This is a genomic window from Micromonospora sp. NPDC049257 (genome assembly GCF_040678915.1).
Classification (GTDB): Bacteria; Actinomycetota; Actinomycetes; order Mycobacteriales; family Micromonosporaceae; genus Micromonospora; species Micromonospora antibiotica.
The window spans coordinates 1-57,671 of the sequence record NZ_JBFAQU010000018.1; the positions used below are offsets into that span (position 1 = coordinate 1).

Consider the following 57,671-nt stretch of genomic DNA (forward strand, 5'->3'; position numbering starts at 1 on the left):
GTGGGCGGGGGCGTGGTGGGCGGTGCGGTGGTGGGCGGGGGCGTGGTGGGCGGTGCGGTGGTGGGCGGGGGCGTGGTGGGCGGTGCGGTGGTGGGCGGGGGCGTGGTGGGCGGTGCGGTGGTGGGGGTCGGCGTCGGGGTGGTGGTCAGCTTCGCCGCGACGATCGGGGCGAGCCGGGCCGTGATCGCCCGGTGCCCGGCGTCGTTGGGGTGCACCGAGTCGCTCAGCCCGTCGGCCGGCAGCCAGCCGGTGGTGTCCACGTAGAACACGTTGCGGTCGCCGCCCCCGGTGACCGTGTTGACGGCGGCGGCGGTCTCCGCGGCGTACCGGCCGCTGAAGGTGCGCAGCGCGAAGATCGCCGCGCGCGGGTACTTCCCCCGCACGGTACGGATGAACGTGGCGTACTGGTTCTGGAAGTCCGCGCCGCTCACCCCGTGGCTGCGGTCGTTGGTGCCCAGGTTGATCACCACGGCGTCCGCCCGGTAGCGGCTGAAGTCCCAGGCGGGGCTGGTGGCCGAGTATCCGGTGCGGAGGAACTGGCTGGCGACGCTGACGCAGCCGTCGGCGGTGGCGACCAGGCAGCCTCCGCCGTAGCCGAGTTGGGTGTGCTCGGTGCCGAGCTGCTCCCCGGTCAGCCACCCGTACGCGGTCAGCGCCGTGCGCGACGAGGTGGTGCCGAGGGTGATGGAGTCGCCGACGAACTCGATCAGCTGGGGCCGCACCGCCGCCGGCAGGGTCCGCGCCCCCGAGTCGAGGGTCAACCCCTGGAACACCGCGTCCCCGGTGTACGAGCCGGCGACCACCCGGTACGACACCACCAGCGTGTGGTTGCCGGCGCGCAGCGGGGTCGGGGTGAGGTTGACCGTGCCGCTGACGTTGGTCAGGTAGCGGAAGTCGGCCCCGTCGATGCTGTAGTAGAGGTCGATGGTGCGGCGCTGCCGCAGCTTGACCGTGGTGCCGGTGAACCCGGTCCTGAGGTAGGCGCCCGCCCAGTTCGGCACGTACGCGCTGCTGTTGCTGCGGTCCCAGCGGCCGACGAAGGCGATGTTCGCGTCGGTGGGGGAGCCGTCACCGGTGGCGGCGCTGGCCGGGGGCAGGCCGATGAGTGTGGCGGCCAGCACCGCCACCACCCCGGCGGCTCCCGCCGCGAGGATCGACCGACTGCGGGACACGGGCATGGGGGACGCTCCCTCTCCGGGCCGTCCGTGCCGACGCACGACGACGGCTTGCAGACTTAAGACATTCACCATCATCTAAGCCTGCGGGCCGGGGGGACACAACAGGTGACGGTGCCTAGCGACCGCCGCGCAGGCCGAGTCGGCGCAGCTCCAGGGCGGCGAGCGCGTCGACGGTGGCGTCGTCGCCCCGCCGCCACGCCTGCGCCACGTCCGGGTCGATCCGGGTCAGCCGGCGCAGCGGCTGACTGGTCAGCGCGCGCAGGGCCAGCAGGTCCCGGCCGGCCGGCCCGGCGGCGAGGGCCTTCGCCGACGCGGCCCGACGCATCCAGCGCAGCCGCAGCGGCAGCCAGCCGAACAGCACCAGCCCGAGCGGGAAGACCAGCACCGCGATGCTCAACGCCCACGCCAGCTGACCGACCAGGTCCTGCTGGTCGCGGCCGGCCTCGGCCACCGCCCGGGCGGCGTCGGCGGCCTTGGTGAACGGGCCGGTCAGCTCGTCGCCGACCAGCGGCACCCGGCCCACCTTGCCGCCGGCCTCGGCCAGGTTGTCGGCGAGGCCGCCGCCGGCCCCCTCCAGCTTCCGTCCCGGTACGGCGAGCTTCTCCACCAGGTCGTACAGCCACATCGCGAAGCGGATCGCCGCGTAGACCCAGACGACGACGAGGAGATCGGTGAGGAACTGGCGGAGGGCGACCGGAAAACGGTCAGCGTAGATCTTCACGGCCGACAGCGTGCCACGACGCGGGCCGCCCGGCACCCCCCGCGCGCCCGGTCGCCGGCTCACCGGGGGACGACGGCCCCTCCCCGGCATGGCTGACCGCGTCGGCCACGATGTGCGCGACGTGCTCGTCGACCAAGGCGTACGCGATCTCCCGGCCGCGCCGGGAACCCCGCACCACCCCCGCGCCGCGGAGCACCCGCAGGTGCTGGGAGACCAGCGGCTGCGGGGCGCCGAGCTGCTCGACCAGCTCGTGCACACACCGCTCACCCTGGGCCAGCTCGCTGACGATGGCCAGCCGGATCGGGGCGGACAGCGCCCGCAGCAGCTCGCCCGCGCCCTCGAACGCGTCGTAGCCCTGGGTGCCGGTCACCCCGTAACGGTAACCAATACCAGTGACGGTTCGTCGGTCGGCGTCACCGCAGCACCACCTCGTGCGGTTCCGGGGCGGTGACGGCGGCCGGGGTGGCCCGGCGGCGCAGCACCCGCCAGCCGGCGGCGGCCAACGCCACCACCAGGAACGACGCGATCGCCAGCAGCACCACCGACGCGCCGGGGGCGGTGTCGGCGGTGGCCGCCACCCAGATCCCCGCCCCGGCGGCGAACAGGCCGAGCGCCATGGCCGCCGTCATGGTGCTGCGGAAGCCCCGGGTGACCTGCTGCGCGGTGGCCACCGGCACCACCATCAGCGCGCTGATCAGCAACACCCCGACGGCCCGCATGGCGATGGTGACGGTGACCGCGGTGGCGACCGCCAGCAGCAGGTTCAGTGCCCGCACGGGCAGCCCGGCCACCCGGGCGTACTCCTCGTCGTGGCAGACCGCGAACAGCGCCGGGCGCAGCGCCAGCATGAGCACCGCGATGCTCGCGCCGAGCACCGCGATGGTGGTCAGGTCGGCGGGGGAGGTGGTGGTGAGCGAGCCGAACAGGTAGGCGTTGAGGTTGGCGCTGCTGGCGTCGGAGAGGCCGACCAGCATCACGCCACCGGCGATGCCGCCGTAGAACAGCAGCGCCAGCGCCAGGTCACCGGAGGTACGGCCCCGGGCCCGGACCAGCTCGATGGTGACCGCGCCGAGGATCGCCGCGACCACCGCCACCAGCACCGGCGACCGGTTGAGCAGCAGGCCCGCCCCGACGCCGGTGAGCGCGACGTGGCCGATGCCGTCACCGATCAGGGCCAGCCGCCGCTGCACCAGGTAGATCCCGAGGGCCGGGGCGGTCAGCCCGATCACCAGGGCGCCGACCAGCGCCCGCTGCATGAAGTCGTACTGGAAGAGGTCCATCGTTCAGCTGCTCCACAGCCCGGCGGGCTCCTCGGGACCGTGCGGGTGCACGTGGTCGTGGTCGGGCTCGGCGTGGTGCCCGGCCGGTTCCGGCACCGCGCCGTCATGGCAGACGCCGCCCTGGTGCACCACCACGGCCCGGCTGATCAGCGGACGCAGCGGCCCCAGCTCGTGGGCGACCAGCAGCACGGTGCCGCCGGTGCCGACGAAGTCGTGCAACGCCCCGGCGAACGCCTCCTGGCTGGCCGCGTCGACCCCGGCGGTCGGCTCGTCGAGCACCAGCAGCTCCGGCTCACCGGCCAGGGCGCGGGCGATCAGGGTGCGCTGCTGCTGGCCGCCGGAGAGGGTGGCCACCGGGTCCCGGGCCCGGTCGGCGAGCCCCACCGCGCGCAGCGCCGCGTCCACCGCGGCCCGGTCGGCCCGGCCCGGTGGGCGCAGCACACCCCGGCGGGCCAGCCGCCCGGAGGCCACCACCTCACGGACGGTGGCCGGCACACCGCTGCCGGCCCCGAGCCGCTGCGGGACGTAGCCGATCCGGTGCCACTGCCGGAACCGGCGCTGCGGTACGCCGAACAGCTCGACCGAGCCGGTGCCGAGTGGGACCAGCCCGAGCACGGCCCGGATCAGGGTGGACTTGCCGGAGCCGTTGGCGCCGAGCACCGCCACCACCTCGCCGGCGGTGACGGTCAACGAGACGTCCCGCAGCACCGGGCGGCCGTCGTAGCCGACCGAGGCGTGCCCGACCTGGATCACGGGTGTGGTCACGAGCACCCCAGGGCGGTACGGAGCGTGGTCAGGTTGGTGCGCATCACCGAAAGGTAGTCCCCACCCCCGTCGACGGAGAGCCCTTCGATCGGGTCGAGCACCGCGGTCTTCGCGCCGACCTCGGCGGCGATGGTCTCGGCGACCTTCGGGCTGACCAGCGTCTCGAAGAAGATCGTGGTGGCGCGGTGCTCGCGGGCCTCGCGGGCGACCTCGGCCAGCCGCTGCGGGGCGGGCTCGGTGTCGGGGGTGAGCCCGGTGAGGCCGATCTGCTCCAGCTGGTAGCGCTCGGCGAGGTAGCCGAAGGCGGCGTGGCTGACCACGATCTCCCGGCGTTGGCAGGTCTTCAGGCCGGCGGCGTACTCGGTGTCGAGCTTCTCCAGCTCGCCGCGCAGCGTCCGGGCCCTGGTCGTGTAGTCGGCTGCCCGGTCCGGGTCGACGGCGCCGAGCCGCTCGGCCAGCTGGTCGGCGACGGTGGCCAGCCGGGTCGGGTCCAGCCAGAGGTGCGGGTCCTTGCCGCCGCTCTCCTCGGCGTGACCGTCCTCACCCTCGTGGTCGTGCCCGTCGGCTGTCGCGTCCCGCAGCGGTACGACGGTTGTCACGTCGAAGGCCCGGTCGGCGGCGTTCTGCGCGACGGCCTCGTCCACCGCCGGCTGGAAACCCTTGAGATAGAAGACCAGTTCGGCCTGGCTGACCTGGCCGACCTGCCGGGGGTTGAGTTCCAGGTCGTGCGGCTCCGCACCCGGCTTGGCGAGGTTGGTGACGGTGACCGCGTCCCCGCCGACCCGCTCGGCGACGAACTGGAGGGGATAGAAGGCGGCGACCACGTCCACCCGGTCCGGGTCGGCCCCGGCCCCGTCGGTCGAGCAGGCGGTGCCACCGGTCAGGACGAGCAGGGCGGTGGCGACGGCGGTCAGGGCGCGGGGCAGGGTGCGGGCGGTCATGTCGGCAACTGTCCGTGAAAACGAGAATGATTGTCAAAAACGCATGAGTGCATGTCAGAAGAGCTTGACCAGGGCCACCGTGGCCAGCAGCGTCAACATCACCAACCGCAACAGCCGGGTCTGTGGCGCCTGCACCGGCCAGGTGGTGGCCAGCAGATAGGCCAGCCCGGCGGCCAGCGCCAACAGCAGCAGCCCACCGACCGGGCCGGGCGCGAAGAGCGCCACCAGCACCAGCGCCAGGGTGGCGAGGAACACCGACGTCGGGTTCGCCCGGGCCAACCGGGCCAGCAGAGGGCGCTGCGTAGGCTGCATCCCACAGACTCTACGAGGAGGAACCCGGTGCTGGTCACCAACCGGTTCGTGGTCGCCGTCGAGGCGTCGGACGACTTCACCGCCCGGGCGCACGCCGCGCTGGCCGCGCTCGCCGCCCGCCCCGGCTACCTGCGCGGTGAACTCCTGCGCGCCCTCGACGACCCCCGGCACTGGTGCCTGCTCACCGAGTGGGAGTCGGTCGGGACGTACCGGCGGGCGCTGGGCGGGTTCGACGTCAAGATCACCGCCGTGCCGTTGCTCGCCGAGTCGGTCGACGAACCCTCGGCGTACGAGACGCTGGCCGGCGCCGCCCCCGACGGCGAGGTGGTGGTGGTCGACAGCGACCGGGCCGCGAGTCCGCACCGCTGAGCCCGGTCGGGCCGCGTGCCGCAGCGTCGAGCCTGATCGGGCCGCGCGTCCGCAGCGTTGAGCCCGGGGGCACTACCCTGCTCCTATGACCGCTCCCGGCCCGGCAGCCCCACCGCCGTACCCCGCGACACCCGGCCCGGACGGCACCCCGCCGTCGGCCGCCCCGGGTGACCCGGGCGTGCCCGCCCCGCCGGGTGCCCCGGGGGTGCCCACCGCCCCGGGTGACCCGGGGGTGCCCGCCCCACCCCAGGGTCCCGGGGTGGCCCCGCCGTTCGCCGCCCCACCCACCGAGGGCAGCCGCAAGCGGCTCTGGCTGGGCCTCGGCGTCGGGGCGCTCGCCCTGTTGATCTGCTGCGGAGGCGGCGGCGCGGCAGCCGTCGGGCTGGTGGTCAGCAACGTGCAGGCCATCGAGGAGCAGGGTCAGGCGGTCACCGACGACTACTACCGCGCCCTGGTCGACAAGCAGTACGGCAAGGCGTACGAGAAGCTCTGCGACGACGCGCGTCGGCGGGAGTCCCGGGGCGAGTTCACCCGCCGGATCGCCGAGGAGCCGGCCGTGGCCAGTTACCGGGTCGGTGACGTCGACCCGCAGACCCTGACCGTGCCGGTCGACGTCACCTTCAACGGTGGTGGGCGGGGCACCCAGCAGGTCACCCTCGCCGCCGACCAGCAGACCGGCGGCATGGAGGTGTGCGGGGTCAGCTGAGCCGGCACCGGTATTCTGCTGGGCCCGGGGCGCTGCTGGTCGTACCGTTGTCCCGGACCGTCCGGTCCCACCCACCTCATGGCCACGCCGACCGCCAGCCGGCGTAGGAGGAAACATGCCAGCCGACCGTATCGACGCCGTCGTCAGCCTCGCCAAGCGCCGAGGCTTCGTCTTCCCCTCCAGTGAGATCTACGGAGGCACCCGCTCGGCGTGGGACTACGGTCCGCTCGGTGTGGAGCTGAAGGAGAACGTCCGCCGGCAGTGGTGGAAGGCGATGGTCCAGCAGCGCGACGACGTCGTCGGCCTCGACTCGGCGGTCATCCTCGCCCGCAAGGTCTGGGAGGCCAGCGGCCACCTCGCCGAGTTCGTCGACCCGCTCACCGAGTGCCAGTCGTGCCACAAGCGGTTCCGCGCCGACCACCTGGAGGAGGCGTACGCCGAGAAGCACGGCAAGCCGCTGACCTCGTTGCAGGAGCTGAACTGCCCCAACTGCGGCAACAAGGGCACCTTCACCGAGCCCAAGATGTTCAACGGCCTGATGAAGACCTACCTCGGGCCGGTGGAGAGCGAGGAGGGCCTGCACTACCTGCGCCCGGAGACCGCCCAGGGCATCTTCGTCAACTACAACAACGTGGCGACCGCCGCCCGCAAGAAGCCGCCGTTCGGCATCGCGCAGACAGGCAAGTCGTTCCGCAACGAGATCACCCCGGGCAACTTCATCTTTCGGACCCGGGAGTTCGAGCAGATGGAGATGGAGTTCTTCGTCGAGCCCGGCTCCGACGAGCAGTGGCACGAGTACTGGCTTCAGGAGCGCTGGAACTGGTACCTCGACCTGGGCCTGTCCGAGGAGAACCTGCGCTTCTACGAGCACCCCAAGGAGAAGCTCTCGCACTACTCGAAGCGCACCGTCGACATCGAGTACCGGTTCCGCTTCGGCGGCACGGAGTTCGCCGAGCTGGAGGGTGTGGCCAACCGCACCGACTTCGACCTGTCCACGCACAGCAAGCACTCCGGCGTGGACCTATCGTACTTCGACCAGACCCGCAACGAGCGCTGGGTGCCGTACGTCATCGAGCCGGCCGCCGGCCTCACCCGCGCGGTGCTGGCGTTCCTGCTGGAGGCGTACGACGAGGACGAGGCCCCGAACACCAAGGGCGGCGTCGACAAGCGCACCGTGATGCGCTTCGACCCCCGGCTGGCCCCGGTCAAGGTGGCGGTGCTGCCGCTGTCGCGCAACGAGGCGCTCTCGCCCAAGGCCAAGGGGCTCGCCGCCCAGCTCCGCAAGCGCTGGGTGGTCGAGTTCGACGACTCGCAGGCGATCGGCCGCCGCTACCGCCGGCAGGACGAGATCGGCACCCCGTTCTGCGTCACCGTCGACTTCGACACCCTCGATGACGAAGCGGTGACCGTGCGGAACCGGGACACCATGGCCCAGGAGCGGGTCGCCCTGGACCAGGTCGAGCGCTACCTGATCGAGCGGCTGCCCGGCTGCTGACCCCGACCGCCGTCGTGCCGGCCCCGCCCCGCTGTCCGGGGCGGGGCCGGCACGTTGCCGGGCCGAGGCCGGGTGGGTCGCGTTGCCGGGCGGGGCCGGGTCCCGGGCCGGGCATCGGTCGGTAGCTGTGTCCGTTCAGTCCTTGAATGGGTCGGTGGGCCGTGTCAGCATCAGCGGTGCTGAATCTCTACACGGGGGTGTGAAATGACGCGTGCGTCGCAGCCTGACCACGACCACGACCCGGATCGTCGTCGTCTGCTGCGCCGGGCCGCCACGGTCGTCGCCGGCACGGCCGGCGCGGGTGTCGCCGCCACGGTCGGCCTGCCCGGCACCGCGCAGGCCGCCCCGGGCGGCAACCTCACCATGGGTACGACCAACGACGCCGGCCCGGCCACCACCACGGTGAACGCCACCAGCGGCTACGGCACGCTGCTACTGAGGAACACCGGGGGTGCGCCGCTGCGGCTGGTGCCCGGCGAGAGCATCTATCCGCAGGTGCTGGACGCCGCGCTCGGCACGCTGGCCGTCGACGACCAGGGCGACCTGTTCGTCAAGGCCGGGGGGGACGACGCCGACCAGGCAACCGCCGGCTGGGCCTGGACCTCGGAGTGGGCGACCACCTCGGTGGCGGTCGCGCCGACCCGGGTGCTCGACACCCGGGATCCGAACCTGCGCCGGGCCATCGTCTCCGGCGCGGGCGACCTGGACGCCACCGGCCGGCTGGTCCCCGGCAAGCCGGTCGTGCTCAGTCTGGACGGCTACGTCCGGGACGGTTATGCCCTCAAGGGCAACGTGACCGTGACCGGGATGACAGGTGGCGGCGTGCTGACCGTGTGGGGCAGCGGCCCCAGGCCGGTCACGTCCACGGTGAACTGGTGGACCAGCGGCCAGGTCCTGTCGAACTTCCTCTTCACCGAGCTCGGTGCCGTTGGGGCGTACCGCAGCGTGTTGACGCTCCAGGCCACCAGTTCGCCGACCCACGTGATCCTCGACCTGACCAGCCTGCTGGTCGGTCACCCGAGCCAGGTGCTCGTCAACCGTGCCTCGGCGGCCGCAGGCGCGCACCGCGCCCCGAACGCCGCCATCCGACCAGCCGACGGGGGAACGAAGAATGACGTCGTCCGAACCTGACCCGGCCGCCTCCCGGCGGGCCCTGCTGCGGCGGGCCGCCGTCACCGGCGGCGCGGCGGTCGCCGCCACCACAGCCAACGCCGCGCCCGCCGCCGCCACCACAGCCAACGCCGCGCCCGCCGCCGCGCCCGCCGCTGCGCCCGCCGCCGCTGCGACCGGAGACCCGGTCGTCCTCGGCGGGACCACCACCGGCGGCCTGCACACCGTCGTGACCAGCGCCGCCGACGGCGGGGCCGCAACGCTCGCCCTGGAGAACAGCACCGGTGCGACCCTCCGGCTGACCCGCCGGCCGTCCAGCTTCGGGTGGGGCGGCGGGCTGGTCTCCACCGCCGACGGCCTGGGCGTGCAGCGGGTGGTCGACAGCGCGGTGGTGCAGCACGAGACGCTGACCACGGCGAACGCCACCATGCTGGTGCCGATCCCGCCGACCCGGGTGCTCGACAGCCGCAGCGCGACCGGTCGCGCCCGGCTCCTGGAGGGGGCCGGCCGGGTCGATCCGCAGGGCCGGGTACTTGCCGACACCCTGCTGGTCGTGCACCTGCGCGACATCGTCGACTACGGCGACGGCCTGATGGGCAACGTCACCGTGGCCAACACCGCGCGGGGCGGGTTCGCCACCGTGTGGGGTCGGGGTGAACTGCCCACCGCCTCCACGATCAACTGGTGGGACGCCGGCCAGCTGCTCTCCAACGGCGTCATCTCCCAGCTCGGCGGCTACGAGACCGCCGGTGGGGACTACTACCCCGACGTGGTGGCCGTCTGGGTGGCCGCTGGCGCGGCGGCGGTGATCCTCGACGTCACCGGCCTGCTGGTGTTCCACCCGGAGTCGGCGGTGATCAACGCGAAGGCCGCCCAGGGCGGTCGCGTCGGTGCCGGCGGAGTCCGGGCCCGGGTGATCAGGGAAGCCGCCGAGCGCGGTGACCGCGAGGTGCGGACCGGTGCGTGACCACGAGGAGGACAGCAGCATGACCAGCGACCAGAGCTCCTCGACCACCCGTCGGCGGCTGGTGAAGGGCGGCCTCGCCGTCGGTGCGGGTGTCCCGGTCGCGGCCGTCGTCGCCACGCCGGCCGAGGCGGCTGCCGGCGACCCGGTCCGCGCCGGGTTGACCAACGACGCCGGTACGACCGGGACGCTGCTGACCGGGGGCTCGTCGGCCGCCCCGACGCTGACCCTCACCCACGCCGACGGGCGTCCGCCACTGATCCTCGCGCCCACTGCGGACGCGGCGATCCCGGCGGAGCTGCCTACCGGTTCGCTGGCGATCAACGAGTCGGGTGACCTGGTCATCGGGGGCAGGGACGCGACGAAGCGGTACGTCAACACCTCCCGCTGGGCGAACCGGACGCTGGCGGTCGCGCCGACGCGCATCCTGGACACCCGTGCGATGGGCACCTACGGCGGCAACGTGGTGGCCGGCGCGGGGAACGTGCTCGCCGGCAAGCTCGGCGCCGGCAAGATCATCCACGTGACGGTGAAGAACGTGCCGCCGGCGCTGGCCGGCAAGGCCACCGCCGCGTATGTCAACGTCACCGTGGCCGGGACCGTCTCCGGCGGCTTCCTCACCGCGTACAGCTCGTCGACGGCCCGGCCGGGCACGTCCTCGTTGAACTGGTGGGGGCCCAACCAGGTGCTGTCGAACCTGGTGGAGGTGCAGTTGGGCAGCCACGACGGCACCCCGCTGTCGTTCGGCGTCTACGTCAACGCGGCCACCTCGGTCATCGTGGACGTCTGCGGGTTGATCCTCGCCGAACCCGGCACGTACTGAAGCCGTACACCGGTCGCCGTCGTGGTGCGGGTTTGCCCACTGCCGTGGCGGCGGCCGGGGACCGGCGGTGGGCGGGCCGCCGACGGCATGGGATTCTGGGGTACGTGACCAGTCCCGCTGCGGTCCTGCGCCCGCTCACCATCGGCCCCCACCGGGTGTGGCCGCCGGTGGTGCTCGCGCCGATGGCCGGCATCACCAACGTCGGTTTCCGGCAGCTCTGCCGGGAGCAGGGCGGTGGCATCTACGTCTGCGAGATGATCACCACGATCGCGCTGGTGCAGCGGAACCCGAAGACCCTGCGCATGATCGCCTTCGGTGCCGAGGAGCAGCCGCGTAGCCTCCAGCTCTACGGCACCGACCCGGAGGTGACCGCGGCTGCGGTGCGGATCGTGGTGGAGCGTGACCTCGCCGACCACATCGACCTGAACTTCGGCTGCCCGGTGCCCAAGGTGACCCGCCGGGGCGGTGGCTCGGCTCTGCCCTGGCGGCGGCGGCTCTTCGCCCGGCTGGTCAGGGCGGCGGTGGACGCCGCGTCACCCGCCGGGGTGCCGGTCACCGTCAAGATGCGCAAGGGCATCGACGACGATCACCTGACGTACGTCGAGGCGGGGCTGGCCGCCCAGGACGCCGGGGTGGCGGCGGTCGCCCTGCACGGGCGTACGGCCGCGCAGCGGTATTCCGGCACCGCCGACTGGGACGCCATCGCCACCCTCAAGCAGGCGCTCGACGTGCCGGTGCTCGGCAACGGTGACATCTGGGAGGCCGACGACGCGTTGCGGATGGTGGCCCACACCGGGGTGGACGGGGTGGTGGTCGGCCGGGGTTGCCTGGGGCGGCCGTGGCTCTTCGCCGACCTGGAGGCCGCATTCGAGGACCGACCGGAGCGTCGGCTGCCGACCCTCGGCGAGGTGGCGGTGACCATGCGGCGGCACGCCGAACTGCTGGTGGAACAGTTCACCGCCGGCTCGCGTACCCCGGCGCGGGGCGAGCGGGACGGCTGCACCGACTTCCGCAAGCACGTCGCCTGGTACCTGAAGGGTTTCCCGGTGGGCAGCGAGCTGCGCCGGGAACTCGCCATGATCGAGAGCCTGGCCCAGCTGGACGACCTGCTCGGCAAGCTGGACGCGGCCGAACCGTTCCCGGTGGCCGCCCTCGGTCAGCCGCGCGGCCGGACGAACTCTCCCGGCAAGGTCTTCCTGCCCGAGGGCTGGCTGGCTAGCCGGGACGACGACACCGTCCCCGAGGGCGCCGAGTTGGACGACTCGGGCGGCTGAGACCGACCGACCCGGTCGCCGTCCGCCGCCCGTCGTCGACGGGGCGTCCGCCGCCCGGGGTCGTCCGCCGCCTGGGGGTGTCCGGGGTGTTCCGCCGGCCGGGGTGGTGTGCTGTTCGGGTTGTCCGGGGTGGTCCGCCGGTCGGCGGTGCCGACGGTGAAGGACCGACCCCCGAGGGGGCCGGCCCTTCGTATGACCGGTGTGGGGCGGGTCAGGAGGCGTAGCCGCGGCTGGCGATCCAGTGGGCCAGCTCGTCGACGTCGATCCGGTAGGAGGCGGTGTCCGGGTTGGCGGAGTCGGCGATCGTCACGACCCGCCCACCGTCGCGGTAGCCGACGACGCTGATGTAGTGCCCACCCTCGAAGGCGTGGGTGTTGCCGTCGGTGTCGGTGGCGGTGCCGGCGATGTTGGCGACCACGGCCCGGCCGTCGTCCACCGCCCGGACGATGTCGGCCCGCAGCTGCGCGATGCGCTTGCCGTCGACCTTGTCGACCGGGATCTCGGTGCTGCGGTACGCGTTGCGGCCGATCTCCTTGTTCAGCACCGGGGTGATGTCGTTGATGCTGTCGGTGCCGTCCTCGGTGGTGCCCATCTCCTTGGCCATGGCGTCGACGTCGATGTTCTTGCCCTGGACACTCAGGGCGTTCCGGGTGGCGGCGGGGCCGCAGTAGTAGAAGTTGGGCTGCGCGGCGTAGTCGACCTTCAACTCGCGCTCGCCGGCCGGCTTGCGGTCGGTCTGCACGACGGCGGCGGGTCGGGTCGTCTCGGCGGCCTGGGCGGCCAGCGCGGGGCCGGCGATACCACCGGCGGTGACGGTCAGGCCGGCAGCGGTCAGCACGGTCTTACGCAGGATGTCGGTACGCATGATGTCGTGCTCCTCTGCATCTCGGGGGTCCACGCCCGCGTACGTCCGCAGGGGGTGCGGGATGGGCGCGGTCGCGCCGTGGGGCAGGTGAAGAGGGGTGGCTCGCGTTCCGGGGCGGCGTGCTCCGGGGGCGTCCGTTCCGCGGCGCTCCCGTGCCTCCGGCCGAGCGGGGCCGGCCGGGGGGTGCGATCGCGGATGCCAGTTGTAACGACCCCGGCCGGCCCACGATTCCGACCTACGGGTGGCCTCCGTCACCGGGCCGGTGGGCTGGTCCGCCAGCGGTGCCCCGAATCCGACGACCCCGTCGCCGACCTCTCAATTCGGTCACTCAGCGTCATGTTTCGCACCCCCCACCCCAGACCCGCCCGCATCCTTTGCTCTGCTGCCCTCGGCGCGACGGTCACGCTTTGTGTCTGGTGCGTATGTGGCGGCAGAGCAAAGGATGCGGATGGGGGTTGGTGGGGGTCGCCGGGAGTTGGGGAGAATGGGCAGCTCAGGCAGGTTCTGGGGATGATGGGACCGGCTGGACCCGGAATGGGACCGAAAAATCGGTTACTCTAAGTGATTTTGGTCTGCCCGTGGCCGGATGTGACGGAAAGTGGTCGAGGCTGGCGGGCTGGTGGTGGGTCTGCCGGCGATTCGGACGTTGTCGGAGGGGTGGGGCCAGGGGATCTCCGGGGACGGGTGGAACGTGATGCCGGCGGCCTGCCAGCGCGGGCCGTGGCCGGCCAGCCGCTCCCGGAAGCCCGCCCAGCTCCGGGTCGACGGCGCGGACCAGGCCACCTCGGCGAGGGCGGGCAGCCGGGGGAGGAGCAGGAACTCGATCTCGGCCAACGACGTCACCGACTCGGTCCAGAGCGGGGCCTCCACGCCGAGCACCGCCTCCGCCGGGACGCCGGTCAGGTGGGTCGCCGGGTCCCAGTGGTACGCCCGGTGCACGTCGATCAGGCCCGCCCAGTCGTGGCCGAGCGGTGTGTCCGGGGCGTACTTCATGTCCAGGTAGGCGTGGTTGCCGGGGGAGAGGATCAGCCGGGCGCCCCGGCGTACCGCCTCGGCGACGGTCGGGTCGTCGCCGTCGGTGCCCCACCACTGCAGGACCCGGCCGTCGACGTGGTCGGCGGGGGCGATCTGGTGCCAGCCGACCACGGTCCGGCCGAGCCCGGCGACGATCTGCTGCACCCGCTCCACGAAACCGGTGTACGCCGCCCCCTTCACCTTGTACGCCTCGTCACCGCCGATGTGCAGCCACGGCCCGGGGGTCAGCGCGGCCACCTCGCCGAGCACGTCGGCGACGAAGTCGTACGTCCGCTCGTCGGTGGGGTCGACGTAGCTGAAGCCGACCTCGGTGCCGGTGTACGGCGGTGGCGCGACCTTGTCCGGCGCCAGCTCCGGGTAGGCGACCAGCGCCGCGTTGGTGTGGCCGGGCAGGTCCACCTCGGGGACGACGGTGACGTGCCGCCGGGCGGCGTACCCGACGATGCGTCGGTAGTCGGCGGCGGTGTACCAGCCACCGGGGCCGCCGCCCACCTCGGTGCGCCCGCCGACGGTGGTCAGCCGGGGCCAGGAGTCGACGGCGATCCGCCAGCCCTGGTCGTCGGTGAGGTGCAGGTGCAGGTGGTTGAGCTTGTACCGGGCCAGGTGGTCGATCACCCGACACACGTCGTCGACGGTGAAGAAGTGCCGCGCCACGTCGAGCATCGCGCCCCGGTAGGGGAAGTGGGGGCGGTCGACGATCGTGCCGCCGGGCACCACCCACCGCTCGGCCACCGTGGTCCGGCTCTCGACGGCCGCCGGCAGCAGTTGCCGCAGCGTCTGCACACCGTGGAAGAGGCCGGTCGCGGTGCCGGCGGTGATGCGTACCCCGTCGACGTCGACGTCGACGCGGTACTCCTCCGCTGCCCACTCCCGCGCCGCCGGCGCCGACGGGCGCGGCGCGGTGGCGGACAGGGTGAGCATCAGCGTGCCCGGGATCGTGGGCAGGTCGGTGACCGGCAGCGGCAGGCCGGTGGCGGGACGCAGCAACTCCGCGAGACGTTCGGCGACGTCCCGGGCGGCCGGGTCGGCGCTCACCCGTACCGCCGCATCGGCCGGGAGGACGAAGTTCGCGGCCGGCTGCGGCCTCACCGACGCGGGCGCCGGCACCACGTCGCCCAACCCGACCGACGGCCGGGTGAGCAGCCGTTCGGCGGCTCCGGCGGCGCTGCCCGCCAGCTCGGCCGCCGCCGGCTCGACCCCGGTGACCACGAAGCCCGTCGTGGGCCCGTCCGTCGTGGGCCCGTCCGTTGTCGGCGCGGCCGGCATGGTGGGGGCCTGGTCGGGCGGGGACGGGAGGTCGGCGGGGGCTGGCTGCTCGGGGGCTGGGGCGGGGACGAGGCCGGGCGGCGGGGTGGGCGACACGGGGCAGCTCCGGGGTGTATTCGCGAGGGATATGGCAAAGGTCAGGTTTGCGGAACCGGTGACGTCAAGAGTACGAGGAGGAAGCGGAATTGCGTGATCGTGCGCATGGAAGCGTTCCCAGAAACCGGCGCGAACGCGGATAGTCGTGATGGCTGTGCCTATTGTCACCGAACGGTCCCAGGCTGCCCGATGTTCGCTTAACCTTCGCCCACCGATCGCTGACCAGGCCGGATTGCCGGAGGTCGGCCCCGGGGTAGGTCAGAACTGAACCTTCGTTAAGTGTCAATTCCGGCGCGCGTGGGAGGCTTCTGGTGACAGCGCACGAGACGGACAAGTACGTCTACGACTTCGCCGAGGGCAACAAGGATCTCAAGGACCTGCTCGGTGGAAAGGGCGCCAATCTCGCCGAGATGACCAATCTCGGCCTGCCGGTGCCGCCCGGTTTCACCATCACCACCGGGGCGTGCCAGGCGTACCTGGCGACCGGGCGGGAGCCGGACGGGCTGGCCGGCCAGATCGAGGCCCACCTGCAAGCCCTGGAACGGGAGATGGGGCGTCGTCTCGGTGACCCGGACGACCCACTGCTGGTCTCGGTACGCTCCGGTGCCCGGTTCTCGATGCCCGGCATGATGGAGACCGTCCTCAACGTCGGCCTCAACGACCGCAGCGTCGTAGGACTCGCCCGCCAGGCCGGCGGCAGCGCGGACCCGACCGCCTCCGGCGGCAACGACCGGTTCGCCTGGGACTCCTACCGCCGGCTGATCCAGATGTTCGGCAAGACCGTCTGCGAGGTACCGGGCGAGGAGTTCGAACACGCCCTCGACGAGGCCAAGCGGGCCAAGGGCACCCACGACGACCTCGACCTGGACGCCGACGACCTGCGCGGGCTGGTCGAGACGTACAAGAAGATCTTTGCCGAGCACACCGGGCGGGAGTTCCCGCAGGAGCCGCGCGAGCAGCTCGACCTGGCCATCCGGGCGGTCTTCGAGTCGTGGAACGCCGAGCGGGCGATCCTCTACCGCCGCCAGGAACGCATCCCGGCCGACCTCGGCACCGCCGTCAACGTGGTGGCCATGGTCTTCGGCAACCTCGGCCCCGACTCCGGCACCGGTGTCGCCTTCACCCGCGACCCGGGCAGCGGCGCGCAGGGCATCTACGGCGACTACCTGGCCAACGCCCAGGGTGAGGACGTCGTCGCGGGCATCCGCAACACCGTGCCGTTGCAGGAACTGGAACGGCTCGACAAGACCTCCTACGACCAGCTGCTCGACATCATGGCCCGGCTGGAAGGGCACTACCAGGATCTCTGCGACATCGAGTTCACCATCGAGCGGGGCAAGCTCTGGATGCTCCAGACCCGGGTGGGCAAGCGCACCGCCGCCGCCGCGTTCGTCATCGCCGGGCAACTCGTCGACGAGGGCCTGATCGACCTCGACGAGGCGCTGCACCGGGTCAACGGCGCGCAGCTCGCCCAGCTGATGTTCCCCCGCTTCCAGCTCGACCACGACGTCCCGCCGGTCGCCCGGGGCATCGGGGCCTCCCCGGGTGCCGCGTCCGGCGCGGTGGTCTTCACCTCCGCCCGCGCCGTCGAGCTGGCCGCCGAGGGCAAGGCGGTGATCCTGGTCCGCCGGGAGACCAACCCCGACGACCTCAACGGCATGATCGCCGCCCAGGGCATCCTCACCTCGCGCGGCGGCAAGACCAGCCACGCCGCCGTGGTGGCCCGGGGGATGGGCAAGACCTGCGTCTCCGGGGCCGACGAGATCGAGGTCAACGTGCCGGCGAAGCGGTTCACCGTCGGCGGGCGCACCGTCTCCGAGGGTGACGTCGTCTCCATCGACGGCACCACCGGCAAGGTCTACCTGGGCGAGGTGCCGGTCGTGCCGTCCGAGGTGGTCCAGTACTTCGAGGGCAGCCTCGACCCGGCGCACGTCGACAACGCGCTGGTCCGGGCCGTACACCGGATCATGACGCACGCCGACGCACGGCGGCGGCTGGCGGTGCGGACGAACGCCGACACCGGGGCGGACGCGGCCCGCGCCCGGCGGTTCGGTGCCGAGGGCATCGGCCTGTGCCGCACCGAGCACATGTTCCTCGGCGACCGGCGGGAACTGGTCGAACGCCTGATCCTCGCCGCCACCGACACCGACCGCACCGACGCCCTCGCCGCTCTGCTGCCCCTGCAGCGCCAGGACTTCGTGGAGATCTTCCGCGAGATGGCCGGGCTCCCCGTCACCGTCCGGCTGATCGACCCGCCGCTGCACGAGTTCCTGCCCCCGCTGGAACAGCTCGCGGTCAACGTCGCCGTCGCCCAGGAACGCGGCGAGGACGTCGCCAAGGAGGAGGCGCTGCTCGCCGCCGTCCGGCGGATGCACGAGGAGAACCCGATGCTCGGCCTGCGCGGCGTGCGCCTCGGCCTGGTCATCCCCGGCCTGTTCGCGATGCAGGTCCGCGCGATCGCCGAGGCGGCCGTCGCGGTCACCCGCGACGGCGGCGCGGCCTGCCCGGAGATCATGGTCCCGCTGGTCGGCGCCGTCCAGGAGCTCGAGACGGTACGCGCCGAAGCCGAGAAGATCATCGCCGAGGTGGTCGGGGACAGCGGGGTCGAGGTGCTGATCGGCACCATGATCGAGGTACCCCGGGCGGCGTTGACCGCCGGCCAGATCGCCGAGGCGGCCCAGTTCTTCTCCTTCGGCACCAACGACCTCACCCAGATGGGCTGGGGCTTCTCCCGCGACGACGTCGAAGGCGCATTCTTCTGGCGCTACCTGGAACTGGGCATCTTCGGCATCTCCCCGTTCGAGTCGATCGACCGCGACGGGGTCGGCCGGCTCATCCGGATCGCCGCCGAGGAGGGCCGGGCCGCCCGCCCCGGGCTGAAGCTCGGCGTCTGCGGCGAACACGGCGGCGACCCCGACTCGGTGCACTTCTTCCACGAGGTGGGGCTGGACTACGTCTCCTGCTCGCCGTTCCGGGTGCCGGTCGCCCGGCTGGAGGCCGGCCGGGCCGCCATCGAGACGACCGGCTCCGACAGCCGCTGACCGCCCGCGACGCCCACCGGCCCGCCGCCGGTGGGCGTCGCGCGGCGTCGGTGCCCGGCCGGGTCGCGGGGTTCCCGGTGCGCGCGCCCCCGGCGCGGTGCGGCGTAACCTGGGCTCCCGCGACCATGGGGTACGACCGTGAAGGGGTGACCGGATGAGCAGCGGCTGGGTGAGCGCCACCGTCGATGCCGGCCGACCCGGGACCTGCGTGTTCGGGCCGGTCGCGTCCGGCGCGTTCGGGCCGGTTGCGTTCGGGCCGGCCCTGTCCGGCGTGTCCGGGCCGGCCCTGTCCGGCGACGACGAGCCCCGGCGGGGCTGAGATGCCCACAGTCGACGGGCACCCGGCCGACGCGCAACGGTGGGTCGAGGAGACGCCCAAGGACACCGGCCACGGCCGGTCCCCGTACGAGCGGGACCGGGCCCGGGTGCTGCACTCGGCGGCGTTCCGTCGGCTCGCCGCGAAGACCCAGGTGCACGTCGCCGGGACCGACGACTTCCTGCGTACCCGGCTGACCCATTCGCTGGAGGTGGCCCAGATCGCCCGGGAGATGGGTGCCCGCCTCGGCTGCGACCCGGATCTGGTGGACACCGCCGGGCTGGCCCACGACCTCGGGCACCCGCCCTTCGGGCACAACGGCGAGGACACCCTGGACGGGCTCGCCGCGTCCTGCGGCGGCTTCGAGGGCAACGCGCAGACGCTGCGGGTGCTCACCCGGCTGGAGGCCAAGGTGCTCGCCCCGGACGGCAGCCCCGCCGGGCTCAACCTCACCCGGGCCGCGCTCGACGCGGTCAGCAAGTACCCGTGGCCCCGCCGCCCCGGGCTGCGCAAGTTCGGCGCGTACGGCGACGACCGCCCGGTCTTCGACTGGCTACGCGCCGGCACCCCCGCCACGTCTGCCGTCGACCCGGCTGCTGCCGACCCGCTGGCCGTCGGCCCGGCTGCTGCCGACCCGCTTGCTGTGGGGTCTGGTGCCGATCGGCGTGGCCGGCCTGCCGTCGACCCGTTCGCTGGGGCCCGCCGGTGCCTGGAGGCGCAGGTGATGGACTGGGCCGACGACGTGGCGTACTCGGTGCACGACGTCGAGGACGGCATCCACGGCGGCTACGTCTCGCTGCGTCCACTCCTCGACGACCCGGACGAACGCGCCGCGCTCTGCGTCGACGTGGCCGCCGTCTACTCCGGGGAGTCCCCGGACGACCTCGGCGGGGTGCTTGTCGAGTTGCTCGCCGACCCGGTGCTCACCCCGTTGGCCGGGTACGACGGCAGCCACCGGGCGCAGGTCGCCCTCAAGGCCACCACCAGCGTGCTCACCGGCCGGTTCGTGGCGACCGTGGTCGGGGCGACCCGGGACCGCTTCGGCCCCGGCCCGCACCACCGCTACGCCGCCGACCTGGTCGTGCCGCGCCGGATCAGGGCGCAGTGTGCCCTGCTCAAGGGCATCGCCTGGCGGTACGTGATGTGCCGCCCGGACGCCCGCACCCGCTACGACCGTCAGCGGGACGTCCTCACCGAACTGGTCACCGTGCTCGTCGACCGCGCCCCGGACGCCCTCGACCCGGTCTTCGCCCCCCTCTGGCGGCAGGCCGGAGACGACCCGGCCCGCCTACGCGTCATCATCGACCAGGTCGCCTCCCTCACCGACCCCGCCGCCCTGACCTGGCACACCCACCTCACCTGAAACCCGCCCCCCACCCCCGCCCTCCGCCCCTCGATCCGGTGATCAAGAGCTTTGCGTCAGTTGATCAAGAGGTTTACGTCAAAGTTGATCGCTGGATTGACGCAAACCTCTTGATCACCGGAGAGGGTGACGCAAACCTCTTGATCACCGGGGAGGGGCGGGGTGGAGGGGTGGGGTGGGCGGGGAGCGGAGGTGGGCGGGGGAGAGGGGTGGGGGTGGGGGGAGAGGGGTGGGGGAGTTAGGGTAGCCTTAGTTTTATGGCGGAGCGCTCCAAGATGGTTACTGCGGCGCGGGTGGTGCGGGTCGGGCGGCCCACCCCGCACCTGGTCCGACTCGTTCTCGGTGGGGAGGAGTTGACCGGGCTGCCGGTGGGGGAGTTCACCGACCACTACGTCAAACTGGTCTTTCCGCCCGAGGGGGTGGACCTGCCGAGGCCGCTGGACCTGACGGCGATCAAGCAGGAGCTGCCCCGGGAGCAATGGCCCCGGCTGCGCGCGTACACCGTGCGGGCCTGGGACGCGGCGGCCGGCGAGTTGACCATCGACGTGGTGCACCACGGCGACGAGGGGTTGGCCGGCCCGTGGGCGGCCCGGCTGCGTCCCGGCGACGAGGTGCTGTTCACCGGCCCCGGCGGGGCGTACGCGCCGGACCCGACGGCGGACTGGCACCTGCTGGTGGGTGACGAGAGTGCCCTGCCGGCGATCGGCGCCGCGTTGGAGCGGCTGCCCGAGGGTGCCCCGGCGGTCGTCCTGGTCGAGATCGCCGACCCGGCCGACGAGCAGTCGTTGCCCAGCCCCGGCGCGGTGGCGTTGACCTGGCTGCACCGGGCTGGCCGACCGGTCGGCGAGGCCCTGGTCGCGGCGGTTCGGGAGCTGGAGTTCCCGCCCGGCCGGGTGCACGCCTTCGTGCACGGCGAGGCCACCTTCGTCAAGGAGCTGCGCCGGCTGCTGCGGGTCGAGCGGAACGTGCCCCGGGCCGACCTGTCCATCTCCGGCTACTGGCGGCAGGGCATGGACGACGAGGGCTGGCGCTCCACCAAGCCCGACTGGAACCGCCAGGTGGAGGCCGAGGAGGCCGAAGTCCTGACCTGAGCACCGCCCACGGGGCCTGAGCACCGCCCACGGGGCCTGAGCACCGCCCACGGGGCCTGAGCACCGCCCACGGGGCCTGAGCATCGCCCACGGGGCCTGAGTACCGCCCACGGGGTCCTGATGAGTACCGCCCACGGGGCCTGAGCACACCTCGGGGGCGCACTGCGCCCGCACCGCGTACTCGTGGTGCTCTGGGGGTGCTGATCGGGGCGGTCGCCGCCGCGCTGCTGCTCGCCGGGGGCCTGGCCGCCCTGCAACAGGCGACCATCATGGTGGCGCTGCCGTTCGTGGTGGTGATGCTCGGGCTCGCCGTGGCGCTGCTGCGTGACATGGTCCGGGACCCGGCGGTCAACCCGCACCCGGACCGGGGACGCCGGTCCGGCCTGTCCGCCGCCGTGCGGGCCGCCCGGTCGTACGACGAGGAGAACCCGCCCCCGGTCACCCACTGGCTGCACCGTCCTCCCCGCTGAGCCGGGCGTTCGCCAGCCGCCCGTCCCCCGCCCGACGGATCGTCGGTCCGGCAGGGCAGGATGGAGGGCCGAGGGGGTGGCACCGCATGGCTGGGCGGATCAGGGACGAGGACATCGCATTGGTCCGCGAGCGTGCCTCCATCGCCGAGGTGATCTCGGACACGGTGACCCTGAAGTCGGCAGGTGGTGGCAACCTCAAGGGCCTCTGTCCGTTCCACGACGAGAAGAGCCCGTCGTTCAACGTCTCACCGGCCCGTAACGTCTTCTACTGCTTCGGTTGCGGCGTCGGTGGCGACGCGATCAAGTTCCTGATGGACGCGGAGCATCTCACCTTCGTCGAGTCCGTCGAGCGGCTCGCCGACCGGGTCGGCATCCAGCTGCGCTACGTCGAGGGTGACCAGGCCGCGCCCCGGGCCCGTCCGCAGCAGGGGCAGAAGCAGCGGCTGGTGGCCGCGCACGCCGCCGCCGTGGAGTTCTATCAGGCGCAGCTCACCACGGCCGGCGCCCGCCCGGCCCGGGAGTTCCTGGCCCGGCGCGGTTTCGACCGGGCCGCCGCGCAGCGGTACGGGTGCGGCTTCGCCCCGGACGCCTGGGACCTGCTCACCAAGCACCTGCGTCAGCAGGGGTTCACCCATGACGAGCTGGTCACCGGTGGGTTGTCCCGGCCGTCGCGCTCGGGCACCCTGATCGACCGGTTCCGTCGCCGGCTGATGTGGCCGATCCGCGACATCGCCGGTGACGTGATCGGCTTCGGGGCGCGGAAACTCTTCGACGACGACGACGGCCCGAAATACCTCAACACCCCCGAGACGCCGATCTATAAGAAGTCGCACGTGCTCTACGGCATCGACCAGGCCAAACGGGAGATCGCCAAGCAGGGCCGGGTGGTCGTCGTCGAGGGTTACACCGACGTGATGGCCTGCCACCTGGCCGGGGTCCCGACCGCCGTGGCGACCTGCGGCACCGCCTTCGGCGCCGACCACATCGGCGTACTGCGTCGGCTGCTGCTCGACACCGACGCGGTGGCCGGTGAGGTGATCTTCACCTTCGACGGGGACGCCGCCGGGCAGAAGGCCGCGCTGCGTGCCTTCGAGGACGACCAGCGCTTCGTCGGGCGTACCTTCATCGCGGTCAGCCCCGACAACATGGACCCGTGCGACCTGCGGTTGGCAAAGGGCGACCTGGCGATCCGTGACCTGGTGGCCCGCCGCGAGCCGCTCGTCGACTTCGCCCTCCGCCACGTGATCAACCGCTACGACCTGGACACGGTGGACGGCCGGGTCGAGGCGATGCGCCGGGCCGCGCCCCTGGTTGCCAAGATCAAGGACCGGGAGAAGCGTCCCGAGTACGTCCGCAAGCTCGCCGGTGACCTCGGCATGGAGATCGAGCCGGTGCAGCGGGCGGTGCTGGCCGCCGCCAACTCCCCCGGCGAACGGGAGGCCACCGCCCCGCCCCGGGGTCGGACCCGTCCGGCCGCGCCCGCCGTGGACAGCCCGGAGTCGATGGTCGAGCGGGAGGCGTTGAAACTCGCCCTCCAGGAGCCGGTCCTCGCCGGCCCGATGTTCGACGCCGTCGAGGCCGCCGAGTACCGGCACCCGGTGCACGTCGCGGTCCGTACGGCGATCGCGGCGGCCGGCGGGGTGGCGGTGGCGGCCGGCGGCGCGGTGTGGATCGGTGCCGTGCGTGACGCCTGCGAGGACCTGGCCGCCCAGGCGCTCGTCGGTGAGCTGGCGGTGGAGCCGCTGCGGCTCGACGGCGAACCCGACCCGAGGTACGTCTCCAGCACCCTCGCCCAGTTGCAGTGGGGCTCGGTGACCGCCCGGATCCGCGACCTGAAGTCCAAGATCCAGCGGATCAACCCGGTCAACCAGAAGGACGAGTATTTCGCCCTCTTCGGGGAACTGCTCTCGCTGGAACAGCATGCGCGGGCCTTGCGCGAGCAGGCCGCGGGAGGACTCTGATGGGACTGTTCGGCCGCAAGCCCAAGCTGCCCGCCGCCGCCCGCCCCGCCCTGACCGCCGGGGAGCGGGTGCTGGCCTGGGCCGCCCCTGGCAACGGCGGCAGCAACGACGCACCGCCCACCGACGATGTGCCTGCCGCTGACGGTGCGCCTGTCACTGCCGGCCCGTCGGCTGTCACCGGCCCGCCGCCCGCCGACGATGTGCCTGCCGCTGACGGTACGTCTTCCGTCGCCACCGGCTCGTCGGCTGTCGCCGGCCCGTCGGCTGGCACCGGCCCGTCGGTCGTTGGCGGTGCGTCGGTCGTTGGCGGTGCGTCGGCTGGCACCGGCCCGTCGGTCGTTGGCGGTGCGTCGGTCGTTGGCGGTGCGTCGGCTGTTGGCGGTGCGTCGGCCGGTACCGGTTCTGGTGGCGGCGGGGTGCTGGTGGCGACCAACCTCGGGCTCTGGCTGCCCGGTCGGGCGGAGCGGCTGGGCTGGCACGACATCCTCAAGGCCGTCTGGTCCGGGCGGGAGCTGACCGTCACGGTGGCGGAGACGATCGACGAGCGGGACGGTTACCTGGTGGTCGCCGACGGTCCCGTCGAGACGTACCTGCTGCTCGATCCGGGGGACCTGCCGCACCAGGTGCGGGCGCGGGTGACCCGCTCGGTGGCGTACACCCAGCAGCACCCGGTGCCCGGCGGCTCGGGCCGGATCGCGGCCCGGCGGGTGGCCGGGGCGGACGGTCTGACCTGGACGGTCCGCTACGACCCCGGCACCCCGGTCGACGCCGACGGGGTACGCGCCGAGACCGACCAACTGGTCGCCGCCGCCCGCGCCGCCACCGCCCCGGCCGACCTCTGACTCTCGGCGGGTACGTCTCGCAACTCCGGCCATGTCGCGTGGTCGCCGCGAGACGGATGCCGCCATCTCGGCCCCGTTGAGTCGATCATGGTCGCGGGGGCCGGGGTTGGCGGTGCGGTTCGAGCCCGGCGTGGCGAGATCGTGGTGACCGGCCAGGCCGACCGAGGCTGACCGATACCGACCGAGGCTGACCGATACCGACCGAGGCTGACCGATACCGACCGAGGCCGACCCAGGCGGACCGATACCGACCGGGTCAGCGGGCTCTTGCCCAGGTCACGAAGCGTGCGGTCAGGTCGGGTGGGGCGACACCGTCGTGCAGGGTGGCGAGATCGCTCATCGCCTCGCCCAACAGGGTGCCCAGGTAGAACAGCAGGGCGGTGCGATCCTCGCGGTACTCGCCGAGCAGCGCCAACCGGGCCGGCGAGCACGGCCAGGCCGCCCCGCACACCCGGCAACGCCAGGAGGGACGGGCCGCGACATGTGGGCGGTACCGGGGCATCAGCGCACCCCTGGCCGACCGCTGCGGGGGTGGGGGTGACGCGGGAATCCGCAGCGGGGCCGGCTGGTCTGGCGCATGGTCGAGCCTCCGTCACTGGTGGAGGGGAGCGCCCGCCGACGACACCGACGGACGCTCCCGGCCTGGTTCCGCCCACCGTCCGATCCCGGGAGCGGTCCCGCTGAGTGACATTCTGTTGATGATCCGACTACGGTGGGAGGTTCGACCTGCCGACGGCCCAGGCGTGGACCGGTCGACCCGGAACGGTACGAGGATGTACGGAGGCTGTCTGGTGGAACGTTCGTCCATGCTGGACCACTTCGCGGAGGAGTTGCGGCTCGTGCGGGCCGCCAACGGCATGTCCCAGGCGGCGCTGGCCGAGGCGCTGAGCTATTCGGGCGCGCTGGTGGCCAAGGTGGAGACCTGCGAGCGTCGGCCGAGCCTGGACTTCGCGCGCCGCTGCGACACGGTGTTCACCACCGACGGCCGCTTCGAACGCATCCAACGCCGGATCAGCCGGGAAACCGTGGTGCCCTGGTTTCGGGACTGGGCTGGCATCGAGCAGGAAGCCACGGCGCTGCGCACGTTCGAACCGCTTTGCGTGCCGGGCCTGTTGCAGACCGAGGCTTATGCTCATGCACTGCTGTCCGGAGGTGGGCTGTTCGCGACCGACGAGATCGAACAGCAGGTGACGACCCGCCTCGATCGCCAAGTGATACTCACCCGGGACCGGCCGCCACTGCTCACCGCCGTCATCGATGAGTGCGTGCTGCGTCGCCAGATCGGCGGACCGGAGGTGATGCGCGAGCAGTTGCGTCATCTGGTGAAATCGGGATCCACGTTGCCTCGGGTCCGAATGCAGGTCGTGCCGTTTTCGGCCGGCGCGTACCCTGGGATCAATGGCCCCTTCGTGATCGCCACCTCGCCGCACGGGGAGGATGTCGTCTACCAGGAGGGTCAGCTCCATGGGCAGGTGGTCGACCGCTCCGATTATCTTCGGCAGATGGTCGAGGTCTGGGAATCGATCCGTGGTGAGGCACTGTCGCAGCAGCAGTCCTTGGAACTGATAGCAGAAGTGGCGGAGACATGGATCTGAGCGACGCCCGGTGGCGCAAGAGCAGCCGCAGCAACGGTCAGGGAGGCAACTGCGTCGAGGTGGCCGACAACCTGGCCGGCGTGGTGGCCGTACGTGATTCCAAGGACCCGGACGGGCCGGTGCTGGCCTTCGGACCGCGCGCCTGGTGTGCCTTCGTGGCGCAGGTGGGCGGCCGACCTTAACGGCGGCGATCCGTGGCGCAGTGCTCCGTAGCGGCGCCTCGTGGATTTGATCGAAACGTCGATGTGTCGCTTGCCACGCAGGGAAGGTCGACACAGAGTCTCGCCCCGGGGTCGAGACTCTATGCGGCTATGAACTCGACCTCACCATGGGTGATCCTGACGTCGAAGCTCATGTCGGTTCCCTTGGAGAGCTTTGCCAGGGTGGCGATGGAGGGTGGTTGGTCGCCGGACTCCAAGCGGGCAATGACGGACTGGGTCATGCCCACCATGCGCGCCAGGGCAGTCTGCGTGAGACCGTTGTCTTCGCGGTACTTCACGATGCGGAGAGCCACGTCGCGGGCGAATGCTGTCCGGTCCCACTCGGCGCGGAACGCCGGATCCTTGCGGCGTTCGTCGATGACTTGCTGCGAGGTTTTCAGGTCGGAGAGCTTCATCACGCGTCCTCTATGTCTTTGATCCTCTGTTCTGCGGCTGTCACTGCTCGGTTGAATCTTCGCTGGTTGACGCTGGCTTCAGGGCCGATTGCTCCGACGATGAACGCGGCGCCGGCCTGCCCGTAGATGGCTCGCCACCGGCTGTGTCCACCACGTGGGCGCAGTTCCCGTAGGCCGTTCGCAGTCTTGATGGAGCTTGAGTGGGGGTAGCCGAGGCTCACGCCCTGGCTTTCCAACTTCTCGACCGCGTGACCGATTGCTGCTTGTTCGGTGGTGGGGAGGGCGTGAAGCTCGGTTCCGGCCTCAGGGTGGTAGAAGACTGGCCAGGACACTTGCCAACTATAGCAAACTTGCGATGTCGAACCAGGGTGCGCACAGATCAACGCGGCGGGGTTCGATCCCATGATCGGGAACCCTGGCCGGAGCGGCTGGTCGAGGGGCCCCTGTCTGGGATTGGTCGTCGTCTGCCGGCAGGTGACGGGTCTGTGCTGCCGGTTTAGTCGGCGGGGTCGGTGGGGCATGTCGGAGGGCGACATCCGCAGATCCCCGAGGAGGGGCGATGGCCTCCGACGAGACCCACGCCGACCGCGACGACGCGGCCACCGTGACCGCTGCGCGGCGCGGCCGGGACCGGTCCGACGACCGGCCGTCGGGCGATCGGCTGCCCGGTGACCGGCGGGAGGCCGACGCGCGTACCCGACCGGTCGGTCCCGACGACGGCCCGGACAGCCCCACGGACCTGCATCGGGCGGACTGGAAGGCGGCGCTCAAGCGCACCGGGCGGGAGTTCCAGGAGGACAGCCTGACCGACTGGGCCGCCGCGTTGACCTACTACGGGGTGCTGTCGATCTTCCCCGGGATGCTGGTGCTGATCTCGATCCTCGGTCTGCTCGGCGAGCGGGCCACCAGCGGGGTCCGGGACACGGTCGGCCAGGTGGTGCCGGAGGAGAACATCCGGACCATCATCGAGACCGCGATCGACCAGGCCGGCCAGTCCGGTGGGCTGGCCAGCGTCGCCGCGATCATCGGTCTGGTCGCCGCCTTCTGGTCGGCCTCCGGTTACGTGGGCGCGTTCATGCGCGCCTCGAACAGCATCTACGACGTGCCGGAGGGGCGGCCGGTGTGGAAGACCCTGCCCATCCGGCTCGGGGTGACCGCCCTGGTCGGGGTGCTGCTGCTCGCCGCCGCGGTGATCGTGGTCTTCACCGGCGGCCTCGCCGAGCAGGTCGGCAACGCCATCGGGCTCGGCTCCACGGCGCTGACGGTGTGGAACATCGCCAAGTGGCCGGTGCTGCTGGTGCTGGTCAGCCTGATGTTCGCGATCCTCTACTGGGCGTCGCCGAACGCCCGGCACGGCGGGTTCCGCTGGGTCAGCCCGGGCGGCGTGCTGGCGGTGCTGCTCTGGCTGCTCGTCTCCGGCCTGTTCGCCCTGTACGTGAGCAACTTCGGGTCCTACAACAAGACCTACGGCGCGCTGGCCGGCGTGATCATCTTCCTGGTCTGGCTCTGGCTGAGCAACATCGCGATCCTGCTCGGTGCGGAGTTCGACGCCGAGCTGGAACGGGGCCGGGCCATCTCCGCCGGTCACGACCCCGACGAGGAGCCGTACGTCGAGTTGCGCGACGACCGCAAGCTGCGTAAGAAGCGCAACGCCGCCCCCGGCCGCTGACCCACCGGCGACCCCACGCCGCCCAGCCTGCGTCGCCCACCCCGCACCTGCCGCGCCCCTGCCCCGGCGACCCCACGCCGCCCCGCCTGCCCCACGCCGCCCCGCCCCGCCTGCCGCACCCCGCCGCGTCTCCGTGGCGGGGTGGCCACTTGTCACGGCCGGCCTGATCCGGTAGTGCTTCGGCCGCGCGGAGCGGGGCCGGTGTGCGAGGGTCACCCGGTGGTGGTAGCAGGTCGTTGCGGATGTTTCTCAGTCTGTCAACCTTTTCTTGATCCACTAGTAGCTTTTGTTCTTTCGGACAAAAGTTGCCGGCGGAACGACTGAAGGTATGGACATGCGCCTCGGAACTCTCCTACTGTGTCGACCACAACACATCGGCGTGACGTCAATGTGAACCCTGAGACGGAGGTGAGTCCCGTGCGGGCGGCAGATCCCCTGCATGTGCAGCTGTTGCGGCTGCTCCGCGACGAGGGGCCCGCGTCCCGGGCCGAGCTGGGTGACCGGTTGCAGATGCCCCGTCCCCGGCTCCTCGCCGAGTTGGAACGCCTGGTCGGGCTGGGCCTGGTGGCCGAGGCCGGACTGGCCGCCTCCCGGGGCGGCCGTCGCTCCACCCTGGTCGAGCTGAACCCCGACCTCCGGTTCGCCGCCGTCGACATGGGCGCCAGCTCGATCGACGTCGAGGTGGTCAACGGGCGGCTGGAGCCGGTCGCCGCGTACGCCGAGGTGGCCGACATCCGCTCCGGTCCGAAGGCCATCCTGCACCGGGTCAACGACCTGCTGCACAAGGCCCGGGTGGACGGGGCGTACGAGCGGCTCAACGGCGTCGGCGTCGGGGTCCCCGGGCCGGTGAGCTTCCGCGACGGGCTGCCGGTGTCGCCGCCGATCATGCCCGGCTGGGACCGCTACCCGGTGCGCGAACTGCTCAGCCGGGAGCACGGCTGCCCGGCGGTGGTCGACAACGACGTCAACATCATGGCGATCGGGGAGCGGCACGGGGGGGTGGCGCACTCGGTCGACGACTTCCTCTTCATCAAGATCGGCACCGGAATAGGGTGTGGGATCTACCTCAGCGGCGACGTCTACCGGGGCACCGACGGGTGCGCGGGGGACATCGGGCACATCCAGGTCGACGCCGGGGGGCCGACCTGCTCCTGCGGCAACGCCGGTTGCCTGGAGGCGCTCTTCAGCGGAGCGGCCCTGGCCCGGGAGGCCGGCGTCGCCGCGCGTACCGGCGCCTCGCCCGCGCTGGCCGAGCGGCTCGCCGCCCGGGGTGCCGTCTCCGCCCGCGACGTCGCCGAGGCGGCGATCGAGGGTGACGTCACCTGCATCCAGCTGATCCGCGACGGGGGTCGCCGGGTCGGGCAGGTGCTGGCCGGGCTGGTCAGCTTCACCAACCCTTCGATGATCGTCATCGGCGGCGGGCTGGCCCACCTCGGGCACATCCTGCTCGCCGAGATCCGCAGCGTGGTCTACCGCCGGTCGCTGCCGCTGGCCACCGGCAACCTGCCGGTCGTCCTGTCCGAGCTGGGACCGCGCGCCGGCGTGGCCGGCGCGGCCGTCCTCGCCAGCGACGTCGCCTTCGGGGAGGCATCATGAGCAACGCACCGACCTCCGCCGCCGGGGACAACAGCCCGCTGGTCGAGGCGCCCGCCGACACCGTCGCCGGTGAGGTGGTGCTCCGGCTGACCGACGTGGTCAAGACCTTCCCCGGGGTACGCGCCCTCGACGGCGTGCAGTTGGAGGTGCGGGCCGGTGAGGTGCACTGCCTGCTCGGGCAGAACGGCGCCGGCAAGTCGACCCTGATCAAGGTGCTCGCCGGGGTGCACCGGCCGGACTCCGGCCAGGTGCAGTGGCGCGGTGAGCCGGTGCACTTCGCCAACCCGCAGGCCGCCATGCGCGCCGGCATCGCCACCATCTACCAGGAACTCGACCTGGTCGAGGACCTCTCGGTCGCGGAGAACGCCTTCCTCGGCCACGAGCCCAAGGTCGCCGGGTTCGTCCGGCGCGGCCACATGGCCCGGCGTACCCGGGAGATCCTGAGCCGGCTCGGCCACGGCGAGATCCCGCCCGGCCGGATGGTGCGCGCGTTGCCGGCCGCCGGCAAGCAGGTGGTCAGCATGGCCCGCGCGCTGTCCCACGAGGCCCGACTGATCATCATGGACGAGCCGAGCGCGGTGCTGGCCCACGACGAGGTCGACAACCTGTTCCGGATCATCCGGGAACTCACCGCCCAGGGCATCGCGGTCATCTACATCTCGCACCGGATGGAGGAGATCCGCGAGATCGGCGACCGGGTCACCGTACTCAAGGACGGCCGGACCACGGCGGCGAACCTGCCGGCCCGCGACACCCCGACCCGCGACCTGGTCGCCCGGATGACCGGCCGGAACATCGAGTACGTCTTCCCGGACCGCCCGACCGCGCCGACCGCCGGTGACGAGCTGCTGCGGGTCGAGGGGCTGAGCCGCACCGGTGAGTTCGCCGACGTCTCGCTCAGCGTCCGTCCCGGTGAGATCGTCGGCATCGCCGGCCTGGTCGGCTCCGGGCGCTCGGAGCTGCTGGAGACGATCTACGGGGCCCGCCGCGCCGAGTCCGGCACCGTCCGGATGGGCGGCCGGACCCTGCGGCCGGGCAGCGTCGGCGCGGCGGTACGGGCCGGCATGGGCATGGCCCCGGAGGAGCGGAAGAGTCAGGCGTTGCTGCTCGGCGAGCCGATCCACCGCAACGTCACCCTGGCGACCTTCTCCCGGTACGCCCGCCTCGGCTTCACCAACGCCGGGCGGGAGCGGGCCGAGGCGGAACGGATCGCCGACGAACTCCAGCTCCGGCCCAACGACGTGCGCCGGGCGGTACGCACCCTGTCCGGCGGCAACCAGCAGAAGGTGGTGGTTGGGCGCTGGCTGCTCGGCGACACCCGGCTGCTGCTGCTCGACGAGCCGACCCGGGGGGTGGACGTGGGGGCCCGGGCCGAGCTGTACCGGGTGATCCGTGGCCTGGCCGCCCAGGGGGTCGGCGTGCTGCTGGTCTCCAGCGAGGTACCCGAGGTGCTCGGTCTGGCCGACCGGGTGCTGGTGATGCGCGAGGGCCGGATGGTGCGCGAGGCGCCCGCCGGCGAACTGGACGAGAACACCGTGCTCGACCTCGTCATGGCGGGGTCTCTGATGGAAGGCGCGCCGGCATGAGCGAGCGCAGTGGACATAACGAGGTGACGGCATGAGTGAGTCGACCGGGACCGCGACACCGGACCGGCCGGCGGACCTGCCGGCGCAGTCCCCGCCGGTCGACCCGGCGGTGACGGCGTCGCTCAAGGAGAAGCCGCGGACGGGCGGGTTGTCCTTTTGGCAGGGCGACGGGGGTGAGGGCGCGAAGCGTAACCTCGGCCTGATCGGCGTGCTGGTGGTGCTGGTCGTGATCGGCGCCGCGACCCGCTGGGACCTCTACTCCGACCCGGACTGGGTGTGGGGCAACACGCTGACCATCCTCAAGCTCGCCTCGGTGGTCGGGGTGGTCACCGTCGGGATGACCTTCGTGATCATCGGCGGCGGCATCGACCTGTCGGTCGGCGCGATCGTCGCCCTCGCCGGGGTGTGGGCGACCACGCTCGCCACCCAGAGCTACGGCGCCGGCGGCATGATCTTCACCGCGATCGTGGTCGGCACGGCGGTCGGGGTGGTCAACGGGATACTCATCTCCTACGGCCGGCTGGTGGCGTTCATCGCCACGCTGGCCATGATGGTCGCCGCCCGGGGCCTGGCCGCACAGATCTCCGGCAAGCAGACCCAGGTGTCGAACAACTCCTTCATCAACGGCATCGCCAGCACCGACCTGCTCGGCATCCCGCTGCTGGTCTACATCCTGGCCGCCGTGGTCGCCGCCGGCTGGGTGCTGCTCAACCGGACCACCTTCGGCCGGCGTACGGTCGCCGTCGGCGGCAACCCCGAGGCGGCCCGGCTCGCCGGGATCAACGTGCGGCGGCACACCCTGCTGCTGTACGCGCTGTCCGGGCTCTGCTGCGGCATCGCCGCGATCATGCTGACCGCGCAGGCCAACTCCGCCCAGGCGGCCATGGCCAACCTGTACGAGCTGGACGCGATCGCCGCGGCCATCATCGGCGGCACGCTGCTCAGCGGCGGCCGGGGCACCATCGTCGGCTCCCTGCTCGGGGTGCTGATCTTCTCCACCATCACCAACCTCTTCGCCATCAACGGCCTGTCCACCGAGGCGCAGAACATGGTCAAGGGCGGCATCATCGTCGGCGCCGTCCTGATCCAGCAGGTGCAGTTCCGCAGCGTCACCCAGTTCCTCGGCCGCAACAAGGCCACCACCTCCGCCTGACCGGGCACGTCCCTACCCCTTCGCACCAGCGCAATTCCGGCGGCCACCGACGGTGGCCGGGATCAGCACAACCTTTTTCACCCCACCATCCGTCATTTCAGGAGGTCGTCATGACCCAGCCCCGTGACCTGTCCCGTCGCCGGTTGCTCTTCGGCGGTGCGGCGGTCGGCGCCGGTGTGCTCCTCGCCGGTTGCACCAGCAACGAGTCCACACCGACCGCGGCGCAGACCAAGGCGGCCGACAACTCCGGTGGTGGCAACGCCGCCCCCGGCAAGAAGGTCACCATCGGCTTCTCCGCCCCCGCCGCCGACCACGGCTGGATCGCCGCCATCACCAACAACGCCAAGGCGCAGGCCGGGGCGTACTCCGACGTGGACTTCAAGACCGTGGAGGCGGGTGCGGACGCGGCTGCCCAGCGGGCCGCGCTGTCCACCCTGGTCGCCCAGAAGCCGGACGTCATCGTGGTGCTGCCGCACGACGGCAAGGAGCTCAACGCCTTCGGCCTGGAGGCGATGAAGGCCGGTATCCCGGTGGTCAACCTGGACCGTGCCTTCCCGGACGCGCTGGCCTACCGGCTCCAGATCATGGGCGACAACTACGGCATGGGTGTGGCCGCCGCGAACTACATCGTGGCGCAGCTCAAGGCCAAGGGTGTCAGCGCCCCGGTCATCGGCGAGATCCCCGGCATCGACTCGCTGGAGCTGACCCAGCAGCGGTCCAAGGGTTTCGCCGACACCCTCGCCACGGCCGGCTTCAAGGTGGCCAACCGGCGGCCGGCGGAGTTCACCGCCGACTCCGGCCAGCAGGCCGCCACCGGCCTGTTCCAGGCGCTGCCCAAGATCGACGCGATCTGGAACCACGACGACGACCAGGGCATCGGTGTCCTGGCCGCCGTCAACCAGGCCAACCGCAAGGAGTTCTTCATGGTCGGCGGCGCCGGCTCGAAGAAGGCCATGGAGGACATCCAGGCCGACAACACGGTGCTCAAGGCGACCGTGACCTACAGCCCGTCGATGGCCTCCTCGGCCATCTCCCTGGCCCGCCTGATCGGCCAGGGCAAGGGCATGTCCGACCTGGTGGAACTCCAGGTGCCCAAGGAGATCGTCCTCGCCTCGGAGACGATCACCAAGGAGAACGCGAGCAACTACCTCAAGCTCGGGTTCTGATACACGGGGGGAGACCCACCTTGTCCACTCATCACCGCGAACTCCGGGTCGGCATGATCGGATACTCGTTCATGGGCGCCGCGCACTCACAGGCGTGGCGCACCGTGAACCGGGTGTACGAACTGCCTGCCCGGGTTCGGATGGCGCAGATCTGCGGCCGGGACGCCGCGAAGGTCGCCGAGGCAGCCGACCGGCTGGGCTGGGACACGCACACCACAGACTGGCGTGCCCTGGTCGCCTCGGACGACATCGACGTGGTCGACATCTGCACCCCAGGTGACAGCCACGCCGAGATCGCCCTTGCCGCGCTCGCCGCCGGCAAGCACGTGATCTGCGAGAAACCGTTGGCCAACACGGTGGAGGAGGCGCGGGCGATGACCGCTGCCGCCGCCACCGCCGGGGCCGCCGGGATCCGGTCCATGTGCGGGTTCAACTACCGCCGGGTGCCGGCCGTCGCGCTGATGCGACAACTGGTCGCCGAAGGCCGGCTCGGCACGATCCGGCACGTCCGCGCGACGTACCTCCAGGACTGGATCGTCGATCCGCAGTTCCCCCTGGTCTGGAGGCTGCAGAAGGACAAGGCGGGCTCCGGTGCCCTCGGTGACATCGGGGCGCACATCATCGACCTGACCCAGTTCGTGACCGGCCAACGGATCACCGGGGTCAGCGCGGTGACCGAGACGTTCGTCAAGGAGCGCCCGCTGCCGGGTGCGTCGAGCGGACTGGCCGCCGAGGTCGACGGCACCGCGACGGCGACCGGCACGGTCACCGTCGACGACGCCGCGATCTTCGTGGCCCGGCTCGACGACGGGGCACTGGCCACGTACGAGGCGACGCGGTTCGCCACGGGCCGTAAGAACGCCCTCCGGGTGGAGATCAACGGTTCGCTCGGCTCGGTGGTGTTCGACCTGGAACGCCTCAACGAGTTGGAGTTCTACGACGCCTCCCGGCCGGCGACCGAGCAGGGATTCACCCGGATCCTGGTCACCGAGGCCGAACACCCGTACATGGCGGCGTGGTGGCCGCCGGGCCACATCATCGGCTACGAGCACTCCTTCACCCACGAGATGCGCGACTTCGTCGAGGCGGTCGCCAACGGTGTCGACCCGACCCCGTCGTTCGCCGACGCGTTGCAGGTCCAGCTGGTGCTGGACGCGGTGACCCGCTCGGCGGATCTCGGTTCACGGTGGACCGACGTCGAGCCGGCCCTGGCCGCGCTCGCCGTCTGACCCAGGCACCTCCGCCGTCGACCGGCGAGGGACCGGCCGCGGTTGCGCCCCGCGGCCGGGCCGGGGTCGGCAGTGGAGGGCGCGCACCCGGGCCACCCGGCCCGGGGACACGCGCACGATGGCCGTCCGGTGCGGCCGGACCGGGATTCCCCGGTCGCACCGGAGGGCCGCCAGTAGGAATATAGATAAGTATGATTCGGGTTCCCTGGGGAATCCGGTTCATCACCACCCATTCGTCCGGCCGAGGGCGCGCCGCCGCCGTTGGCCGGATGCGGGGAGGCAGGGCCGAGACGCCGAACCGGCCCTGCCTGCCAGCCCCGCCCGCACGCCGTGCGGGACCGGGTACGGCGTCGACGCCGCCGACGTCTACGCCGTCACCGGTGCCATCCCGCACGACCGGGCGGGCGGGGCCACCCCGCGCCCCGCCGGCACGACCGAACCGAGCACGTTCCATCCGGAAGGAGCACCATGCGTACGGGTGTCTGGCTGGTGGGAGCGCGCGGTTCCGTCGCGACCACCGGCATCGTCGGCGGGCTCGCCCTACGGGCCGGCCTCACCGCCCCCACCGGCTGCGTCACCGAACTACCCGACCTGCGGGGACCCGCCCTGCCCCCCTTCGCCGACCTGGTCTTCGGCGGTCACGACGTGGCCACCACGCCGCTGACCAAACGGGCCGAGGCGCTCGCCGCCGCCGGGGTGCTGCCCGGCCGGCTGGCCGCCGCGCTCGCCGCCGACCTGGCCGCCGTCGAGGAGGACCTGCGGCCCGCGCCGACCGGCGGCAGTCAGGCCGACCGGGTCGCCGCGGTCACCGCCGACCTGACCGCGTTCCGCGACCGGCGCCGGCTCGACCGGGTGGTGGTGGTCAACGTCTCGGCCACCGAACCGGCCCCGTCACCGCACCCCGGCCACGCCGACCCGGACGCCCTGCGGGCCGCCCTCGCCAGCGGCGACGAGGTGTTGCCGCCCAGCTCGCTGTACGCGTACGCGGCCGTCGAGGCGGGCTGCCCGTACGTCGACTTCACCCCGTCCACCGGGCTGCGCCTGCCGGCGCTCGCCGCGCTCGCCGCGCAGCGTGGCCTGCCGTACGCCGGGCACGACGGCAAGACCGGGGAGACCCTGGTCAAGTCGGTGCTCGCCCCGATGTTCGCGATGCGTCACCTCGCGGTGCGCTCCTGGTCCGGGGTCAACCTGCTCGGTGGCGGCGACGGGGCGACCCTGGCCGAGCCGGGCGCCAACGCCGCCAAGGTGGACAGCAAGCAGCGGGTCCTCGGCGAGACGCTGGGCTACGTGCCGCAGGGCGGCACCCGGATCGACTACGTCGAGGACCTCGGTGACTTCAAGACCGCCTGGGACCTGATCACCTTCGCCGGGTTCCTCGGCACCGGGATGCGGATGGAGTTCACCTGGCACGGTTGCGACTCCGCGCTGGCCGCCCCGCTGGTGCTGGACCTGGCCCGGCTCACCGCCGCCGCGCACGCCGCCGGCCGGGTCGGCCCCCTGCCCGAGCTCGCCTTCTTCTTCAAGGACCCGATCGACGCACCCACCCACTCGCTGAGCGAGCAGTGGCAGCGGCTGGTCGACTTCACCCGGGAGCTGCACGCCGGGGGTGCCGGGTGACCAGCGTGGCCGACCTGGCCGAGCTGGTCCGGGCACCGGCCGCACTGTCCGTACCGGGGGACCTGGTGGCCGGGGCGGCGGCGGCCGGGGTGCTCGGCCCGCGTACCGCCGGGCTGGCCGGCGCGTCGGTCCTGCTCTACTGGGCCGGGATGGCCGCCAACGACTGGGCCGACCGGGGGTTGGACGCCGAGGAACGCCCGGAACGGCCGATCCCCAGCGGCCGGATCACCCCGGCCGCCGCCGCCGGGGTCGCCATCGGGCTCACCGCCGCCGGCCTGGGCCTGGCCGCCGCCGTGGGCGGCCGGCGGGCCACCGCCGTCGCGCTCCCGCTCGCCGCCACCATCTGGGGGTACGACCTGGTGGCCAAGAACACCGCCGCCGGTCCCGCCGTGATGGCCGCCTGCCGGGGGCTGGACGTGCTACTCGGCGCGTCGTCCGGCCGACCGGTCCGGGCGCTGCCGGCGGCGCTGACCGTCGCCGCGCACACCTGGACGGTCACCGCCCTGTCCCGTCGTGAGGTGACCGGGGCCGACGCGGCGCTGCCCCGGCGTACCCTCGCCGGCACCGCCCTGGTCGCGCTGGCCGCCACCACCCTGCCCCGCGCCACCACCCCGCCCCGTCCCGCCGGCCGGCCGTCCCCCGTGGACGATGCGCCGGCGGCGACCGACGCGCCCGGCCGTCGTAGCGCACCGGGCGTCCGCACCGGTGCCGTCGGGGTCGGCCGGTCACTCGCCGGCGCGCTGCCGGTGGCGTTGGCCGGCTGGTACGTCGCCCGGTACGGCGGCGCGCAGGCCCGGGTGGCCGCCGACCCCACCGCCGGCCGGGTCCGGGCCGCCGTCGGGGCCGGCATCACCGGGCTGCCCTCGTTGCAGGGTGCGCTCACCGCCCGCGCCGGTGCCGGGCTGGTCGGCGCGCTGGTCGCGCTCGCCGCGCCGCTGGGCGGCCGGCTGGCCCGGAAACTCTCCCCGACATGACCGCCCCGGACGCCGTCCCGCCGACCGCTGCCGGCACGCCCCGCCGCAGCCCGGCCCCGGACCGCCCGGCCGACCCCGCCGGCCCGCCGGCCGGCGAGGTGGACCGGCTGCGGTTCGGCTACGGCACCAACGGCTTCGCCAACCACCGGCTCGACGACGCCCTGACGGTGCTGGCCGACCTCGGCTACGAGGGGGTCGCGCTCACCCTCGACCACGACCACCTCGACCCGTACGCGCCGGGACTGGCCCGCCGGGTCGACGCCGTGGCGCACCGGCTGGCCGCGCTCGGTCTCGGCGTGGTGGTCGAGACCGGTGCCCGCTACCTGCTCGACCCGTGGCGCAAGCATGCCCCGACGCTGCTGCACGACGACCCGGCCGGCCGGATCGACTTCCTGGACCGGGCCGTCCGCGTCGGCGCGGACCTCGGTGCCGAGGCGGTCTCCTTCTGGGCCGGCATCCGACCCGGTCACGTCGCCCCCGAGGTCGCGTGGGACCGGCTGGTCGCCGGCTGCGCGACGGTGACCGCCGCCGCCGACCGGGCCGGGGTGACCCTGGGCTTCGAACCGGAGCCCGGAATGCTGGTCGAGGACATCGCCGGCTGGCGTCGGCTGCACCGGGCCCTCGGCGAGCCGGCCCGCTTCGGCATCACCCTCGACATCGGACACTGCCGCTGCCTGGAGTCGTCGACCGTGGCGGACTGTGTGCGCCAGGTCGCCGGGCACCTGGTCAACGTGCAGATCGACGACATGCGCCGGGGGGTGCACGAGCACCTGGAGTTCGGCACCGGCGAGATCGACTTCCCGCCGGTGCTGCGCGCCCTGGCCGACGCCGGCTACCGGGGACTGGTCGCCGTGGAGTTGCCCCGGCACTCGCACGCCGCACCCACCGTGGCGGCCCGGTCGCTGGACTTCCTGCGTACCGCCGCCCGGGACGCCGGCCTCGCGGCGGGCGCGGCACCCGCCCCCGCCGGCACCACCGGGGCGGACTGACCACCGCCGGACGCACACACCTGGGGAGGGGAGACGGATGACACCGGATCGACTGCGGGCCGCGCTGGAGGGCGCACCCGATCCCGACTGGCTGGAGACCGCACTGCGCCGCGTCGCGGCCGAGCCCGGCGCGGTCGGACGGTACTTTCCCGCCGCCGCCCGGCGGTGCGGCCGGCACGACCTGCCCGGCGCCCCCGGCTGGACCGCCGACGAGGCGGCGCGGGCGCTGCTGCTGGCCGCGCTCCCCGCCGACCAGGCCGCCGCGCAGGCCGAGGAGGTCTACCGGTACGGCGACGCCGCCGAGAAGCGGGCCGTACTCAAGGCCCTGCCGCTGCTGCCGATCGGCGACGCCGGGGTGCCGCTGCTGCACGACGCGATCCGCACCAACGACACCCGGCTGGTCGCCGCCGCGCTCGGCCCGTACGCCCGGCACCTGGCGGCGGACGCCTGGCGGCAGGCGGTGCTCAAGTGCGTCTTCATCGGGGTGCCGCTGGCCGTCGTCGCCGACCTCGACGACCGGGCCGACGGGGAACTGGCCACCATGCTCGCCGCGCTCGCGGCGGAACGGCACGCCGCCGGTCGGCAGCTCCCCGCCGACGCCACCGCACTGCTCGACCGGCTCACTATCAGGGAGGCGTGAATGCGCATCTTCGACCCGCACATCCACATGACGTCGCGGACCACCGACGACTACGAGCGGATGGCCGCCGCCGGGGTCCGTGCCGTGGTCGAGCCGGCCTTCTGGCTGGGGCAGCCGCGCACCAGCGCCGCCTCCTTCGCCGACTACTTCGACTCGCTGATCGGCTGGGAGCCGTTCCGGGCCGGCCAGTTCGGCGTCCGGCACCACGCCACCGTGGCGCTGAACCCCAAGGAGGCCAACGACCCGCGCTGCCGCCCGGTGCTCGACCTGCTGCCCCGCTACCTGGAGAAGGACGCCGTGGTCGCGGTCGGCGAGATCGGCTACGACGACATGACCCCGGCCGAGGACGAGGCGTTCGCCACCCAGCTCGCCCTGGCCGTCGACCACGACCTGCCGGCCCTGGTGCACACCCCGCACCGGGACAAGGCGCGCGGCGTCGAACGCAGCCTCGCGGTGGTCGCCGAGAGCGGCATCGCGCCGGGCCGGGTGGCGCTGGACCACCTCAACGAGGTGACCGTGAAGCTGGCCCGCGACAGCGGCTGCTGGCTCGGTTTCTCCATCTACCCGGACACCAAGATGTCGCCGCCGCGGATGGTGGAGCTGCTGCGCACGTACGGCACCGAGCGGATGCTGGTCAACTCGGCCGCCGACTGGGGCCGCTCCGACCCGCTGCTGACCCGGGCCACCGGTGAGGCGATGCTGGCCGCCGGGTTCACCGACGACGACGTCGACCTGGTGCTCTGGCGCAACCCGGTGGAGTTCTACGGGCAGTCCGGCCGGCTCGACCTGACCGACCTGGACACCACGTCCACCGGCACCTTCGAGGGCAACTCCATCCTGCGCGGCGGCGACTGATGCGGCTGCGGCACGCCGACGGCAGCACCGTCCACCTCGGCTACTGCACCAACGTGCACCCCGCCGAGGACACCGCCGGCATCCTCGCCCAACTCGACACGTACGCCCTGCCGGTGCGCGAGGCGCTCGGCTCGGACCTGCTCGGCCTGGGGCTGTGGCTGGCCGCCCCCGTCGCCGCCGAGCTGGCCGCCGACCCGGCCGCCCGTCGCCGGCTGCGCGCCGAACTGACCCACCGGGGGCTGGAGGTGGTCACCCTCAACGGCTTCCCGTACGCGGCCTTCCAGGCCCCGGTGGTCAAGGGCGCGGTCTACCACCCGGACTGGACCACCGGGCAGCGGCTGCGCTACACCCTGGACCTGGCCCGGGTGCTGGCCGACCTGCTCCCCGACGACGCCGCCAGGGGATCGATCTCCACCCTGCCGCTGGCTTGGCGGCAGCCCTGGGACCCGACGCACGCCGGGGCGGCCCGCCGCCGGCTCGACGCGCTCACCGCCGGCCTGGCCGAGGTGGAACGCGACACCGGCCGCCCGGTGCGGGTCGGTTTCGAACCGGAACCGGGGTGCGTGGTGGAGAGCAGCGGGCAGGCCGCCGCGCTGCTGGCCGACCTCGACCCGCAACGCCTCGGGATCTGTCTCGACCTGGCCCACCTCGCCTGCGCCTGGGAGGAGCCCGTCGAAGCGCTGGCCCGGCTGCGTTCCGCCGGGCTGCCGGTGGTCAAGGTGCAGGTCTCCGCCGCGCTGGAGTCGGCCGACCCGGTCGCCGACGCCGAGGCGCTGGGCCGCTGGGTGGAGCCGAGGTTCCTGCACCAGACCCGCACCGCCGGCTGCGCCCACGCCGCCGACCCGGCCGACCCGGGGTACGCGGCCGACGACCTGGATGAGGCGCTGGCCGCGCGGCTGCCCGGGGCGTGGCGGGTGCACTACCACGTGCCGTTGCACGCCCCGCCCGAGCCGCCGCTGACCTCCACCCTGCCGGTGCTGCGCACCGCGCTGGCCGCGCTGCTCGCCGGCCCGACGGCCGGCTGCGACCACCTGGACGTCGAGACGTACACGTGGGGGGTGCTGCCGGCGGCGCGGCGTCCCCGCACCGATGCGGAGCTGGCCCTCGGGATCGCCGCCGAGCTGGCCTTCGCCCGCGACGAACTGGTCACCCTCGGCCTCACCCCGGCCGAGCGAGCCGTCCCGACGACCCTGGGGGTACGACGATGAGCGAGCGTCACCGACCGGGCACCGTGCGGTGCCACCGCCGTGCCGGGCGCAGCGGGATGTCGGCATGAGCCGCCGGCTGATGGTGCTGGACGTGGTCGGGCTGACCCCCCGGCTGCTGGCCCACATGCCCCGGTTGCGTGCCGTCGCCGAGCAGGGGTTCTCCGCCGAACTGGGTACCGTGCTGCCGGCGGTCACCTGCTCGGCGCAGGCCACCCTGCTGACCGGTGAGCAGCCGTCCGGGCACGGCATCGTCGGCAACGGCTGGTACTTCCGTGACCTCGGTGAGGTGCTGCTGTGGCGGCAGCACCACGCGCTGGTCGGCGGGGAGAAGGTGTGGCAGGCGGCCCGCCGGGTCGAGCCCGGCTACACGGTGGCCAACGTCTGCTGGTGGTACGCGATGGGCGCGGACGTCGACTGGACGGTCACCCCCCGCCCGATCTACTACGCCGACGGGCGCAAGGAACCGGACTGCTGGACCGACCCGCCGGAGCTGCACGACACGCTCACCGCCGCGCTGGGCACCTTCCCGCTGTTCACCTACTGGGGGCCGGGGGCGGGGCTGCCCTCGTCCCGCTGGATCTGTCAGGCGGCTGAGCGGATCCTCGCCGACCAGGCCCCCGACCTGACCCTGGTCTACGTCCCGCACCTCGACTACGACCTGCAACGCTTCGGGCCGTCCTCGCCGCGGGCCGCCGCCGCGGCGGCGGAGCTGGACGCGGTGCTCGCGCCGCTGCTGGACGCCGCACGGGCCGCCGACGCGACGGTGGTGGCACTGTCGGAGTACGGCATCACCGACGTCTCCCGCCCGGTGGACGTCAACCGGCTGCTGCGCGCCGAGGGGCTGCTGCGGGTCTACACCCAGGACGGCATGGAGTACCTGGACCCGTGGACGTCCCGGGCGTTCGCCGTCGCCGACCACCAGATAGCCCACGTCTACGTGAAGGACCCGGCGGACGTGGCGGCGGTGGCGAAGCTCTGCGCCGGGCTGCCCGGGGTGGCCGAGGTGCTCGACGCCGAGGGCAAGGCGGCGGCCGGTCTGGACCACGAGCGGGCCGGTGAACTGGTGCTGGTGGCCGAGCCGGACTCCTGGTTCACCTACTACTACTGGCTCGACGACGCCCGTGCCCCGGATTTCGCCCGGAACGTGGAGATCCACCGCAAGCCCGGGTACGACCCGGCGGAGCTGTTCTTCGACCCGGCCGCGCCGGGTGCGGCGAAGCGGCGGGCGGGGGTGGCGCTGGCCCGCAAGAAGCTCGGCATGCGTTACCTGATGAGCGTGGTGGGTCTGGACGCGGGGGCGCGGGCGGTCCGGGGTTCGCACGGCCGGTTGCCGGCCGACCCGGCGGACGGCCCGGTGCTGCTCTGTTCCGACCCGTCGCTGGCCCGGGACTCCTTCGCCGCGACGGAGGTCAAGGCGCTGCTGCTGGACCTCGCCGGGCTGGGAGCGGGTGCCGACGGGGCGTCGACGGCCCCGACCGGCCCGCCGGGCACGGGGGACCGGCGGTGACCCTCACCGCCGCCCCGACCGACGCCAGTGAGCTGCGGACCCGCTTCGACGCCGAGCTGGTGGCCTTTCTCGACCGGCAGGGCCCGGACTGGCCGGACGGTGCCCCACGGGGCATCTTCACCGCCCTGCACCGGTTCGTGCTGGCCGGCGGGAAGCGGCTGCGTCCGCTGTTCTGCTACTGGGGTTGGCGGGGTGCCGGGGGAGCGGACGACCGCCCGATCGTGGTGGCCGCGGCGGCGTTGGAGCTGTTCCACGCGTTCGCGCTGATCCACGACGACATCCTCGACGGCAGTGACCACCGTCGGGGTGCGCCGTCGGTGCACCGGGTCTTCGCCGAGCTGCACACCCGTTCGGCGTGGCGGGGCGACCCGGAGACCTACGGCCGCAACACCGCCCTGCTCTGCGGGGACCTCTGCGCGGCCTGGTCGGATCAGATGTTCCACGAGTGCGGGATGACCTCCGCGCAGATCTGGCAGGGGTACCGGGTCTTCGCCCGGATGCGTACCGAGGTGATCGCGGGGGAGTACCTGGATCTGGTCTCCGGGGTCGGGGACGGCTCGGTGGCCAGCGCGCTCACCGTGATCCGGATGAAGGCGGCCCGCTACACGGTGACCCGGCCGTTGCAGATCGGTGCGGCGTTGGCCGGGGCCCCGGCGGAGCTGGTCGCCGCGCTCGTCGACTTCGGTGACCCGCTGGGGGACGCCTTCCAGCTCCGCGACGACGTGCTGGGTGTCTTCGGTGATCCGGCGGTGACCGGGAAGTCGATCCTGGACGACCTGCGGGAGGGTAAGCCGACGGTGATGATGGCGATGGCCCGCGACGCCGCCGACCGGGCGCAGGCCGCCCGGCTGCGGGAGTTGTTCGGCAACCCTGAGCTGGACGCGGCGGGGGCCGCCGACCTGCGGGCCATCATCGAGGCGACCGGCGCGCGGGAGAAGATCGAGCGGCTGATCCGGGTCCGGGCCGACGCCGCCCGGGTCGCGCTGGCCCAGGTGCCGCTGGCGGAGCCGGCCCGTGCCGCCCTGGCGGGCCTGGCCGACCAGGCCGTGCACCGGCAGCACTGAGCCGGGCCGCTCCGACGGTCCGGGCTGTGGGTCCGGCGCGGTGGGCGGTGCTCCGACCGGCAGCCGCCCGGTCTTTCATCAGATGAATGTGGATTCCCGTACGGCCGGGTCGTCCCCGACTGCCGGCCGGTGCCGCCGGGCTGCGGCAGGTCGGGGCTACCCGGGGTGGAACTGCTCGTCACCGTTCGGTGACCCACGGGTCGACCGGCCCGCCGCTGCTCGGCGCGGGACAGGGGATGCCCGACCGGTGGACGGGCTTCATCTGATGAAAACCCACACCGGTGGGCAGAGGGTATGGACATTGACATAGGTCACCATTAATGTTTGTGGCATCACGGGCATGTTTCGTCAAGGTGAACCGGCGGCGCGGTAACCCCTCGACGAGCGACCTTCCGCCGGCGGTTCGCGCCCCGGCCGAGGGTTCTGACCGGCCGACCGGGGCACCCCCGGCCGCCCGGCCTGCCCTGCCACACCCCACCACTCCACCCCACCACCCCGGCATCCGGCGCGGCGGCACGCGTCCCGCCCTGGCCGTGATCCGTCAGGAAGGGACAGCCCTCCAATGTCCACAAAGGACTACACCGGTCACCGTTCCCGACGGTGGCTACCCTCCGCAGCAGCACTGCTGCTGGCCGTCACCGCCGGTACGGTCGCCGCCACCACCGGCCCGGCCGCCCCGGCCGCCGCGCACACCATCAACGCCAGCGACTTCCAGCAGGTCGAGCTGGCCCGGGGCGTCAACGAGATGGGCGAGCCCATGTCGCTGGCCGTGCTGCCGGACCGGTCCGTGCTGCACACCGCCCGCAACGGCACCGTGCGGCGCACCGACTCCGCCGGCGTGACCCGGGTGATCGGCACCATCCCCGTCTACACCCACGACGAGGAGGGGTTGCAGAGCCTCGGGGTCGACCCGAACTTCGCCACCAACCGGTTCATCTACCTCTACTACGCGCCGCCGCTGTCCACCCCCGGCGGCGACGCGCCCGCCACCGGCAGCAACTGGTCCGCCTGGCAGGGCGTCAACCGGCTCTCCCGGTTCACCCTCAACAGCGACTTCACCATCAACCAGACCAGCAAGGTCGACGTGCTGGACGTGGCGACCGACCGGGGCATCTGCTGCCACGTCGGCAGCGACATGGACTTCGACGCCGCCGGGAACCTCTACCTGTCCACCGGCGACGACAGCAACCCCTTCGACTCCGCCGGCTACTCGCCGCTGGACGAGCGGACCAACCGCAACCCGGCGTACGACTCCCAGCGCGGTGCCGGCAACACCAACGACCTGCGGGGCAAGCTCCTGCGGATCAAGATGAACGCCGACGGGACGTACTCGATCCCGAGTGGGAACCTGTTCCCCCCGGGCACCGCGAAGACCCGCCCCGAGATCTACGCGATGGGCTTCCGCAACCCGTTCCGGATCAGCGTCGACAAGGCCACCGGCGTCGTCTACGTCGGCGACTACGGGCCGGACGCCGGCAGCACCAACGCCAACCGGGGCCCCTCCGGCCAGGTCGAGTTCAACCGGGTCACCGGCCCGGGCAACTACGGCTGGCCGTACTGCACCGGCACCAACACCACGTCCGAGACGTACAACGAGTGGAACTTCGCCACCAACTCCACCGGCCCCAAGTACAACTGCACCGGCGGGCCGACCAACAACTCGTTCCGCAACACGGGCCTGACCACCCTCCCGCCGGCCAAGCCCTCCTGGATCCGGTACGGCGGCGACGCCGGCAGCCCGGCCGCGTTCGGCGGCGGCTCCGAATCCCCGGCGGCCGGCCCGGTCTACCGGTACGACCCGAACAACCCCTCGGCGACGAAGTTCCCGCAGACCTTCGACGGGCAGTTCTTCGCCACCGAGTTCGGCCGGGGCTGGGTCAAGCCGATCCACGTCAACTCCGACGGGTCGCCCGGCACCATCGACAGCTTCCCCTGGGTGGGCAAGCAGGTGATGGACTCCGCGTTCGGCCCCGACGGGGCGTACTACCTGCTCGACTACGGCACCGGCTACTACAACGGTGACGCCAACTCGGCCCTGTACCGCTTCGACTACGTCGGCGTCGGCAACCGGGCGCCGGCCGCCCGGGCGAGCGCCGACCGGACCTCCGGACCCGCGCCGCTGACCGTGAACTTCTCCTCGGCCGGTTCCGCCGACCCCGAGGGCGGGGCGTTGACCTACTCGTGGGCGTTCGGTGACGGCACCACCTCCACGGCGGCCAACCCGACGAAGACGTACACCGCGGACGGCTCGTACACCGCGACGCTCACCGTGCGGGACCCGCAGGGGGCGACCGGCACGAACAGCGTGACGGTCAGCGTCGGCAACACCGCCCCGACGGTCACCATCAACGGCCCGGTCGACGGCTCGCTGTTCTCCTTCGGTGACACGGTGCCGTTCAGCATCACCGTCACCGACCCCGAGGACGGCACGGTCGACTGCACCAAGGTCAAGATGACCTACGTGCTCGGCCACGACCAGCACGGTCACCAGATCTCCTCGGTCGACGGCTGCTCCGGCACGATCACCATCCCGGTCGACGGCGAGCACGACGACGCGGCGAACATCTTCGCGATCTTCGACGCCGAGTACACCGACGCCGGTGGGCTCACCACGCACACCCAGCACACCCTCCAGCCCCGGCACCGGCAGGCCGAGCACTTCAAGACCTCGTCCGGCGTCGCCACCTTCGACAAGACCCCCGCCGAGGGCGGCAAGACCGTCGGCAACATCGAGAACGGGGACTGGATCGGGTTCTCCCCGTACCAGATCGGCAACGTCACCTCGTTCACCGCCCGGGTCTCCTCGGCCGGTGCCGGCGGCACCCTCCAGATCCGCGCCGGCTCGGCCACCGGCACCGTGCTCGGGCAGGCCACCGTGCCGGTCACCGGCGGCTGGGACACCTTCACCACGGTCACCGGCACGGTGTCCGGCGCACCCACCGGCACCACCACGCTCTACCTGACCTTCGCCGGTGGCACCGGGCTGCTCTACGACCTGGACGCGTTCACCCTCAACACCGGCACCGTCCCGCCGCCGACCAACGGCACCGGGCCGATCAAGGGCCTGGGCGGCAAGTGCCTGGACGTGCGTAACGCGGCCACCGCCGACGGCACCCAGGTGCAGATCTTCACCTGCAACGGTGGGGCCGGGCAGACCTGGACGGTCACCCCGAACGGCCCGATCAAGGCGCTGGGCAAGTGCCTGGACGTCAACGGCGGCGGCACCGCCAACGGCACCAAGATCCAGCTGTGGACCTGCACCGGCGGCAGCCCGCAGGTCTGGTCGGCGCAGACCGACGGGACCCTGCGCAACCCCGCCTCGGGCAAGTGCCTGGACGTCTCCGGCAACACCTCGGCCGACAGCACCGTGGTCCTGCTGTGGACCTGTAGCGCCGCCGCAAACCAGAAGTGGACCCTGCCCTGACCTGACGGGCGCGGGACCGGCAGTGTCCGGTCCCGCGCCCCCGGCGTACTGGAGCACGACATGAGACTTTTCCGGCCCATCCTCGGCGCGGCCACCGCCGTCCTCGCCGCCCTCGCCTGCACCGCCCCGGCCACCCCCGCGTCGGCCGCCGACGTCGCCTACGACGTGCTGGTCTTCTCCAAGACCGCCGGCTTCCGGCACGACTCCATCGCGGTCGGCACCCAGGCCATCCGTGACCTGGGCGCGGCCAACAACTTCACCGTCACCGCCACCGAGGACGGTGGCCAGTTCACCAGCGCCAACCTCGCCCGGTTCGAGGCGGTGATCTTCCTCAACACCACAGGCGACGTGCTCAACGCCAGCCAGCAGAGCGCCTTCGAGTCGTACATCGCCGCCGGTGGCGGGTACATGGGCGTGCACTCCGCCGCCGACACCGAGTACGACTGGCCGTTCTACGGCAACCTGGTCGGGGCGTGGTTCGCCTCCCACCCGGCCATCCAGCAGGCCACCGTACGGGTGGAGGACCGCGCGCACGCGGCCACCGCCCACCTCGGCCCGACCTGGCAGCGCACCGACGAGTGGTACAACTTCCGCACCAACGCCCGCTCCACCGCGCACGTGCTGGCCAACCTCGACGAGTCGTCGTACTCGGGGGGTGGGATGGGGGCCGACCACCCGCACGTGTGGTGCAAGACGTACAACGGCGGCCGGTCGTTCTACACCGGCGCCGGGCACAACCAGTCGGCGTACTCCGAGCCGGCGTTCCGGGCCCACCTGCTCGGCGGCATCCGGTACGCGGCCGGCCGGACGAAGGCCGACTGCCGGCCCGAGACCGGTTACACCGCCCTCTACAACGGCTCCACCAACGGCTGGTCGCAGGCCGGGCCGGGCAGCTTCACCAACTCCAACGCCACCCTCAGCTCCGTCGGCGGGCTGGGCATGCTCTGGTACAGCGCGAAGCAGTTCACCAACTACTCGCTCAAGCTGGACTGGAAGGTGGACGGGGACGACAACTCCGGCGTCCTGATCGGTTTCCCGCCGTCGAGCGACCCGAACTCGGCGATGGACAACGGCTACGAGGTGCAGATCGACGCCACCGACACCGTCGACCGGACCACCGGCTCGGTCTACTCGTTCCAGGCCGCCGACCAGGCAGCCCGGGACGCGGCGCTGAACCCGCCGGGGGAGTGGAACACCTACGAGCTGCTGGTCGAGGGGGAGCGGCTCCAGGTCTTCCTCAACGGAGCGAAGATCAACGACTTCACCAACACCAACCCGGTGCGCTCGCTCGCCGGCCACATCGGCATCCAGAACCACGGCACCGGTGACGACGCCTCGTTCCGCAACATCCGGATCAAGGAGCTGGGCGGCACCACGCCGACCAACGGCACCGGCCCGATCAAGGGCCTGGGCGGCAAGTGCCTGGACGTGCGCAACGGCGCCACCGCCGACGGCACCCAGATCCAGATCTTCACCTGCAACGGCAGCGCCCGCCAGACCTGGACGGTGACCCCGAACGGCCCGATCAAGGCGCTGGGCAAGTGCCTGGACGTCTCGGGCGGCGGCACCGCCAACGGCACGAAGATCCAGCTCTGGACCTGCACCGGTGGCAGCCCGCAGGTCTGGTCGTCGCAGTCCGACGGCACCCTGCGTAACCCCGCCTCGGGCAAGTGCCTGGACGTCTCCGGCAACAACTCCGCCGACAACACCGTGGTCCTGCTCTGGACGTGCAGTTCCTCCGCCCCCAACCAGAAGTGGACCCTCCCCCAGTAACCCCACCCACCCACTCCGCCCCCGGCTCCCGTCCGTGGGTTCGCATCGGTGATCAAGAGGTTTGCGTCACGCGGGTCGCCCGTCGTGACGCAAACCTCTTGATCGTCGTGGGCGAGTGGGCGAGTGGGCGAGTGGGCGAGTGGGCGAGTGGGCGGGCTGAGGCGGGTGGGGGAGCGGGGGCTGGTGGGTGGGGGAGAGGGGTTTCGTGGGGGGTGGGGTGGGCTTAGAGTGGTGGGCGGCGACCTGCGGGTGGCCGGTGACCCGACGGGAGGCGCAACCCGTTGGGCCCAGGTGCACGTGCACCCACCGGTGATCCGGCACGGCCGCCGACGTACCGGCCCGGCCCGGTCACCCTCGCCCCGGTCCCGCCCAGGAATCCCCACCACAACAGGGGAGAGACAGACGATGGCGCGACCGATCACGCTCTTCACCGGCCAGTGGGCCGACCTGCCGTTCGAGGAGGTATGTCGGCTCGCCTCCGAATGGGGCTACGACGGACTGGAGATCGCCTGCTGGGGCGACCACTTCGAGGTCGACAAGGCGCTCGCCGACGACTCGTACGTCGAGCGCAAGCGGGAGACGCTGGCCAAGCACAACCTGAAGGTCTTCACGATCTCCAACCACCTGGTGGGCCAGGCCGTCTGCGACCACCCGATCGACGAGCGGCACCAGGACATCCTGCCCGCCCGGATCTGGGGCGACGGTGAACCCGAGGGGGTACGCCAGCGGGCCGCCGAGGAGATCAAGGACACCGCCCGCGCGGCGGCGAAGCTCGGGGTGGACACGGTGGTCGGCTTCACCGGATCGTCCATCTGGCACACCCTGGCGATGTTCCCGCCGGTGCCGCCGGCCATGATCGAACGCGGCTACCAGGACTTCGCCGACCGTTGGAACCCGATCCTCGACGTCTTCGACGAGGTGGGGGTGCGGTTCGCCCACGAGGTGCACCCCAGCGAGATCGCGTACGACTACTACACCACCAAGCGGACCCTGGAGGCGATCGACCACCGGCCCGCGTTCGGCCTCAACTGGGACCCGTCGCACTTCGTGTGGCAGGAGCTGGACCCGGTGAACTTCATCTTCGACTTCGCCGACCGGATCTACCACGTCGACTGCAAAGACGCGAAGGTACGCACCGGGGACGGTCGGCGGGGCCGGCTCGCCTCCCACCTGCCCTGGGCCGACCTGCGGCGCGGCTGGGACTTCGTCTCCACCGGCCACGGTGACGTCCCCTGGGAGGACTGCTTCCGGGCGTTGAACGCGATCGGCTACACCGGGCCGATCTCCGTGGAGTGGGAGGACGCCGGGATGGACCGGCTGGTCGGTGCGCCGGAGGCGCTGGAGTTCGTCCGCCGGCTCGCCTTCGACGCCCCGACGGCGGCGTTCGACGCGGCGTTCAGCAGCGGCAAGGACTGAGACGTACTTCGGGCCGGTCGCCACGTGGCGACCGGCCCGAACGACGTACGGACGATCAGAGGGTGCTGCCGTTGGTGCCGGTGCCCGGCGCCTTGGGCTTCGGGGTGGTCACCGACGAGCTGGTCGGGCTGACGCCCGACTTGGCGCCGACGGTGGCGGGGGCGCCCGCGAAGGCGTCGTCCGCCGGGGTCAGCTCCGGCTTGCCACCGTTGCCGGTGTGCAGCTTCTCGCCGAGCTTGGACTGGCCGAGCTTGTCCTTGCCCTCGCTGTAGAGGCGGTTGGCCTGGGCCTGCGCGACCCCGGCCGCCTCCTGGACGGTCGGGTGGTCGAGCACCTTGCGGCCCCGCACCACCAGCTCCTCGTACTTCTCCCGGCCGGCACGGGCGCCCAGGACGAAGCCCGCAGCCAGCCCGCCAAGAAACATGATCTTTCCGCGCATGGCGGCTCCTTCCGTACCTGACGCTCCCGTCGTTCCCGCCCGGTGGTGCCGGTCGGGAACGACCATCGTCGCGCCCCACAATTTCTCGGTCGACAGCTAACTACCCATCCTGCTCCGCAGTCATACCTGCTTGGGTGGGGATGGCGATTTGTCCTTATTGTTGGAGCTGATCGTCCCACCCCGTGGCGACGCGGTCGAAAGCGGCAACCCCCTGGACCGAACCCCCCCGAAGTCCTGTACTCTTGTGCCGTCGCCGAGCGCCGGAGAGATCCGGTTCACTGCGACACGGCAGTCCCCCGTAGCTCAATTGGCAGAGCAGCCGGCTGTTAACCGGCAGGTTTTTGGTTCGAGTCCAAACGGGGGAGCACAATCCCCACCACGAGCCCGTCGGCACCTGCCGACGGGCTTTTCCCTGCGCCCGCCCCCGCCGCCGCGACCCGCGCGCGGTCATCGCCACACCCGCGCCACCGCTACCCGCCCCGCTCTTCCGCTCTGCTGTTTTCGCCCACCGCTCTGCTGCCCCCCTGCCCGCGTCACCGCTGCCCGCGCCGCTCTGCTGCCCGCGCCGCTCTGCTGCCCGCGTCGCCGCTACCCGCCCCGCTCTGCTGCCCGCCCCGCTTCCGTTCGCCTCGCTCGGTGTCCGGCTGCTGTCGCCGGTGCCGCCGGGTCCGTCCGTGGAGATTTGTTGTCGCCGGGGCAGCAAGAAGTCTCCACGATCCTCGGGTGCGGAGGGTGGGTGCGCCGGTCGGGGGCGGTGAGGGGGCCGGGAGTACGACTCGGGGCGGCGCCGGCAGGTGGCGTGAGGGCTGACGCGAGGTGGATGGGCGGTTTCGGCCCCGGGCGGCGTATTCGGACGGCAGGATGACAACTGTCGACCTAGACTCCTGTTGCGTCGATTGTTGCGTCGATTGAGGGGTGGACCGGGGATGGCCGGTGGGCGGAGCCGGGGCGCGGCCACGCTGATCGCCGTGGCGGTCGTGCTGGCGTGGCTGGTCGTCGGTGGGATCGCCGGGCCGTACGCGGGAAAGTTGGGCGACGTCGCGACCAACGACAACGCCTCCTTCCTGCCTGCCGACGCCGAGGCGACCCGGGCGCAGGACCTGGCCGCCGGTTTCGTCGCGGAGCCGACCACCCCCGCCCTGGTGGTCTATGCCCGAAGCACCGGCATCACCCCCGCCGACACCCGGCGGGCGGTCGCCGACAGTGCCCGGTTCGCCCAGGTCGACGGGGTCGTCGGGCCGCTGCCCCCACCGATCGCCAGCCAGGACGGGCAGGCCCTGCAGGTGGTGGTGCCGATCGACGACTCCGAGGGGGAGCGGATCGGCCAGGTGGTCGACGAACTGCGGAGCATCGCGGGGGGCGACCGCGACGGGCTCACCGTGGACGTCGCCGGCCCGGCCGGTCTGCTCGCCGACCTGATCGAGGTCTTCTCCGCCATCGACGGGCCACTGCTGCTGGTCACCCTGGTGGTGGTGCTGATCATCCTGCTGATCGTCTACCGCAGCCCGGTGCTCTGGGTCTTTCCGCTGCTGGCGGCAGGGATGTCGTACGCGTTGGCGTCGGTCTTCGTCTACTCCCTGGCCAAGAACGACGTGATCAAGCTGAACGGGCAGGCCCAGGGCATCCTCACCGTGCTCGTCTTCGGCGCCGGCACCGACTACGCATTGCTGCTGATCGCCCGTTACCGGGAGGAGCTGCACCGGCACGAGCGCCCCTGGGACGCCATGCGCGCCGCCTGGCGGGGTGCCGCCCCGGCCATCGCCGCCTCCGGCGCGACCGTCATCGTCAGTCTGCTCTGCCTGCTGTTGTCCAGCCTGAACTCCAACCGGGCGCTCGGCCCGGTCGCCGCCATCGGTATCGCCGCCACCCTGCTGGTGATGCTGACGTTCCTGCCCGCCCTGCTGGTGCTCGGCGGCCGGCGGGCGTTCTGGCCGCGTACCCCCAGGGTGGACCGGGCGGACCCACAGGCCGAACACGGGCTGTGGGCCCGGATCGCCGGCTTCGTCGCCCGGCGGGCCCGGGTGGTCTGGCTGACCACCGCCGTGGTGCTGGCCCTGCTCACCCTCGGCCTCACCCAGCTCGGTGCGACCACCCTCGGTCAGTCGGAGCTGTTCACCGACCGCACCGACTCGGTCGCCGGGCAGGAGGTGATCGCCCGGCACTACCCGGCCGGCACCGGCAGCCCGGCGACCATCTTCACCCGCCAGCAGAGCGCCGGGCAGGTCGCCCAGGTCGCGCAGGGCGTGCCCGGGGTGGCCGCCGTCCGCCCGGTGACCCGGCGTGACCAGACCGGTCCGCCGGACCCGGACGCCCCGCCCCTGGTCGTCGACGGGCGGGTGCAGCTGGAGGCGACCCTCACCGACCCGCCGGACAGCGATGCGGCCGAGCGGACCATCCGCGACCTGCGTGAGGCGGTGCACCGGGTGCCGGCCGCCGACGCCGTCGTCGGTGGGTTCACCGCGATCGACGTGGACACCTCCGACGCGTCCACCCGGGACCGCAACGTCATCATCCCGGTCGTCCTGGCGGTGATCGCGGTCATCCTGGCGCTGCTGCTGCGGGCCCTGGTCGCGCCGGTGCTGCTGATCGCGACGGTGGTGCTGTCGTTCCTGGCCACCCTCGGCCTCTGCGCGGTGATCTTCCGCTACCTGCTGGACTTTCCCGGCGTCGACGCGTCGTTCCCGCTGTTCGCCTTCGTCTTCCTGGTCGCCCTGGGCATCGACTACAACATCTTCCTGATGAGCCGCGTCCGCGAGGAGTCGGTCCGTCGGGGCACCCGGGCGGGGGTGCTGGCCGGGCTGACCGTCACCGGCGGGGTGATCACCTCCGCCGGCATCGTGCTCGCCGCCACCTTCTCCGCGCTGGCCGTACTCCCGTTGGTGGTACTGGTCGAATTGGGTGTGGCGGTGGCCGTAGGGGTACTGCTGGACACCATCGTGGTCCGCTCGCTGCTGGTGCCCGCACTGTCGTACGACATCGGGCCGAAGGTGTGGTGGCCGAGCCGGCTGTCCCGGTCGGCGCGCAACGACACGGAGGTGCAACGTGCCCGCTGAGACGGACGTGGTGATCGTCGGCGGTGGACTCGCCGGGCTGGCGGTCGCCCGCCGGCTGCACCGGGCCGGGGTGCCCTGGCGGCTGCTGGAGGCCGGCGACCGGATCGGCGGCCGGGTCGCCACCGACACCGTCGACGGCTACCTGCTCGACCGGGGCTTCCAGGTGCTCAACACCGCGTACCCGAGGCTCGGCACCCTGCTCGACCTGGGCACCCTCGACCTCGGGTGGTTCACCTCCGGGGTGCTGGTTCGCCGCGGCGACCGGCTCGACCGGCTGGTCCACCCGCTGCGCGAACCCGGCGGCGCACCCGCCACCGCGCTCGCCGGCATCGGTTCGCTGGCCGACCGGCTGCGCTTCGCCGCCCTCGCCACCGGTTGCGCCACCCTGCCGGCGCACCGGCTGCTGACCGCGCCGGAGACCACCAGCGAGGCGGCGCTGCGCCGGGCCGGCCTGTCCGACACCATCATCGAGGAGCTCATCCGGCCGTTCCTGTCCGGCGTGCTCATCGACCGGGAACTGGAAACCTCCAGCCGCGTGCTGGCGATGATCCTGCGGTCCTTCGTCCGGGGCCGCATCGGCCTGCCCGCCCGGGGGATGGCCGCGCTGCCGCAGGCCGTGGCCGCCCCGCTGCCCGCCGACCTGATCACCTGCGACACCCCGGTCACCTCGGTCGCCCCCGGCCGGGTCCGCACCCCGGACGGTGAGATCGCCTGCCGCGCCGTCGTGGTCGCCGCCGACCCGCCGGCCGCGACCACGCTGCTGCCCACCCTGCCCCGGGTACGCACCCACAGCTACACCACCTACTACCACAGCGCCCCCGAGGCGCCGCTCGACGAACCGATCCTGCTCGTCGACGGCGACCGGCGGGAACTCGTCGCCAACACGGTGGTGGTCAGCCGGGCCGTCCCGTCGTACGCCCCGGCCGGGCGGCACCTCGTGGCGACCTCCGTGGTCGGCCCCGACGCCCCGCCCGAGCCGACGGTCCGGGCCGAACTGGACCGGCTCTACGGATGCTCCACAGCGGACTGGGACCACCTGACCACCGTGTCGGTGCCGCACGCCCTGCCCGCCGCACCCCCGCCGCAGGGACGGCTGCGTAAGCCGGTGGCGCTCGGCGGAGGGATCTTCGTGGCCGGTGACCATCGGGACAGTCCGTCCATCCAGGGTGCTCTGGCCAGCGGCTGGCGTACGGCCGGGGCGGTGCTCACGGAACTGCGCGCGGCGGGCTGATCCGCAGGCTCGCGCAACACCGGTTCGGGTGCGTCCGGATCGACTGCTGACTGTTATTCTCGCGTTGCCCATCGTACCGGGCGGTGACTTCTCGTCCTACCGGTTCGGGTGCTGGCAGGTGGTCTGGCGGGCAGGTTACGATCCGGCGCGGTATCGGGGCGGTAGCTCAGCGGGTTAGAGCAGGGGACTCATAATCCCTCGGTCGCGGGTTCGAGCCCCGCCCGCCCCACGGACTTCTCTGACCTGCGGTTCTTGGCCATGTCGCAGTCGTCATGCGAACCGGTTGATCGAAGTTTCGAGCCTTTCCTGGCGAGCGGGTGATGATGCATGCATAATGAATGCATGGTTGCTCTCCAGATTCGGGACGTGCCGGAAGAAGTACGAGACGCCCTGGCGGCACAGGCCAAGGCGCGCGGGCAGTCACTCCAGGCGTACCTGCTGGATCTGGTGGAAACGCAGGCCCGGCGGCTGCGCAACACCGCAGCCCTTGATCGCTTCGCCGGCCGATCGGACGGTGCTCGCTCCCTACCGGGGGAGAGCGCGGCCGAGTTGAATGACCAGCGGGAGCAGCGCGGACCATGGGGAAGCGCGGCATGATCGTCGTGGATGCGTCGGTTCTGGCCGATGCCCTGGTCGACGACGGGCCGGTCGGCGACGCGGCGCGGGCGGAGCTGACCGGAGATCCGCACTGGGCCGCACCGAGCCATCTTCTGGTTGAGGTCATGTCGGTGATCAGAGGCAAGGTTCTCGGTGGGAAGCTGGGCCTTGCCCGGGCTCAGGAGGCGATCGACACCCTGCCCTCGTTGGTCATCGATGAGGTTGCCATCGCTGTGCTGCTCGACCGGATGTGGCAGTTGCGGGGCAATGTCACGGCGTACGACGCGGCTTACGTCGCGGCGGCGGAGCTGGTGGCCTGCCCACTCGTGACCGGTGATGGTCGGCTCGCCAAGGCCAGCGGCGTCCGCTGCGAGTTCCGATTGCTCGCGGTGTCCTGACGGTGGCCGCCCGAGGATCATCGGCCTGACGCCCTTGGGTCGGCAAACCTGAGTGGAAGCGGGTCACCGGCGATCGTGGCGGTGTGGTTCGCATGGTGGTACCTCCGGCCCACCAGCGCAGACATGGTCAGTCGGTGCTCTGCCGGTGCCCGCGTACCCGGGGTTGTCCAGGTTCATCCGTTACGGGCGGCAGGGTCGGCGTCGGGGCGCGTCGAGTCGGTCCGTTCTGTGCCGTCGTGGCCGTTCTGCTGGGCGGCGGGCATCTCCCAGGGCGCCTGGGGCAGCACGCGGCCGGTTTCGAGCAGTGACTTCAGGTTGGCCATGACCGCGGGCCAGCCGGCGGAGACGGCCTCGAAGTCGTCGTCGGACGGCAGGTTTACGTGCGTGACGGTCAGTCGGACGATGTCCCGGTGCGGTTCGATGAGGAAGGTGACCGTGGAGGCGTCCGGCCCGGCTTCGGCGTCGACGTCGCCGAAGGTCATCACCAGCCGGGTCGGCGGGGTCGCTTCGAGGATCGTGCCGCCGCCGTCGGCGATGCCCGAGCCGTCGGTGCGTTGGTGTTCCCACCGGGAGCCGGGCCGCCAGTCGGAGACGTTGCGGTGGCCCCAGTAGGTGCCGGTCAGGTCCGCATCGGTCAACGCCTCCCAGACCCGTTCCGGGGTGGCGTGGATGTAGGTCACGTAAACGAACGTGGGCCTGGCGACGTTCATCTGCGGCTCCTCTGCCTGCCGGCGGATCCCGTCGAGCACCCGCAGCCGAGGTTCCTCGAAGGCGGCGATCCAGCGTTGCGGCAATTCGTGGATGGGGACGGGGTTGAGATAGTGCCACTTCTCCCGGCCTCGCCGGACGGCGTTGACCAGGTTGGCCTCCTGCAACACGCCGATGTGCTGCGTCACCGACTGCCGGGTCATGGCCAGCTGGGCACAGAGTTGGCCCAGGGTCTGACCGTCTTCCCGGCGAAGGCTGTCGAGCAGGCGGCGGCGGGTCGGGTCGGCGAAGGCCGGGAGCGGGCAAAAGCAAAGGCAGGGAGTAGACGCCTCCCTGCCACTTCTAACGTATATCGCACCCTGGGGCTTGTGGCAAGACCCCGGTGCTGGTGCAGAATCTCCACTCGACGCCAGAACCTGGCGAAATCTGTGATTCGCGAAGCATGTGCTGGTATCGACGCAGCGGGCGGCGCGAACAACCGAACGGGGATTCCATGATCGACGTCATCGTCGTGGGCGGCGGACCGACCGGCCTGATGCTGGCCACGGAGCTGCGGCTGCACGACGTACGGGTGGTGGTGCTGGAGCGCGACGCCGAACCGACAAGCGTGGTGCGCTCGCTCGGCATGCACGTACGCAGCATCGAGGTCCTCGACCAGCGGGGCCTGCTGGAGCGGTTCCTCGCCCACGGCAAACAGTTCCAGGTCGGCGGCTACTTCGCCGGCATCGCCAAGGAGTGGCCGTCGCGGATGGACACCGCGCACGGATACATCCTCGGCATCCCGCAGCCGGTCACCGAGCGGCTGCTGACCGAGCACGCCACCGGGGTCGGCGTCGAGATCCGGCGGGGCACCGAACTGGTCGGGCTGAGCCAGGACGCCGACG

48 protein-coding genes, 2 tRNA genes and 4 pseudogenes (1 of these 54 running past the window's edge) are annotated in these 57,671 nt (G+C 72.3%); 40 read left to right on the forward strand and 14 right to left on the reverse strand.

Annotation, left to right across the window (positions count from 1 at the left end; translation table 11 throughout):
- The 7 genes and pseudogenes from AB0K25_RS23075 to AB0K25_RS23105 all read right to left on the reverse strand — a co-directional run.
- A partial coding sequence (locus AB0K25_RS23075) for a GDSL-type esterase/lipase family protein (RefSeq protein WP_363822587.1) occupies nt 1-1,178 on the reverse strand: 1,178 nt, incomplete at its 3' end.
- A gap of 115 nt (nt 1,179-1,293) precedes the next feature.
- Nucleotides 1,294-1,899: a hypothetical protein gene (locus tag AB0K25_RS23080; RefSeq protein ID WP_208570090.1), complete on the reverse strand. Its 606-nt coding sequence runs from the start codon at nt 1,897-1,899 to the stop codon at nt 1,294-1,296.
- A gap of 67 nt (nt 1,900-1,966) precedes the next feature.
- Nucleotides 1,967-2,269, reverse strand: a pseudogene (locus tag AB0K25_RS23085) (metalloregulator ArsR/SmtB family transcription factor); the annotation flags it as partial.
- Nucleotides 2,270-2,312: 43 nt separating this feature from the next.
- Nucleotides 2,313-3,179, reverse strand: a complete 867-nt coding sequence (locus AB0K25_RS23090; RefSeq protein WP_219464259.1) for a metal ABC transporter permease — start codon at nt 3,177-3,179, stop codon at nt 2,313-2,315.
- A gap of 3 nt (nt 3,180-3,182) precedes the next feature.
- Complete coding sequence (locus AB0K25_RS23095; protein WP_219464258.1) at nt 3,183-3,944, reverse strand: metal ABC transporter ATP-binding protein; 762 nt, start codon at nt 3,942-3,944, stop codon at nt 3,183-3,185.
- A complete protein-coding gene (locus AB0K25_RS23100) occupies nt 3,941-4,885 on the reverse strand; it encodes a metal ABC transporter substrate-binding protein (RefSeq protein ID WP_219464257.1) in 945 nt (314 codons plus the stop codon). Before AB0K25_RS23100 ends, AB0K25_RS23095 begins: the two co-directional genes overlap by 4 nt.
- A 54-nt stretch (nt 4,886-4,939) precedes the next feature.
- Entirely contained in the window at nt 4,940-5,197 is a 258-nt protein-coding gene (locus AB0K25_RS23105; RefSeq protein ID WP_219464256.1) for a DUF6703 family protein, read from the reverse strand.
- 27 nt (nt 5,198-5,224) lie between these two features.
- On the opposite strand from AB0K25_RS23105, the gene AB0K25_RS23110 reads away from it, so the two are divergent.
- The 7 genes from AB0K25_RS23110 (at nt 5,225) to dusB (ending at nt 11,938) form a co-directional block, all read left to right on the forward strand.
- Nucleotides 5,225-5,566 (forward strand): antibiotic biosynthesis monooxygenase, encoded by a 342-nt coding sequence (locus tag AB0K25_RS23110; RefSeq protein ID WP_208570085.1) that lies wholly within the window; start codon nt 5,225-5,227, stop codon nt 5,564-5,566.
- 232 nt (nt 5,567-5,798) lie between these two features.
- Nucleotides 5,799-6,272 (forward strand): hypothetical protein, encoded by a 474-nt coding sequence (locus tag AB0K25_RS23115; protein WP_208570144.1) that lies wholly within the window; start codon nt 5,799-5,801, stop codon nt 6,270-6,272.
- A 115-nt stretch (nt 6,273-6,387) separates the two neighbouring features.
- Nucleotides 6,388-7,767, forward strand: a complete 1,380-nt coding sequence (locus tag AB0K25_RS23120; RefSeq protein WP_363822593.1) for a glycine--tRNA ligase — start codon at nt 6,388-6,390, stop codon at nt 7,765-7,767.
- Between the two features lie 204 nt (nt 7,768-7,971).
- The gene (locus AB0K25_RS23125; RefSeq protein WP_363822596.1) at nt 7,972-8,898 is read left to right on the forward strand and encodes a hypothetical protein; all 927 of its coding nucleotides are present in this window, start codon (nt 7,972-7,974) and stop codon (nt 8,896-8,898) included.
- Complete coding sequence (locus tag AB0K25_RS23130) at nt 8,879-9,844, forward strand: hypothetical protein (protein WP_363822599.1); 966 nt, start codon at nt 8,879-8,881, stop codon at nt 9,842-9,844. The genes AB0K25_RS23125 and AB0K25_RS23130 overlap by 20 nt, the downstream gene beginning before the upstream one ends.
- Nucleotides 9,837-10,664 carry a hypothetical protein gene (locus AB0K25_RS23135; protein ID WP_363822602.1) on the forward strand — a complete coding sequence of 276 codons (828 nt, stop codon included), beginning with the start codon at nt 9,837-9,839 and terminating at the stop codon, nt 10,662-10,664. Before AB0K25_RS23130 ends, AB0K25_RS23135 begins: the two co-directional genes overlap by 8 nt.
- Nucleotides 10,665-10,768: 104 nt before the next feature.
- On the forward strand, nt 10,769-11,938 hold the full coding sequence (gene dusB, locus AB0K25_RS23140) for a tRNA dihydrouridine synthase DusB (protein ID WP_219464247.1): 1,170 nt from the start codon (nt 10,769-10,771) through the stop codon (nt 11,936-11,938).
- Nucleotides 11,939-12,149: 211 nt separating this feature from the next.
- On the opposite strand, the gene AB0K25_RS23145 is transcribed toward dusB, so the two are convergent.
- Together AB0K25_RS23145 and AB0K25_RS23150 are read right to left on the reverse strand one after the other, a co-directional pair.
- Nucleotides 12,150-12,803 carry a C39 family peptidase gene (locus tag AB0K25_RS23145; protein ID WP_219464246.1) on the reverse strand — a complete coding sequence of 218 codons (654 nt, stop codon included), beginning with the start codon at nt 12,801-12,803 and terminating at the stop codon, nt 12,150-12,152.
- A 552-nt stretch (nt 12,804-13,355) separates the two neighbouring features.
- Nucleotides 13,356-15,104, reverse strand: coding sequence for a beta-N-acetylhexosaminidase (locus AB0K25_RS23150; RefSeq protein ID WP_363822699.1), 1,749 nt, complete (start codon nt 15,102-15,104; stop codon nt 13,356-13,358).
- A 407-nt stretch (nt 15,105-15,511) separates the two neighbouring features.
- On the opposite strand from AB0K25_RS23150, the gene ppdK reads away from it, so the two are divergent.
- The 7 genes and pseudogenes from ppdK to AB0K25_RS23185 all read left to right on the forward strand — a co-directional run.
- Nucleotides 15,512-18,241, forward strand: coding sequence for a pyruvate, phosphate dikinase (ppdK, locus tag AB0K25_RS23155; RefSeq protein WP_219464245.1), 2,730 nt, complete (start codon nt 15,512-15,514; stop codon nt 18,239-18,241).
- A gap of 154 nt (nt 18,242-18,395) precedes the next feature.
- Nucleotides 18,396-18,560, forward strand: a complete 165-nt coding sequence (locus tag AB0K25_RS23160) for a hypothetical protein (RefSeq protein WP_363822605.1) — start codon at nt 18,396-18,398, stop codon at nt 18,558-18,560.
- A gap of 1 nt (nt 18,561) precedes the next feature.
- Nucleotides 18,562-19,905 (forward strand): annotated as a pseudogene (locus AB0K25_RS23165) (deoxyguanosinetriphosphate triphosphohydrolase family protein); the annotation flags it as partial.
- A 272-nt stretch (nt 19,906-20,177) separates the two neighbouring features.
- Nucleotides 20,178-21,011 (forward strand): siderophore-interacting protein, encoded by an 834-nt coding sequence (locus AB0K25_RS23170; protein WP_363822608.1) that lies wholly within the window; start codon nt 20,178-20,180, stop codon nt 21,009-21,011.
- 156 nt (nt 21,012-21,167) lie between these two features.
- Nucleotides 21,168-21,481: pseudogene (locus AB0K25_RS23175) on the forward strand (BCCT family transporter); the annotation flags it as partial.
- An 86-nt stretch (nt 21,482-21,567) separates the two neighbouring features.
- A complete protein-coding gene (gene dnaG / locus AB0K25_RS23180) occupies nt 21,568-23,442 on the forward strand; it encodes a DNA primase (protein WP_363822611.1) in 1,875 nt (624 codons plus the stop codon).
- A 383-nt stretch (nt 23,443-23,825) separates the two neighbouring features.
- Nucleotides 23,826-24,284, forward strand: a pseudogene (locus AB0K25_RS23185) (hypothetical protein); the annotation flags it as partial.
- 256 nt (nt 24,285-24,540) lie between these two features.
- Here the strand turns inward: AB0K25_RS23185 and AB0K25_RS23190 are convergent.
- On the reverse strand, nt 24,541-24,786 hold the full coding sequence (locus AB0K25_RS23190; RefSeq protein WP_357535638.1) for a flavin reductase: 246 nt from the start codon (nt 24,784-24,786) through the stop codon (nt 24,541-24,543).
- A gap of 304 nt (nt 24,787-25,090) precedes the next feature.
- Between AB0K25_RS23190 and AB0K25_RS23195 the strand changes: the two genes are divergently transcribed.
- Together AB0K25_RS23195 and AB0K25_RS23200 are read left to right on the forward strand one after the other, a co-directional pair.
- Nucleotides 25,091-25,879 (forward strand): helix-turn-helix transcriptional regulator, encoded by a 789-nt coding sequence (locus tag AB0K25_RS23195; protein ID WP_357535636.1) that lies wholly within the window; start codon nt 25,091-25,093, stop codon nt 25,877-25,879.
- Nucleotides 25,870-26,061 carry a DUF397 domain-containing protein gene (locus tag AB0K25_RS23200; protein ID WP_357535634.1) on the forward strand — a complete coding sequence of 64 codons (192 nt, stop codon included), beginning with the start codon at nt 25,870-25,872 and terminating at the stop codon, nt 26,059-26,061. Before AB0K25_RS23195 ends, AB0K25_RS23200 begins: the two co-directional genes overlap by 10 nt.
- A gap of 119 nt (nt 26,062-26,180) precedes the next feature.
- Here the strand turns inward: AB0K25_RS23200 and AB0K25_RS23205 are convergent, their stop codons facing one another.
- Nucleotides 26,181-26,495, reverse strand: coding sequence for a helix-turn-helix transcriptional regulator (locus AB0K25_RS23205; RefSeq protein WP_357535632.1), 315 nt, complete (start codon nt 26,493-26,495; stop codon nt 26,181-26,183).
- Nucleotides 26,495-26,827 (reverse strand): type II toxin-antitoxin system RelE/ParE family toxin, encoded by a 333-nt coding sequence (locus tag AB0K25_RS23210; protein ID WP_363822615.1) that lies wholly within the window; start codon nt 26,825-26,827, stop codon nt 26,495-26,497. Before AB0K25_RS23210 ends, AB0K25_RS23205 begins: the two co-directional genes overlap by 1 nt.
- A gap of 227 nt (nt 26,828-27,054) precedes the next feature.
- Here AB0K25_RS23210 and AB0K25_RS23215 point away from each other — a divergent pair, with 227 nt between their 5' ends.
- From AB0K25_RS23215 to AB0K25_RS23295, 17 genes are all read left to right on the forward strand, one after another.
- Nucleotides 27,055-28,164 carry a YihY/virulence factor BrkB family protein gene (locus AB0K25_RS23215; protein ID WP_357535628.1) on the forward strand — a complete coding sequence of 370 codons (1,110 nt, stop codon included), beginning with the start codon at nt 27,055-27,057 and terminating at the stop codon, nt 28,162-28,164.
- A 417-nt stretch (nt 28,165-28,581) separates the two neighbouring features.
- Entirely contained in the window at nt 28,582-29,760 is a 1,179-nt protein-coding gene (locus AB0K25_RS23220) for an ROK family transcriptional regulator (protein WP_208568827.1), read from the forward strand.
- A complete protein-coding gene (locus AB0K25_RS23225; protein WP_357535626.1) occupies nt 29,757-31,346 on the forward strand; it encodes a sugar ABC transporter ATP-binding protein in 1,590 nt (529 codons plus the stop codon). Before AB0K25_RS23220 ends, AB0K25_RS23225 begins: the two co-directional genes overlap by 4 nt.
- A gap of 31 nt (nt 31,347-31,377) precedes the next feature.
- Nucleotides 31,378-32,499, forward strand: coding sequence for an ABC transporter permease (locus AB0K25_RS23230; RefSeq protein ID WP_219464232.1), 1,122 nt, complete (start codon nt 31,378-31,380; stop codon nt 32,497-32,499).
- A 110-nt stretch (nt 32,500-32,609) separates the two neighbouring features.
- On the forward strand, nt 32,610-33,665 hold the full coding sequence (locus tag AB0K25_RS23235) for a substrate-binding domain-containing protein (protein ID WP_208568829.1): 1,056 nt from the start codon (nt 32,610-32,612) through the stop codon (nt 33,663-33,665).
- Between the two features lie 20 nt (nt 33,666-33,685).
- Nucleotides 33,686-34,894, forward strand: a complete 1,209-nt coding sequence (locus AB0K25_RS23240; RefSeq protein ID WP_219464230.1) for a Gfo/Idh/MocA family oxidoreductase — start codon at nt 33,686-33,688, stop codon at nt 34,892-34,894.
- Nucleotides 34,895-35,362: 468 nt separating this feature from the next.
- The gene (locus AB0K25_RS23245; RefSeq protein WP_363822621.1) at nt 35,363-36,511 is read left to right on the forward strand and encodes an inositol-3-phosphate synthase; all 1,149 of its coding nucleotides are present in this window, start codon (nt 35,363-35,365) and stop codon (nt 36,509-36,511) included.
- The gene (locus AB0K25_RS23250; RefSeq protein ID WP_219464227.1) at nt 36,508-37,485 is read left to right on the forward strand and encodes an SCO3242 family prenyltransferase; all 978 of its coding nucleotides are present in this window, start codon (nt 36,508-36,510) and stop codon (nt 37,483-37,485) included. The genes AB0K25_RS23245 and AB0K25_RS23250 overlap by 4 nt, the downstream gene beginning before the upstream one ends.
- Nucleotides 37,482-38,474: a sugar phosphate isomerase/epimerase family protein gene (locus tag AB0K25_RS23255; RefSeq protein WP_357535619.1), complete on the forward strand. Its 993-nt coding sequence runs from the start codon at nt 37,482-37,484 to the stop codon at nt 38,472-38,474. Before AB0K25_RS23250 ends, AB0K25_RS23255 begins: the two co-directional genes overlap by 4 nt.
- A 37-nt stretch (nt 38,475-38,511) precedes the next feature.
- Nucleotides 38,512-39,114, forward strand: a complete 603-nt coding sequence (locus AB0K25_RS23260) for an EboA domain-containing protein (RefSeq protein ID WP_194821097.1) — start codon at nt 38,512-38,514, stop codon at nt 39,112-39,114.
- Complete coding sequence (locus AB0K25_RS23265) at nt 39,115-39,969, forward strand: TatD family hydrolase (protein WP_219464224.1); 855 nt, start codon at nt 39,115-39,117, stop codon at nt 39,967-39,969. It begins immediately after the preceding gene.
- Complete coding sequence (gene eboE / locus AB0K25_RS23270; RefSeq protein ID WP_219464223.1) at nt 39,969-41,177, forward strand: metabolite traffic protein EboE; 1,209 nt, start codon at nt 39,969-39,971, stop codon at nt 41,175-41,177. Before AB0K25_RS23265 ends, eboE begins: the two co-directional genes overlap by 1 nt.
- Nucleotides 41,178-41,241: 64 nt before the next feature.
- On the forward strand, nt 41,242-42,684 hold the full coding sequence (locus tag AB0K25_RS23275) for a nucleotide pyrophosphatase/phosphodiesterase family protein (protein WP_363822626.1): 1,443 nt from the start codon (nt 41,242-41,244) through the stop codon (nt 42,682-42,684).
- A complete protein-coding gene (locus tag AB0K25_RS23280; RefSeq protein WP_208568837.1) occupies nt 42,681-43,748 on the forward strand; it encodes a polyprenyl synthetase family protein in 1,068 nt (355 codons plus the stop codon). Before AB0K25_RS23275 ends, AB0K25_RS23280 begins: the two co-directional genes overlap by 4 nt.
- 562 nt (nt 43,749-44,310) lie before the next feature.
- Complete coding sequence (locus tag AB0K25_RS23285; RefSeq protein ID WP_363822629.1) at nt 44,311-47,172, forward strand: carbohydrate-binding protein; 2,862 nt, start codon at nt 44,311-44,313, stop codon at nt 47,170-47,172.
- A gap of 60 nt (nt 47,173-47,232) precedes the next feature.
- Nucleotides 47,233-48,945 carry a ThuA domain-containing protein gene (locus AB0K25_RS23290; protein WP_219464219.1) on the forward strand — a complete coding sequence of 571 codons (1,713 nt, stop codon included), beginning with the start codon at nt 47,233-47,235 and terminating at the stop codon, nt 48,943-48,945.
- 405 nt (nt 48,946-49,350) lie between these two features.
- Nucleotides 49,351-50,361, forward strand: coding sequence for a sugar phosphate isomerase/epimerase family protein (locus AB0K25_RS23295; protein WP_208568840.1), 1,011 nt, complete (start codon nt 49,351-49,353; stop codon nt 50,359-50,361).
- A 55-nt stretch (nt 50,362-50,416) separates the two neighbouring features.
- Here the strand turns inward: AB0K25_RS23295 and AB0K25_RS23300 are convergent, their stop codons facing one another.
- Nucleotides 50,417-50,800: a hypothetical protein gene (locus tag AB0K25_RS23300; RefSeq protein WP_219464218.1), complete on the reverse strand. Its 384-nt coding sequence runs from the start codon at nt 50,798-50,800 to the stop codon at nt 50,417-50,419.
- A gap of 292 nt (nt 50,801-51,092) precedes the next feature.
- Between AB0K25_RS23300 and AB0K25_RS23305 the strand changes: the two genes are divergently transcribed.
- The 6 genes from AB0K25_RS23305 to AB0K25_RS23330 all read left to right on the forward strand — a co-directional run bounded on the left by AB0K25_RS23305 (nt 51,093) and on the right by AB0K25_RS23330 (nt 56,079).
- Nucleotides 51,093-51,165 (forward strand) — tRNA-Asn (locus AB0K25_RS23305).
- Nucleotides 51,166-51,726: 561 nt separating this feature from the next.
- Entirely contained in the window at nt 51,727-53,853 is a 2,127-nt protein-coding gene (locus AB0K25_RS23310) for an MMPL family transporter (protein ID WP_357535609.1), read from the forward strand.
- Complete coding sequence (locus tag AB0K25_RS23315; protein ID WP_219464216.1) at nt 53,843-55,084, forward strand: NAD(P)/FAD-dependent oxidoreductase; 1,242 nt, start codon at nt 53,843-53,845, stop codon at nt 55,082-55,084. The genes AB0K25_RS23310 and AB0K25_RS23315 overlap by 11 nt, the downstream gene beginning before the upstream one ends.
- Before the next feature lie 155 nt (nt 55,085-55,239).
- Nucleotides 55,240-55,313 (forward strand) — tRNA-Ile (locus AB0K25_RS23320).
- Between the two features lie 113 nt (nt 55,314-55,426).
- Entirely contained in the window at nt 55,427-55,681 is a 255-nt protein-coding gene (locus AB0K25_RS23325) for a hypothetical protein (RefSeq protein WP_092381133.1), read from the forward strand.
- Nucleotides 55,663-56,079, forward strand: a complete 417-nt coding sequence (locus tag AB0K25_RS23330) for a type II toxin-antitoxin system VapC family toxin (RefSeq protein WP_219464215.1) — start codon at nt 55,663-55,665, stop codon at nt 56,077-56,079. The genes AB0K25_RS23325 and AB0K25_RS23330 overlap by 19 nt, the downstream gene beginning before the upstream one ends.
- Before the next feature lie 173 nt (nt 56,080-56,252).
- On the opposite strand, the gene AB0K25_RS23335 is transcribed toward AB0K25_RS23330, so the two are convergent.
- A complete protein-coding gene (locus AB0K25_RS23335) occupies nt 56,253-57,140 on the reverse strand; it encodes an SRPBCC domain-containing protein (RefSeq protein ID WP_363822702.1) in 888 nt (295 codons plus the stop codon).
- A gap of 140 nt (nt 57,141-57,280) precedes the next feature.
- On the opposite strand from AB0K25_RS23335, the gene rox reads away from it, so the two are divergent.
- Nucleotides 57,281-57,671: the 5' portion of a rifampin monooxygenase gene (gene rox / locus AB0K25_RS23340; RefSeq protein ID WP_357535606.1), read on the forward strand. It continues 1,052 nt past the right edge of the window; 391 of the gene's 1,443 nt are visible here — the first part of the coding sequence; its start codon is at nt 57,281-57,283; its stop codon lies off the right edge, out of view.

Coding starts and splice junctions, on each gene's coding strand:
- AB0K25_RS23090 (WP_219464259.1), bottom strand. CDS start 3,179: ATGGACCTCTTCCAGTACGACTTCATGCAGCGGGCGCTGGTCGGCGCC.
- AB0K25_RS23100 (WP_219464257.1), bottom strand. CDS start 4,885: ATGACCGCCCGCACCCTGCCCCGCGCCCTGACCGCCGTCGCCACCGCC.
- AB0K25_RS23105 (WP_219464256.1), bottom strand. CDS start 5,197: ATGCAGCCTACGCAGCGCCCTCTGCTGGCCCGGTTGGCCCGGGCGAAC.
- AB0K25_RS23120 (WP_363822593.1), top strand. CDS start 6,388: ATGCCAGCCGACCGTATCGACGCCGTCGTCAGCCTCGCCAAGCGCCGA.
- AB0K25_RS23125 (WP_363822596.1), top strand. CDS start 7,972: ATGACGCGTGCGTCGCAGCCTGACCACGACCACGACCCGGATCGTCGT.
- AB0K25_RS23130 (WP_363822599.1), top strand. CDS start 8,879: ATGACGTCGTCCGAACCTGACCCGGCCGCCTCCCGGCGGGCCCTGCTG.
- AB0K25_RS23145 (WP_219464246.1), bottom strand. CDS start 12,803: ATGCGTACCGACATCCTGCGTAAGACCGTGCTGACCGCTGCCGGCCTG.
- AB0K25_RS23150 (WP_363822699.1), bottom strand. CDS start 15,104: ATGCCGGCCGCGCCGACAACGGACGGGCCCACGACGGACGGGCCCACG.
- AB0K25_RS23160 (WP_363822605.1), top strand. CDS start 18,396: ATGAGCAGCGGCTGGGTGAGCGCCACCGTCGATGCCGGCCGACCCGGG.
- AB0K25_RS23170 (WP_363822608.1), top strand. CDS start 20,178: ATGGCGGAGCGCTCCAAGATGGTTACTGCGGCGCGGGTGGTGCGGGTC.
- dnaG (WP_363822611.1), top strand. CDS start 21,568: ATGGCTGGGCGGATCAGGGACGAGGACATCGCATTGGTCCGCGAGCGT.
- AB0K25_RS23190 (WP_357535638.1), bottom strand. CDS start 24,786: ATGCCCCGGTACCGCCCACATGTCGCGGCCCGTCCCTCCTGGCGTTGC.
- AB0K25_RS23195 (WP_357535636.1), top strand. CDS start 25,091: ATGCTGGACCACTTCGCGGAGGAGTTGCGGCTCGTGCGGGCCGCCAAC.
- AB0K25_RS23200 (WP_357535634.1), top strand. CDS start 25,870: ATGGATCTGAGCGACGCCCGGTGGCGCAAGAGCAGCCGCAGCAACGGT.
- AB0K25_RS23205 (WP_357535632.1), bottom strand. CDS start 26,495: ATGAAGCTCTCCGACCTGAAAACCTCGCAGCAAGTCATCGACGAACGC.
- AB0K25_RS23215 (WP_357535628.1), top strand. CDS start 27,055: ATGGCCTCCGACGAGACCCACGCCGACCGCGACGACGCGGCCACCGTG.
- AB0K25_RS23225 (WP_357535626.1), top strand. CDS start 29,757: ATGAGCAACGCACCGACCTCCGCCGCCGGGGACAACAGCCCGCTGGTC.
- AB0K25_RS23230 (WP_219464232.1), top strand. CDS start 31,378: ATGAGTGAGTCGACCGGGACCGCGACACCGGACCGGCCGGCGGACCTG.
- AB0K25_RS23235 (WP_208568829.1), top strand. CDS start 32,610: ATGACCCAGCCCCGTGACCTGTCCCGTCGCCGGTTGCTCTTCGGCGGT.
- AB0K25_RS23245 (WP_363822621.1), top strand. CDS start 35,363: ATGCGTACGGGTGTCTGGCTGGTGGGAGCGCGCGGTTCCGTCGCGACC.
- AB0K25_RS23255 (WP_357535619.1), top strand. CDS start 37,482: ATGACCGCCCCGGACGCCGTCCCGCCGACCGCTGCCGGCACGCCCCGC.
- AB0K25_RS23260 (WP_194821097.1), top strand. CDS start 38,512: ATGACACCGGATCGACTGCGGGCCGCGCTGGAGGGCGCACCCGATCCC.
- AB0K25_RS23265 (WP_219464224.1), top strand. CDS start 39,115: ATGCGCATCTTCGACCCGCACATCCACATGACGTCGCGGACCACCGAC.
- eboE (WP_219464223.1), top strand. CDS start 39,969: ATGCGGCTGCGGCACGCCGACGGCAGCACCGTCCACCTCGGCTACTGC.
- AB0K25_RS23275 (WP_363822626.1), top strand. CDS start 41,242: ATGAGCCGCCGGCTGATGGTGCTGGACGTGGTCGGGCTGACCCCCCGG.
- AB0K25_RS23285 (WP_363822629.1), top strand. CDS start 44,311: ATGTCCACAAAGGACTACACCGGTCACCGTTCCCGACGGTGGCTACCC.
- AB0K25_RS23290 (WP_219464219.1), top strand. CDS start 47,233: ATGAGACTTTTCCGGCCCATCCTCGGCGCGGCCACCGCCGTCCTCGCC.
- AB0K25_RS23295 (WP_208568840.1), top strand. CDS start 49,351: ATGGCGCGACCGATCACGCTCTTCACCGGCCAGTGGGCCGACCTGCCG.
- AB0K25_RS23300 (WP_219464218.1), bottom strand. CDS start 50,800: ATGCGCGGAAAGATCATGTTTCTTGGCGGGCTGGCTGCGGGCTTCGTC.
- AB0K25_RS23310 (WP_357535609.1), top strand. CDS start 51,727: ATGGCCGGTGGGCGGAGCCGGGGCGCGGCCACGCTGATCGCCGTGGCG.
- AB0K25_RS23325 (WP_092381133.1), top strand. CDS start 55,427: ATGGTTGCTCTCCAGATTCGGGACGTGCCGGAAGAAGTACGAGACGCC.
- AB0K25_RS23330 (WP_219464215.1), top strand. CDS start 55,663: ATGGGGAAGCGCGGCATGATCGTCGTGGATGCGTCGGTTCTGGCCGAT.